The sequence below is a fragment of the Sphingomonas sp. genome (assembly GCF_036402235.1).
Lineage (GTDB): Bacteria > Pseudomonadota > Alphaproteobacteria > Sphingomonadales > Sphingomonadaceae > Sphingomonas.
On record NZ_DASWTG010000002.1, the window covers coordinates 1 to 52,861 of the forward strand.

The following is a 52,861-nucleotide window of genomic DNA, read 5'->3' on the forward strand; positions in this document are numbered from 1 at the left end:
GCCGGCCGGCGGCGCCATCACCGGCTTGGGCCGGTCGCCGCCCTTGTTGCTTCCGCCGAGCTGGCCGAGCAGCACGCGCTCGACGTCGCTGGGCGACTTGTAGCCGTCGGTGGGCAGGACGATCTCGTTCGCGTTGACCGGCTTCACCAGATAGGGGGTGATGACGATCATCAGCTCGGTCTCGTTGCGCTGGAAGCCGTTCGAGCGGAACAGCGCGCCGAGGATCGGCACGTCGCCCAGGCCCGGCGTCTTGGTGATGCTGTTGTTGTGCGCGTTCTGCAGCAGGCCGCCGATCACCATGCTCTGGCCCGAGCCGAGCTCGACCGTGGTCTCGCTGCGGCGCGTGGTGAGCGCGGGAATGGTGACGCCGTTGAGCTGCACCGCCCCGGCCGACGAAAGCTGCGACACCTCCGGGCGCACGCGCAGCGAGATGCGGCCGTCCGCCAGCACCGTCGGGGTGAAGGCGAGGCTGACGCCATATTGCTTGAACTCGACGGTGGTGGTGCCGAGGCCCTGCGCCACCGGGATCGGGATCTCGCCGCCGGCGAGGAAGCTGGCGGTCTCGCCCGACAGGGCGGTGAGGTTAGGCGTGGCGAGCGTCGTCACCTGACCGATTGTCTCGCCGAGATCGATCGCGGCAAGCACGTCGAGGCCGAGCAGCCGGCCGGCCAGCCCCATCGTCGCGTTGTCGGCGCCGCGGGTCACGTCGGTGATGCCGGTGGCGCGGGGGTTCAGGAACTTGCCCGTGCTCGGATCATAGGGACCTTTGACATAGCCGCCGCCGGGCAGCGGAATCTCCGCGATCGGGAATTTGCTGAGGTCGCTTTCGGTGAAGGACCCCGGGCTGCGGCCCTGCGCCAGCCCGAACAGGAAGCCGCCGGTCGTGTCCTTCGTGGTGAAGTTCACCCCGATATTCTTGACGAAGCTGCGGCTGACCTCGGCGAAGCGCACCTGAAGGTTGACCTGAAGCGGCGTCGCGGTGCGCAGGCGCGAGATGACCTTGGTCTCCTCGCCGACGAACGCCTGGGTCAGCCGTTCGGCTTCGGCGACATCGTTCGGCGTGGCGACCGTGCCGGTCAGCAGCACGAAGCCGTTCATCGGCGTCGCGGCGATATTCGCGTCCGGCATCGCCATCGACAGCATCGAATCGACGGTGTCGAAATTGTTGCCGATGCGCACCGTGGCCGAATAGACCACCTTGCCGGCCCGGGTCGTGGCGTAGACGGTCGTCTCGCCGGCCTTCTTGCCGAACACCCAGAGCTGGGTGGGCGAGCGGACCTGGACGTCGGCGACTTCCGGATTCGCGACGAAGATATCCGACATCGGCGCGGCGAGCGTGATCATCCGCCCGCGTCCGGTTGCGATCTGGACCATGTCGCGCGGTGCGGCGTGAACGGTCTGGCCGATCGCGGGCATCGGCACGGCGGCGGTCATGCCCGCCACGGCAGCCAGCGCGAGCGGCGCCCCAAGCTTCCCCCTCAAACGCATCTCAATTCTTCCCCCCAACCGGGACCACCGTGACGGAATTGCCCCGTGAAATCTTGACTACCGGCCCTTCGACCTTCGGCGCTGCCGCCGGGAGCGCCCCCCCGGGCGCGACGGCGGTGCCTTCGGATGCCTTGCCCGGCACGGTGCTGCGCTGGAAGCGCGACACGTCGGCGCCGGTCGAGAAGGTCGAGCGGCCCTCGATCGGGCGCGCCGCGACGCGGGCGAGCATCGCCTTCTCAGCCTTGGGATCGTTGCCTTCCGGCACCGAAACCTCGCCCGCGGCGATCGCTTCCTCGAGGTCGCCGGCATTGTCGGCGATGGAGCGCAGCGACAGCGACAGCGAGCCGAGCGTCTGCGCGACCGCGATCTTCTCGGCGATGCGCGGCGTCGCCTCGACCGTGACGGTCGAATAGGTGGAGACGACAGTGTTGCCGCTCTCGTCGGTCTGCTTGTCGGTCTTCTGGTCGGTGGCGAGCACGCGCAGGTTGCGCAGCACCGTCTCCGACGCCTTGAGCGGGGGGCCGTCGCCGCCGCCGTTCACCGTCTGGGTCAGCAGCAGGTCGACCCGGTCGCCCGGGAACACGAAGCCCGCGACCGCGCTCTGGGCGGAGACGGGGACCGTCACCGCGCGCATGCCCGGGCCGAGCGCGGCGGCGAGGAAGCCGCGGTCGCCGGGCTTGACCAGCCCGCCCTGGGTGATCGGCTGGCCCGCGGGAACCGCGAAGCGCACCACCGTGCCCTGGAGCGTCTTGAGGTCGGTCTCGGCCTTGCGATAATAGGCGCCCTCGACCAGCTCTTCGGGCCAGGGCACGAACTTGATCGATTCCGGGCCGAGGATCGTGCCGACCGGCAGCGCCTTGGTCGCCACCAGCACCTCGACTCCGTGGACCGGCGCAGGGCCGGAAGGGACCGCACCGGCCACCGGGGCAGGGGTCCCCACCATCAGGGTCCGGGCCATGAATGCCGTGATGGCGGCGATGACAAGCGCGCCCACCAGCAGAATGATCTTCCGTCCATCCATGACGTCTCAGGCCTTTCAGTCTTCAGGACCGGGTTTCACCGGCGTTAAGCATTCACGAGAACTGGTTAAGAATCGGTTCGCGAATTGTGAGCAGCGCGGCGATGGCGATCGCGATGCCGTAGGGCACCTCGGGCTGGCCGCTCTGGCGCCGCAGCCATTTGTCGATCAGCATCAGCAGCGTGATGACCCCGCCCGCCAGCGACATGATGACGAGCATCATGATCAGGGGCTGGAGCGGGAACCACAGCGCGAGCGCCCCGATCATCTTGACGTCGCCGCCGCCCATCATCCCGAAATGGAAGGCCCCGGCGAACAGCGCGAACACGGCGATCGCCACGCCGATCTGGATCGCGATGTCGGGCCACAGCTGGAGGCCGTTGGCGATCCACCACGGCACCGCGAGCAGGGCGATGGCGGCGTTCTTCCAGTTGGCGATCTCGCGCTTGCGTGCGTCCTCGATCCCGGCGGAGACCAGGATCAGGCCGAGCACGACCAGAAGAATCAAAGATGCGACCGCCCCCATTTCGAGTAATGCCTAGACGAGCGGGCTTTCCAAAACGTAACCAGCGCAAATGGCGTCTTCACCATTCGATCGCAGGGCGATTCCCACAGGGGCCACGATCGGCGTCTGGCACGCCGAGGACGGCTGGCCGCTGCGCCGGTTCGACTGGCCTGCGACCGGTCCGGTTCGCGGTTCGATCCTGTTCCAGGGCGGGCGCGGCGATGTGGTCGAGAAATATCTCGAGACGCTGGCGCACTGGCATGCGCAGGGCTGGAACATCAGCTGGTTCGACTGGCGCGGGCAGAGCGGATCGGGCCGCGTCAACGGCGCGAAGAGCGGCCATATCGAGGATTTCGCCGACTATGTCGCCGACTATCGCGGCTTCGCGCGCGAGTGGCAGGCGACGACGCCCGGCCCGCACGTGGTGATGGGCCATTCGATGGGCGGGCATCTGGTGCTGCGCGCGCTGGTCGAGCGGGCGATCCGCCCCGACGCGGCGGTGCTGGTGGCGCCGATGCTGGGTCTTCGATCGCCGCTCGGCATGGCGTCGCTCGGCGAGCGGTTCGCGCGGCTGATGGGCGGCCTGGGCGATCCCGCGCGCGCGGCGTGGAAGGACAATGAGCGGCCCTATACGATCGAATCGCGCCAGTCGCTGCTGACGCACGACCGCGAGCGCTACCAGGACGAGCTGTGGTGGCAGAAGGCCAATCCCGCCAATGTCACCGGCCCGCCCAGCTGGAAATGGCTGATCGAGGCGTTCCGATCGACCCGCGAGCTGCGCGACAGCCCGGCGCTGGCGAACATGGACGTGCCGTTGCTCGCGCTGGTCGCGGAGCATGACGGGCTGGTCGATGCGAAGGCCGGGCTCGCCACGCTCGCCAGGCTTCCCGGCGCGCGGATCGTGCGTTTCGGACCGGAAAGCGCACACGAGATCCTGCGCGAGGCGGATGCGGTGCGGGATCGCGCGATCGGCGAGATCGACCGGTTTCTGGAGGCGCAGACGCCGCAGCGATGAGCCGTTACGACATCGTGATCATCGGCGCCGGGATCGCCGGGGCCAGCCTTGCCGCGCAGGTCGCACCGCATGCGCGCGTGCTGCTGCTCGAGGGGGAGGAGCAGCCCGGCTATCACGCGACCGGGCGTTCGGCGGCCTTCTGGTCCGAAACCTATGGCGGGCCGGACATCCAGCCGCTGTCGATCGCGTCGGCGCCGTTCCTGCGCGACCCGGCGGCGGACATGGGGGGCGAGAGCTTCCTCGGCCCGCGCGGCCAGCTGTTCATCGCCACCCGCGCCGACCGGCATGTGCTCGACCGATTCGCGGCTGCGTTCGCCGCGGCGGGGGTGACGCTGAGCGAGACCGACCCGGTGGCGCGTTGCCCCGGGTTGCGCCCCGAATGGACCGAGGGGCTGTGGGACCCGACCTGCTCCGACATCGACGTCGCGCGGCTGCATGCCGCCTATCTGGCCGCCGCGCGGCGGGCGGGGGCGGAGCTGGTTTGTTCGGCGGGCGTGACCGCGGCCGGCCGCAGCGGCCCTTGGCGGATCGAGACCCGCGCCGGGGTGTTCGAGGGCGAAGTGCTGGTCAACGCCGCGGGTGCCTGGGCCGATCCGGTGGCACAGCTCGCCGGAGCGCCGGCGATCGGAATCACGCCGCTGCGCCGCACGATGGTGCAGCTGCGCGTCGATCCGCCAGTGAAGGCGAGCTTGCCGCTGGTGACCGACGCGCGCGACCGCTTCTACTTCAAGCCCGAGGCCGGGCGGCTATGGCTTTCCCCGCATGACGAGATCCCGAGCGCGCCGTGCGACGCCGCGCCCGACGAACTGGATGTCGCGACTGCGATCGACAAGCTGCAGGGCGCGGTCGACTGGCGGATCGAGGCGGTCGAGCGCAAATGGGCGGGGCTGCGCAGCTTCGCGCGCGACCGCAAGCCGGTCTATGGCTTCGATCCGCTGGTGCCGGGGCTGTTCTGGTGCGCGGGGCAGGGCGGGTTCGGCATCCAGACCGCGCCCGCCGCGTCGATGCTCGCCGCGTCGATGCTGCTGGGCACGCCGCCCGATCCTGCCATCGCGCATCTCGATCCCGCCGCCTATTCGGCCCGGCGATTCCGCGACTAGACGCGCCCGGCGGAACGGCTATCGTTGGCAAGCCGCAACGATGGAGGCCGAGTATGGCGCACAAGTTCGTGATCGAGCAGAACAAGGCCGGCGAGTATGTCGCCAAGTTCAAGTACAACAGCGAAATCATCTTCTGGACCGAAGGCTATACCAGCAAGGCATCGGCGAAGAACGCGATCGAATCGATCCTGAAGAACGGCCCCGGCGCGCCGGTCGAGGAAGGCTGATCGATTCCACTTTGCATTTCTCCGCTGCTGTCCTGACCCCCTTATAACCAAATAGGTTCGTGTAGGAAAGCGTCGTGTAATTTCGCGGGGCTTTCTGCAGGCTTCAGGGCAGTGGCGTGAGGCTCGGGGCCGCCGGATCGGCGGAGAACGGGGCGCAATCGGCGGCGCGGGGCCGCTGCCGGTTGAGAACATGTCGTGGACGATGTTGGCGTTGGGCAGGTTTCGCCACTCCGCGTTGCTTGGCTGTTCGTCCTGCAAGTGGGAGCGCACGACCATCGCGTGACGAGCGGGCCGTGCGGCACGCCCCATAACGAGCATGCAATTCAGTCGTCGTCCCGGCCCTGTGCCGGGATCCACCGCGAGGCGAACTGGAAGCAAGCGGCTCGATCGCATCGCCCGCGGCGCCGTGGATCCCGGCACAAGGCCGGGATGACGGAGCGAGGGGCGACCGTTAACGACCCCATTGCGGACGTATCGCACGTCAGGCAATTTCTCGGCATGGTGCATTCTGATGCCGAGATCGAGAAAAGGTTGCCCGTGTGGCATGCCTTGTCTGACGTGTTTTTGGATACAAAGTTGTCGGACGAGGATTACACCGAGATCGACGCCGCGCTCCGCAACTCCGCCTATTCCCGCATATTATTGAAAGAGATTTTTGAAGATGAGGTTGCACCTGCCTTCGTCACCAATTTGCTCGACGTAGCCGGGGAATGGACAAGCTGGACCGAGGATGAAGTGCGGGAAATTATGCTTCGCTCTCTTCGATAGGGCCGCATGTTGCCTCCAATGTCGTGGCTGAAGAAACGGATGTATCGACGGTATACTCGCGAGCAGTGGACGAAAATTGCCTCGCTTCTCTGAACATCAATGGCCGCTCTCCACCCATAGCGGACGCCGCTCCGCCGATCCCTAGGCCCTTAGCGCCGCGTCGCTCGCCAGCTGGTCCGCCCGCTCGTTGTCGGGGTGGCCGGCATGGCCCTTGACCCAGACCCATTCGATGCGGTGCGGCCGGGCGGCGTCGAGCAGCTGCTGCCACAGATCGGCGTTCTTCACCGGCTTCTTGTCGGCGGTCTTCCAGCCGTTGCGCTGCCAGCCTTTGATCCATTTGGTCAGGCCGTCCATGACGTAGCGGCTGTCGGTCGACAGCCTGACCCGGCACGGCTTCCTGAGCGCGTTCAGCCCCTGGATCGCCGCCATCAGCTCCATGCGGTTGTTGGTGGTGTGCGCCTCGCCGCCCGAGAGCTCCTTCTCGGTCGCGCCCATGCGCAGCAGCACGCCCCAGCCGCCGCGGCCGGGATTGCCCTTGCACGCGCCATCGGTGGCGATCTCGACCAGCGGCATCTCGGCGGTCATGCGACGTGCTTCACCAGATCGGGGGCATAGTGCCTGAGGCGCCGGACATAGGCGAGCGGGTCCTTGCGCATCACCAGCGCATCGGCAGGCGTGTTGAGCCAGTCCCACGCGCGCGACAAGGTGAAGCGGATGCAGGCCCCCGCCGCGAGCGTCGCGAACGTTGCGCGCTCGGCTTGCGTGAGCGGGAAGCTGGCTTCGTAGCCGGCGATCAGCGCTTCGCCGACCGCGGCGTCGTAGTGCGCGCCGCTGGCGTCGAACGCCCAGGCGCTGTGCATCACCGCGAGGTCGTAGATGCGGATGTCGGTGCAGGCGAAGTAGAAGTCGATGAGGCCGGTGACCTTGTCGCCCAGCATCAGGACATTGTCGGGGAAGAGATCGGCATGGATCGCGCAGTGGTCGAGTTCGTCGCCGGGCCAGTTGGCCAGCGTCGCGTCGAGCGCGAAGCCGAGATCGGCGTGGAGGCCCGATGCGATCTGGTCGAGGCTGGCGCCGCAGCGATCGAACAGCGGGCGCCAGGTGTCGGCGCCCATCGAATTGGGGCGATCGAGGGCGAAGTCGGCGACGGCGCGGTGCATCTGGCCCATCGCCTCGCCCGCGGCGCGCGCCTGATTCGGCGTCGGGTGCGAGACCGAGACGCCCGACAGGAACTTGATGAGGCAGGCCGGACGGCCGTTCAGCTCCTGGATCTCGACGCCGTCGCGGTCCTTGATCGCGGGCGGCACCGCCAACCCCTTGTCGGCGAGATGATCGAGCAGGCCCATGAAATAGGGCAGGTCGCCGGCATCGACGCGCTTCTCGTAGAGCGTCAGGATGAAGCGGTCGCGCGTCGTTTCGACGAGATAGTTGCTGTTCTCCACCCCCTCGGCGATGCCCTTGGCCGAGACCAGCTCGCCCACGTCATAACGGGCGAGGAAGGCGGCGAGCGCTTCCGCCGAGACCTGCGTGTAGACTGCCATCAGCGGAGCGCCGCGGCCTGGGCGCGGGACGGGGCGGCGGGGCATTTCAGTGGGAGGGGGCGAGCAATCCTCCCCCGCCAGGGGGAGGTGGCGCCGAAGGCGACGGAGGGGGAGGGCTCCCAACAGCCGTTCTGGCATCCGCCCCCTCCGTCACGCTGCGCGTGCCACCTCCCCCTGGCGGGGGAGGATAAGGGACGGTGCAGGCTGCGGCGACGCGCGCGCGCGGCTTGTGGCGGGAGACCCCAGCTTTCGCTGGGGTGACGGGTGGGGGCTGGCATCTGCATCACGCCGCTTCGAGGCCGCGGGGCAGCTTGAAGGTGATGGTTTCCTGCGCCGTCTCGACCTCGCGCTCGCTGACTTGGAAGCGGGTGGCGAGCTTGTCCACCACCTCGCGCACCAGCGTTTCGGGGGCCGAGGCGCCCGCGGTGATGCCGAGCGTGCCGACGCCGCGCAGCCAGCCGAAATCGAGATCGCCGGCGCGCTGGATCAGCTTCGCATCGGTGCCCTCGCGCTCCGCCACCTCGACCAGCCGCAGCGAGTTGGACGAATTGGGCGCGCCGATCACCAGCACCAGATCGCACGCCTCGGCGATCGCGCGGACGGCCGCCTGGCGGTTCGAGGTCGCGTAGCAGATATCGTCGGCCTTGGGCGCGACGATGCCGGGGAAGCGGCGCTGGAGGATGACGAGGATCGCGGCGGTATCGTCCACCGACAGCGTGGTCTGCGTCAGGAAGGCGAGGTTATCGGGATCGTCCACCGTGACCGCTTCGGCATCCGCCTCGGTCTCGATCAGCGTCATGCTGCCCTCGGGCACTTGGCCGAAGGTGCCGATCACCTCGGGATGGCGGGCATGGCCGATGAACAGGATGTGGCGGCCCGCGGCGACCAGCCGCTCGGCCTGACGGTGGACCTTGGACACCAGCGGGCAGGTGGCGTCGAGATAGGCGAGGCCGCGATCCTGCGCCTCGGCCGGCACCGATTTGGGCACGCCGTGCGCGGAGAAGACCACGGGCACGCCATCGGGCACCTCGTCCAGCTCATCGACGAACACCGCGCCCTTGGCCTTGAGCGAATCCACGACGAACTTGTTGTGGACGATCTCGTGCCGGACATAGACGGGGGCGCCGTGCTTCAGAATCGCGCGCTCGACGATCTGGATCGCGCGATCGACGCCGGCGCAGAAACCGCGCGGCGCGGCGATCAGGAGCTCGAGGGCGGGTTTCTCAACGGTGCTCATGTCGAGGCGGCTCTACGCGATTGCTTGCGCGGGCGAAAGGCGGTTCCTATGACGGGCCGCGCCGGTTTCCGGGTGAAGGCGGCCACAGGAAGGTTTCAGGAAAGGTGTCCCCCTTGCGTATCCGCAATCTGGCTCTCGCCGCGACGACGATGTTGGCACTCGCGGGCTGCGCGAAAACGGGCGACATCGCCGAAGGCGGCATCACCCAGGTGCGTTCGGCCTGCCCGCGCGTCGGCGTGGCCGCCCATACCGGGGACGTCACCCTGTTCAATTCGCCGACCAGCCGCGACGCCAACGCGATCGACGTGACCGCGGTGCTGACCAACGTCACCTCGACCTGCAACGACGCGGGCGAGGATATCCAGACGGTGATCAACTTCGAGGTGCTGGGCAGCCGCCGCTTCGGCAGCGAGGCGCGCCAGGTGACGCTGCCTTATTATGTCGCGGTGGTGCAGGGCGGCAGCTCGGTCGTGTCGAAGCGGCTGGGGCAGGTGACGCTGAGCTTCGCCGAGGGGCAGAGCCGCGCATCGGCGACCGGCGTCGGCTATGCCGTCGTCTCGCGCGCCGCCGCGACGCTGCCCGAGGATATCCGCCGCCAGATCAACGCCAAGCGCAAGGCCGGCGACGAGACCGCGGCGGTGGACCCGCTGGCCCGGCCCGAGATCCGCCAGGCGGTGCTGCGCGCGACGTTCGAGGCGCTGGTCGGCTTCCAGCTGACCGACGAGCAGCTGAAGTACAACGCGACGCGCTGAGTTGTAGGCGCCGCTTGCGCGGCGCGCGGCACCAGCCCGCTCCCCCACCCGGCCACCCACTTCAGGGTATCTTTGATGGGTGGCCGGGTGGGGGAGCGGGCTGGTGCCGCAAACAAGTGGACAAACCAACTTCCCGATTGACTCGGTTGGTCCGCCGCAGCAGACGGAAAACGTCGGCGGCGGGCAACTGCTTAAGGCACGCGCGGGAGAGCAGGGGTGATCAAACACCTCCGCCGAAGGAGCAACCGCCCCGGAATCTCTCAGGCACCCAGGACCGCGCGGGGCCACGACACTCTGGAAAGCGCCCCGGACCCGATCCGGGGCCACCGAAGGGGTAACCCCGGACCTGATCCGGGGGAAAGCTCTCAGGTTCCGTGACAGAGGGGGCGACGGTAAGATGCCGCATCCTGCGGCTATTCCGTCGATTCCTTTGGAGACCGGAAGATGAGCGACGCCCAAGAGCCCGAAATCGTCGAAGAACTGGCGCTGCTCCCGCTTGACGCGTGGCACCGCGCGCGCGGCGGGCGGATGGTGCCGTTCGCGGGATACGAGATGCCGGTGCAGTATGAAGGCATCATGGCCGAGCATCTGTGGGTGCGCGAGAGTGCGGGGCTGTTCGACGTGTCGCACATGGGGCAGCTGTTCCTGTCGGGCGAAGGGCTTGACGCGGCGCTGGAGGCGCTGATCCCGGCCGACGTCGCGGGGGTGAAGGTCGACGGGCAGAAATATTCGCTGCTGCTGGCGGAGAATGGCGGGATCCTCGACGACCTCATGTTCACCCGCTGGCAGGATGGCCTCTACATGGTCGTCAACGGCGCGTGCAAATGGGACGACATCGCGCATCTGCGCGAGCATCTGCCCGACGCGATCGAGATCAACCATATGGACGAGCATGCGCTGCTCGCGCTGCAGGGGCCGAAGGCGGTCGACGCGCTGAGCCGCCTGGTGCCGGGCGTGGAGGCGCTGGTGTTCATGCGCGGCGGGCGGTTCGAGTGGAACGGCACCAGCCTGTGGATCAGCCGATCGGGCTATACCGGCGAGGACGGGTTCGAGATCTCGGTGCCGGCGGACAAGGCCGCGGCGCTGGCCGATGCGCTGACCGCGCAGCCCGAAGTGAAGCCGATTGGCCTCGGCGCGCGCGATTCGCTGCGGCTCGAGGCGGACCTGCCGCTGTACGGGCACGACCTCGATACCGAGACGACGCCGATCATGGCGGCGCTGGGCTTTGCGGTAGCGAGCAAGCGGCGGCGCGAGGAGGCCAACTTCCCGGGCGCTGAGCGCATCCTGCTCGAGCGCGAGCAGGGCCCGATCCAGCGCCGCGTCGGCCTGATCGTCGAAGGGCGCCAGCCGGTGCGCGAGGGCGCGCTGGTGCTCGACGAGGAGGGCAACGAGGTCGGGCGCGTCACCAGCGGCGGCTTCGCGCCCACCGTGCAGAAGCCGATCGCGATGGCTTATGTCCCGATCGCGATGGCGGAAGTTGGCACTCGGTTGACACTAAGCCAGCGCGGCAAGATTCATCATGGCGAAGTGGTGCCGATGCCCTTCGTCCCGCACCGTTACGTCCGTGAGGGAGGACCCAAATGAGCCGCTATTTCACCGAAGACCATGAGTGGATCGAAGTCGACGGCGACACCGCGACGGTCGGCATCACCGATTATGCGCAGGGCCAGCTCGGCGACATCGTGTTCGTCGAGGTGCCCGAAGAGGGCAAGCAGGTCGGCAAGGGCGACGACGCCGCGGTGGTCGAGAGCGTCAAGGCGGCGAGCGACGTCTATGCGCCGGTTTCGGGCACCGTGATCGAGGGCAATCCGGCGCTGGAGGACAATCCCGCGCTGGTCAACGAGGACCCCGAGGGCGAGGGCTGGTTCTTCAGGATGTCGCTGAGCGATGTCAGCGAGCTCGACGGCCTGATGGACGAGGCCAAGTACGCGGATTTCGTGAGCAAGCTCTAACAATCAACCGTCATGCCAGCGAAAGCTGGCATCTCCCGCCGCGAGCGCGACGTTTAGACCGCCGCGCTTGCCGCCCGAGACCCCAGCTTTCGCTGGGGTGACGTTTTCAGGAAACGTGATGCGCTACCTTCCCCTGACTCCCAACGACCGGCAGGCGATGCTCGCGGCGGTCGGCGCGGCGGCGATCGACGATCTGTTCGTCGACGTCCCCGAGAGCGTTCGCCTGAGCGGCCCGATCGCGGGGCTGCCGCCGCATGCCAGCGAGCTCGCGGTCGAGCGGCACATGACCGCGCTGGCGCGCAAGAACCTGTCGGCGGGGGAAGCGCCCTTCTTCCTCGGCTGCGGGGCGTATCGGCACCATGTGCCGGCGAGCGTCGATCACATCATCCAGCGCGGCGAGTTCCTGACCGCCTATACGCCCTACCAGCCCGAGATCGCGCAGGGCACGCTACAGGTGATGTTCGAGTTCCAGACGCAGGTCGCGCGTCTGCTCGGCACCGATGTCGCCAACGCCTCGATGTATGACGGATCGACCGCCTGCTGGGAAGCGATCGGCATGGCGCGGCGCATCACCCGGCGCGCCAAGGCGATCCTGTCGGGCGGGCTGCACCCGCATTACGTGTCGGTCGCCAACACGATGGCGAAATATACCGGCGACCAGCTGGTGACCGCGCTGCCCGAGCTGACCGCCGAGCCGGATACCGACAAGCTGATCGGCATGATCGACGACGAGACCTCGTGCGTCGTGGTGCAATATCCCGACATCCTCGGCCGCATTTCGGACCTCAGCGACCTCGCCGCGGCGTGCCAGGCCAAGAAGGCGCTGCTGGTCGCGGTGGTCACCGAGCCGGTGGCGCTGGGGGCGATCAAGTCGCCGGGCGAGATGGGGGCGGACATCGTCGTCGGCGAGGGCCAGTCGATCGGCGTCGGGCTTCAGTTCGGCGGGCCTTATGTCGGCCTGTTCGGCTGCAAGGAAAAGTACGTCCGCCAGATGCCGGGCCGCCTGTGCGGCGAGACCGTGGATGCCGAGGGCAAGCGCGGCTTCGTGCTGACGCTGTCGACCCGCGAGCAGCATATCCGGCGCGAAAAGGCGACGTCGAATATCTGCACGTCGTCCGTGCTGTGTGCGCTGGCCTGGTCGATCCACATGACGCTGCTGGGCGAGAAGGGGCTGCGTCAGCTCGCCGCGCTCAACCATGCCGGCGCGAGTGCGGCTGCGGACCGTCTGGCCAAGGTGCCGGGGGTCGAGCTGGTGACGCCGGTCTTCTTCAACGAGTTCACGCTGAAGCTGTCGAAGGAAGCGCGGCCGATCGTTCGTGAGCTCGCCGACAAGGGCATCCTCGCGGGCGTGTCGCTGGGCCGGCTCTATCCGGGCGAGGACGCGCTGGAGAACGGCCTCGTCGTCGCGGTCACCGAAACCACCACCGCGGAGGACGTCGAGACGCTTGCCGCCGCGCTTCAGGAGGTGCTGGCATGAGCATCAACCAGTCAGGCTGGCGCCCCGAGATGAACGCCGGCGAGCGCAGCGACAGCGCGACCTATACCGGCAACCGCGCGCTGATGCTCGACGAGGCGTTGATCTTCGAGATCGGCTCGCTCGACACCACGGGCGTGGATTTCGCCGAGGCGCCCAAGGCGGCGTCGCGGATCGGCGGCCTCGCGCGCAACAAGGATATCGGCCTGCCGGGCCTGTCCGAGCCGGAGGCGGTGCGCCACTATACGCGCCTCAGCCGCCAGAACTACGCGATCGACCTGGGCCTGTTCCCGCTCGGCAGCTGCACGATGAAGCACAATCCGCGGCTCAACGAGCGGATGGCGCGGCTTCCGGGGTTCGCCGACGTCCACCCGCTCCAACCGGTCGACACGGTGCAGGGCGCGTTCGAGGTGATCCACCAGCTCGCCCACTGGCTGGTGACGCTGACGGGCATGCACTCGGTGGCGATGTCGCCCAAGGCGGGCGCGCATGGCGAGCTGTGCGGTGTCCTCGCGATCCGCGCGGCGCTCGACGCCAAGGGCCAGCAGGCGCGGAAGGTGCTGCTGGTGCCCGAGAGCGCGCATGGCACCAACCCGGCGACCGCCGCGTTCGCGGGCTTCACCGTCGAGGATATTCCGGCGACCGAAGCCGGGCGCGTCGACCTCGAGGCGCTCAAGGCGCGGCTGGGGCCGGACGTGGCGGGGGTGATGATCACCAACCCCAATACCTGCGGCCTGTTCGAGCCGGACATGAAGGCGATCAGCGACGCGGTGCATGAAGCGGGCGGATACGTCTATTGCGACGGCGCCAACTTCAACGCGATCGTCGGCCGGGTCCGCCCCGGCGACCTTGGCATCGACGCGATGCACATCAACCTGCACAAGACCTTCTCCACCCCGCATGGCGGCGGCGGGCCGGGCTCGGGGCCGGTGGTGCTGTCGGAGGCGCTGGCGCCGTACGCGCCCTTGCCCTTCGTCGAGAAGCAGGGCGACCAGTTCGTGCTGGTCGAGGAAGAGACCGCGGGCGAGCATCATGCCGAGAGCTTCGGCCGGATGGTGTCGTTCCATGGCCAGATGGGCATGTTCACGCGCGCGCTGACCTATATCCTCAGCCACGGCGCGGACGGGTTGCGGCAGGTCGCCGAGGATTCGGTGCTCAACGCCAATTATGTGCTGCGCGCGCTGGAGGATGTGCTCGACGCGCCCTTCGCCAGGAGCGGGCCGTGCATGCATGAGGCGATCTTCAGCGACAAGGGACTGCCCGAGGGCTTCTCGACGCTCGACATCGCCAAGGGGCTGATCGACGAGGGCTTCCACCCGATGACGGTCTATTTCCCGCTGGTGGTGCACGGCGCGATGCTGGTCGAGCCGACCGAGACGGAGAGCAAGGCGGCGCTGGACCAGTTCATCGGCGCGTTCCGTTCGGTCGCGCAGCGGGCCAAGGCGGGCGACACGGCGCTCAAGTCCGCGCCGCACTTCGCGCCGCGCCGGCGGCTGGATGAGACCCAGGCGGCGCGCAAGCCGGTGCTGGTGTGGAAGGAACCGGCGCAGGCCGAGGCGGCGGAGTAGGGGGGACGGTGGCCGATCCGACGCCCTGGATCGCCGCCGAGGACACCGGCGCGGTGCGCAAGCATGCGCCGGCGACGGCGCGCAACCGCGAGGCGATCGCGGCGGTGCTCGATGAGGTGCTGCCGGCGTCCGGCGTAGTGCTGGAGATCGCGAGCGGGAGCGGGGAGCATTGCGCGTTCTTCGCGGAACGGTTTGCGGGCCTGCACTGGCAGCCAAGCGATCCGGAGCCGTCGGCGCTGGCGTCGATTGCGGCGTGGTGCGTGGGGCTGGCGAATGTCGCGCCGCCGCTGGCGATCGATGCCGCGGCGCCGGACTGGCCGATCGAGCGGGCCGACGCGCTGCTGTGCATCAACATGGTGCATATCAGCCCGTGGGAGGCGACGCTGGGACTGCTCGACGGCGCGGCGCGGGTGCTGGTGCCGGGCGCGCCGCTGATTCTCTATGGCCCCTATCGCCGGGCGGAGGTCGAGACGGCGCCGTCGAACGAGGCGTTCGACGCTTCGCTCAAGGCACGCGATCCGCGCTGGGGGCTGCGCGACGTGGCCGAGGTGAGCGCGGCGGCGATGGCGCGCGGGCTGGCGTTCGAGCGGCTGGTGGAGATGCCTGCCAACAACCTCATGCTGATCTATCGACGTTAGGCGCGGGCTCGTCCGCGCTGGTGACCGGCGAGGCGCGCGGCAGGCCGCGCTGGCGCTCGCGCCAGACGATGTAGAGGCCGCTCGCGATGATCAGCGGCGCGCCGGCCCAGGTCCATGGGCCGGGCAGCGCGCCGAACAGCAGATAGCCGTAGAGCGTCGCCCAGATCAGGCTCGAATAGTCCATCGGCACCACCACCGAGACCGGGGCGAAGCGCAGCGATGCGGTGAGCGCGAGCTGCGCGGCGCCGCCGACCAGGCCGATCGCGATCAGCAGCGCGAAGGTCTGCCAATCGTGCGGCGCGGCGACGAACAGATAGCCGATCGCGAGCGGCGGGACCGAAAGGGTGGAGAACCAGAAGACGGTCGTGGGCGGATCCTCGGTACGGGCCATCTGGCGCAGCTGGATCGCGACCAGCGCGACGAACAGCGCCGCGGTGAGCCCGACCAGCGCGCCGCCGAGCGGGATGTGGCCGCCGCCCGGCTGAGCGACGATCAGCACGCCGGCGAATCCGATGAGCACGGCGCCCCAGCGATGCCAGCCGGTCGATTCCTTGAGGATCAGCGCGCCGAGGATCGTGGCGAAGATCGGCACGGTGAAGCCGAAAGTAGTCGCCTCGGCCAGCGGCAGCAGCAGCACCGCGCCGAAGTTGAACACCATGCCGGTGAGCCCAACCGCCGAGCGCGTGACGTGCATCCCGAAATGCTGGGTGCGCAGTGACGCGAGGCCCGCTCCCATCGCGACCCAGGCGAGGATGAAGGGGATCGCGAAGAGTTGGCGGAACAGCATGATCTCGACCAGATGCGCGCCGCGCGTCTCGACCAGCTTGATCAGCGCGCCCATCGTCGAGAGCATCAGGATCGCGAGCAGGCGCAGGCCGAGGCCGAGCATGATGCGATCAGTGGGCATGCTTACCGCCTAGGAGCGGCGGCGCATGGGGGCAAGCCGCGAACCGGGGTGACGCGCGCCGCGAGACACGTTATCCGCGCGGCCATGATCAAGCACGCGCTCAACCTTACCCGCGAAGCGGACTTCGCCGCCTGGTACCAGGCCGTCATCTCGGAAGCCGACATGGCCGAGGAATCGGGGGTGCGCGGCTGCATGGTGATGCGGCCATGGGGCTATGGCATCTGGGAGCGCATCCAGCGGCTGCTCGACGACCGGATCAAGGCCGCCGGTTATGACAACGCCTATTTCCCGCTGTTCATCCCGCTTTCGTACTTCGAGAAGGAAGCGGAGCATGTCGAGGGCTTCGCCAAGGAGATGGCGGTGGTCACTCACCACCGGCTGATCGGCGACGGCAAGGGCGGACTGACCCCCGATCCCGAGGCGAAGCTGGAGGAGCCGCTGGTGGTGCGGCCGACATCGGAGACGGTGATCGGCACCGCCTTCTCGCGCTGGATCCAGTCGTGGCGCGACCTGCCGGTGCAGGTCAACCAATGGGCGAACGTGGTGCGCTGGGAGATGCGCACGCGCATGTTCCTGCGCACCGCCGAATTCCTGTGGCAGGAAGGCCATGCCGCCTATGCCAGCCCCGAGCAGGCGCGCGAGGAGACGCTGAAGGCGCTCGAGATGTATCGCGCCTTCGCCGAGGACGTCGCGGCGATCCCGGTGATCGCGGGCGAGAAGCCGGAGAATGAGCGCTTCCCGGGCGCGGTCGCGACCTATTCGATCGAGGCTATGATGCAGGACGGCAAGGCGCTGCAGGCCGGCACCAGCCATTTCCTCGGCACCAATTTCGCGCATGCCCAGAACATCCGCTTCCAGAATGCGAGCGGCGAGTTCGAGCATGCCAACACGATCAGCTGGGGCATGTCGACGCGGATGATCGGCGGGCTGATCATGACGCATGGCGACGATGACGGGCTGCGCGTGCCGCCGCGGCTGGCGCCGTGGCAGGTGGTGATCGTGCCGATGCTGCGCGACAATGACGAGGATGCCGCGCTGCTCGACTATTGCGAGGCGCTCAAGTCCGAGCTGGCCGGACTGGCCGCGTTCGGCGAGCCGGTGCGCGTGCTGCTCGATACGCGCGCGACCAAGGCGGCGACCAAGCGCTGGGGCTGGGTAAAGAAAGGCGCGCCGCTGGTGATCGAGGTGGGCGGGCGCGATATGGCGGGCGGCAACGTATCGGTGATCCGCCGCGACCGGCTGTACCGCGAGGACGGCAAGCTCGACAGCGCGATCGTGGCGAAGGGCGATTTCGTCGCGCAGGCGGCGGGGCTGCTGGAGGAAATCCAGGCCACGCTTCACCGCGAGGCACGCGCCAAGCTCGAGTCCAACATCGTGCGCGGCGTCGACAGCTTCGACGCGCTGCAGGCCTATTTCGAGGCGCCGAACAAATATCCGGGCTGGGTCGAGGTGCAGTGGGCCAGGCCGACCGGCGAGGAGCTGGACAAGGTGGTCGATCGCGTCAAGGCGCTCAAGCTCACCTTCCGCAACGTGCCGCTCGACGCGGCGGCGGCGGACGGGACGTGCATCTTCACCGGACGGCCCGCGGTGGAGCGGATCCTGGTGGCGCGGGCCTATTGATTGAACCGCGCGGGCGTTCGCGCGTATCCTCCCGCATCCTTATCGGGAGACATAGACATGCGTTCGCTCACGCTGTTCGCCGCGGCCGTCGCCATCGCGCTGCCGGCCGCCGCGCATCATGGCTGGTCGTCTTACGACGAAAGCAAGCCGCTCACGATCAACGGGACCTTCACCCAGCTTAGCTGGGGCAACCCGCACGGCACCGCGAAGATGAACTGGCAGGGCAAGAGCTGGGACGTGATCCTGGCGCCGACCGGGCGCATGGAGGCGCGCGGGCTGACCCAGGCCGAGGTCGCGCCGGGCAAGAAGATCCGCCTGACCGGCTATGCCCGCCGCGACGGCACCGCCGAGATGCGCATCGAGCGGATCACGATCGGCAGCAAGACCGTCGAGCTGCGTTGAGGCGCGGGGTTGGAGGGGCTGCTTCTCGCCGCGGCGCAATGGCTCGACGCGATCGGCGTGGGGCCATGGGCGCGCGGTTCCGGGCTGGTCTATCCGGTCGCGAACAGCTTCCACCTGCTCGGGCTGGTGATGCTGGTCGGCGGGATCGGCGTGGTCGATCTGCGCATCGCCGGATTGTGGCGCCGCCTGCCGGTAGAGGCGCTGTCGCGCGCGCTGACGCCGGTCGCGATCGCCGGGCTGGCGGTGATGGCGGCGAGCGGGCTGGTGCTGTTCGCGGCGGACGGCCGGTCGCTGGCGGGATCGGGGATCTTTCGGACGAAGCTGATGCTGATCGCGCTGGCGCTGGCCAATGCCGCGGCGTTCCGCTGGCGTTGGGGCGACCGGATCGGCGGATGGAGCGGCCGCGTCCCGATGGCGGCGCGTGCCATGGCGGCGGTGTCGATCGCGCTGTGGCTGACGGTAGGAACGCTGGGGCGGTGGATCGCCTATGGCTGACCTGCCCAAGCGCCGACAGCGGCGGCCGCGGTTTCGGCGAGCAGCGCGCTGAGGCGGGCGTCCGATTCGGCTTCGTCGGCATGCAGGCGCCGTACGGTCGTCGCGAGCTCGCGCTCGGCGAGCGCTTCGGCCATCGCGATCGCGGTCTCGTACGACGCGCGCTTTGCCGCGAGCGCCTTGCGCACCGCACCGATCATCGCGGTGTCGAGCAGGGGGCCGGCGGCGATCGTGCGCGTATCGCGCTCGGCATCGTCGAGGATGCCGCGCATCCAGAGATTGTCGGGACCACCCTTGGCACGGCCGCTGTCTTCCAGACTTTGCGCATGAGCCTGCGCCTGGGCGGCGATCTCGCCAAGGGTCGTGCGAAGCGCCTCGTCCTTCGCCTGAGCCGCGACGGCGGGTAGCCGCGCGGCAAGGTCCTGCTCGCCCGCGAGCAGGTCCTGGATGCAGGTGGTCAGCAGATTCTGGGCGGTTTCGGTGTCGGCCATGCGTCCACAACGGCCCTGCGGCGCGAAATGTCCTTCAGGGCAAAGGCCGGTCGCGCGTCATCGGCCGCGCCGTGAATCCCATCGCCGGGCCGAGCTTCGCCATGGCGTGCTCGGCAAGCGCGCGGGCGGTGGTGATCTTGCCACCGAACACGGAGAGGACCGGCGCGCCGCGCGTGTCGAGCTCGAGCACATAGTCGCGCGTGACCTTGCGTGCCTCGCCCGCGCCGTTGTCGTACAGAGCGCGGACGCCCGACCAGGTGGCGGTGACGTCGGCCGGGGCGATCTGGCGCGTGAAATAGCGGTTCGCGGCGCCGCAGAGATAGTCGATCTCGTCCGGCGTGATCCCCGCATCCCCGGGGTTCTTCACCGGCACGTCGGTGGTGCCGATCATCGTGCTCCCGCGCCAGGGCGTCGCGAACACGACGCGCCGGTCGGGCTGCTGCAGGATATAGGCATGGTCGCCCTCCCACAGCGCCGGCACGACGATATGGCTGCCCTTGATCAGCTGGAGGCCGCTGTCGCTGCGGATGCGGATTCTTGCGAGGAAATCCTTCACCCATGGCCCGGTGGCGTTGACGATCGCGCGCGCGTCGATGGTGCGGCCGTCGCTCAGGAAGACGTGCCAGCCCGCCCCGCCGCGCTCCGCGCCGGTAACGCCGACGCCGGTCTCGATCTGCGCGCCGTTGGCGATCGCATCGGCGGCATTGGCCCGGACCAGAGCGTCGTCGTCGACCTGCGCATCCCAGTAAAGGAAGCCGCCGACATTGTGCGCGATGGGTGCGAGGCGGGGGTCGTCGCGGCGTAGCGCGCGCGAGCGCGGGAGCGAGGAGCCGAGGCCGAGCAGGTCGTAGAGATACAGCCCGGCGCGGACCATCCACCAAGGGCGGACGCTGTGCGCGTGCGGCAGGACGAACGCCATCGGACGGATCAGGTGCGGCGCGGCGGCGAGCATCCGCTCGCGCTCGTGCAGCGCCTCGCGCACCAGCCGGAACTCATAGGTTTCGAGATAGCGCAGGCCGCCGTGGATGAGCTTGCTGGAGGCGGAGGAGGTGTGGGCGGCGAGGTCGTCCTTCTCGACCAGCAGGACGGATAGCCCGAGCAAGGCGGCCTCGCGGGCGATGGCGCAGCCGTTGATGCCGCCGCCGGCGATCAGGAGGTCGTAGGTCACGCGCCAAGCCTATTCGGTTGGGAATCGGCCGCACAGCCCCTATATTCGGGGCCAATGGCAAAACAGAACAAAGCAAAGAAGCCCGCGCCCGGCATGCCGACGCGGCAACAGATTCTCGATTTCATCACAAGTTCGGATCAGCCCGCGGGCAAGCGCGAGATCGCGCGCGCCTTCGGCTTGCATGCGCAGGACAAGATCGCGCTCAAGGCGCTGCTGCGCGACATGGCCGATGAGGGCCTGATTGACAGCGCGCCCGGCCGCGCGTTCCACAAGATGGGTGGCGTGCCCAAGGTGACCGTGCTGCGCGTGACCGACGCCGACGGCGATACCGTGTGGGCGGTGCCCGAGCGCTGGGAGGCCGAGGGCGTTCCGGTGCCGCGGCTGCGCGTGCGCGAGCGCGGCAAGCGCGGGGCGCTGGGCGTGGGCGACCGCATCCTTGCGCGCACCGAGGAGGCCGGCAACGGCTGGATCGCGCATCCGATGAAGAAGCTCGCCCGTGGCGAGGAAGCGATGCTCGGCGTGGTCAAGGAAGAGGGCGGACGACTCTACCTCCAGGGCGTCGAGAAGAAGGAGCGCAACAGCTACGTCATCTCCGAGCGCAACGGCGCCGAGCCGGGCGATCTGGTGCTGGCGGAAAAGAGCGGGCGCGGCCCGCGCATCTTCGCCAAGGTGACCGAGGTGCTGGGCGATCCCTTCGCGCCGCGCAGCTTCAGCCTGATCGCGATCCACCGCCACAGCATCCCCAACGTGTTTTCCGATGAGCTGCTCGACGAGGCCGAGCGGGTCGCGGAGCAGGAACTGGGGAAGGGCAGGGAAGACCTGCGCCACATCCCGATCGTGGCGATCGACCCGTCCGACGCGCGCGATCATGACGATGCGGTATGGGCGGCGCCCGACGACGACCCCAAGAATGAGGGCGGCTGGAAGGCGATCGTCGCGATCGCGGACGTGAGCTTCTATGTCCGCCCCGGATCGCTGCTCGACCGCGAGGCGCGCAAGCGGGGCAATTCGGTGTACTTCCCCGACCGGGTGGTGCCGATGCTCCCCGAAGTGCTGTCGGCGGACGTGTGCTCGCTGAAGCAGGGCGTCGATCGCGCGGCGATGGCGTGCCACCTGCAGATTTCGGCCAAGGGCGAGATCAAGGGCTGGCGTTTCACGCGCGCCGTCGTGCGGCTGACGGCCAACATCGCTTACGAGGATGCACAGGCGGCGATCGATGTGGCGGGGGAGAAGGTGGACGTCGCCTCGTCGCCGTGCGGGATGAGCGCGGAGGAACTGGCCGGGGTCGATCCCGCGCTGGTCGATTCGACGCTGCGGCCGCTCTGGGCGTGCTGGCGCGCGCTCAACAAGGCGCGCGAGAAGCGCGAGCCATTGGATCTCGACCTGCCCGAGCGGCGGATCATGCTCGACGAGAAGGGGCGTATCCTGTCGGTCGCGCCGCGCGAGCGGCTCGATGCGCACAAGCTGATCGAGGATTACATGATTGCCGCCAACGTCGCGGCGGCGAAGGCGCTGGAAGCGCGCAAGGCGCCGGTGATGTACCGCGTCCACGAGCCGCCGAGCCGCGAGAAGCTGGTCGCGCTCAAGGAGTATCTCAAGACGCTCGAGGTCGAGTTCGCGCTGGGGCAGGTGATCCGGCCGAGCACGTTCAACCATGTCATCGCGCGGGTGGCCGAGGCCGAGTTCCGCGAAGAGGTGATGATCCAGGTGCTGCGCACCCAGACCCAGGCTTATTACGGCCCGCAGAATGCGGGGCATTTCGGGCTGGCGCTGGGCAGCTATGCGCACTTCACCTCGCCGATCCGGCGCTATGCCGATCTGGTGGTGCACCGCGCGCTGGTCGAATCGAACAAGCTCGGTCCGGGCGGCGAGCTGCCGTCCGATCCCGAGATGGAGAAGACCGGCGAGACCATCAGCCAGCTCGAGCGGCGGGCGATGGAGGCCGAGCGCGAGACGATCGACCGCTATGTCGCCGCCTATCTCTCCGCGCATGTCGGCGAGGTGATGGAGGCGCGGATCACCGGCGTGCAGAATTTCGGCTTCTTCGCGACGGTCGACGGCGTCGGCGGCGACGGGCTGGTGCCGGCGCGCGACCTGGGCCGCGAATATTTCCGCTATGATGAGGCGGCGCAGCAGCTGGTCGGCGAGGAGACCGGCGAGACATTCGCGCTGGGACAACGGCTGCCGTTGCGGCTGGTCGAGGCGAACCCGGTGTCGGGCGCGCTGCGCTTCGAGCTGCCCGACGGCAAGGGTAGCGGATCGGGGCCGCGTCCAGATCGGCCGCGCAAGCCGGGGCCGCCGCGCGTGCTCAAGCGGCGCGGGCGGCCGGCGAACATCAAGCATCAGGGGAAGAAGCGCTGACCCTTGACCGTCACGCCGAACTTGTTCCGGGGGCCACGGTGCGGCAAGCGATGGACGAGAGGTGAAGCGCGGCGCGTGGTTCGCGGTGACCCCGGCACAAGGCCGGGGTGACGGGCTGGGGGGATCTGTATGGCGGTGGAGTCGGTTGCGATCACCAGAGCGGGGCGGGCACGGCGCAAGCTGGTCGACCATTTCTGCGCGCAGCATGCGATCACGCCGTACGACACGATCCTCTACACGCCGCCCGCCGATCTCAAGGCCGCGTTCGACACGCTGCTCGCCGAGCGGCTGATCCGCGAGGAGGGGCATGCCTATTACTGGCTCGACCTGCGCGCCTATGAGGCGGCGATCGAGTTGCGGCGGCGCAAGCTGGTGCCGGTGGCGATCGCCGTTTCGGTGCTGCTCGCGGTGGTGGCGATGCTGTTCTACGCGGGTTAGGCGTCGAAGATTTTATCCTCCCCCGCCAGGGGGAGGTGGCGCCGAAGGCGACAGAGGGGGAGGATTCCCCACCTGTGTCGGGTTTTCCTCCCCCTCCGTCACGCTGCGCGTGCCACCTCCCCCTGGCGGGGAAGGATTCGTATCTAGGCGACGGTGAAGATGAGGCCGGCATTGGCCTCGAGGCGTTTCTTGAGCGGCTCCGCCATGAGCGCGCCGGGGGTCCAGATGGCGCCGCCGTCGTCCACGTCGCGCAGCAAGCAAAGCGCGGCCTCCGCGATCATCTTGCTGGTCGAGCCATAGCCGGGATCGCGGTCGCCAGTGACGGTCGCGGTGAGGCGCTCGCCATCGGGCATCTCGGCGATGAAATCGATCTCGTAGAAGCCGGCCTCGCGCTCTTCCTTCGACGGGCCCTCGCCGGGGGCCGGGCCCTTGTCCGAGTTCATCGGGTTCATCCTGGCGATCGCCTCGGCCGCCGCCTTGCCGAGATCGCCCAAGCCCGGCGCGACCATCATCTCGTCGTAGCGGAAGTCGCGGCCATAGGGGTGGTGGGCGAGGAAGTTGGTGCGGTGGATGTTCTTGGTGTTGATCACCGCCATCATGAACGGCGCGACCCAGCCGCCGACCGCCTCGTCATATTCGGGCAGGATGCCCTTGGGCTGGTCCGGCCCGGTGAAGCCGGGGGTCAGCGCGAAGGGATCGAGCAGTATCTTGAACACCGCCGGGTTCTTCGCGGCGGCGGCAGCGGTCGCCTTGCCGCTGGCGAAGGTGCCGCCCGAGAAGGTGCCCTGCATCTTCCGCACGCGGCCCTTCACGCGCGGGGCGGGCTGGCCGAACCTGGCCTTCGCCGCCTGCTGCACGGTCCACACGCCGAGGTCGAAGGGGATCGAGTCGAAGCCGCAGGAGAAGACGATGCGCGCGCCGCTGGCCTTCGCCGCTGCATCGTGCTGCGCGATCATGTCGTGCATCCAGTTGGGCTCGCCGCACAGGTCGACATAGCCGGTCCCGGTCTCGACGCACGCGGCCACGAGGTCGCTGCCGTAGAGCTGATAGGGGCCGACGGTGGAGACGACGACCTTGGCCCGTTCGGCCATCGCGCGCAGCGCGGCGGGGTCGTCGGCATTGGCGGCGATGAGCGGGGTCGAGGCCGGGGCGGCGATCGCGTCGCGCACCTGCTCGAGCTTGGTCAACGAGCGGCCGGCCATCGCCCATTTCACGGTACCGTCGCCGTAACGCCGGGCGAGATATTCGGCGACGAGGCGGCCGGTGAAGCCGGTGGCGCCATAGACGATCAGATCAAGCTCGCGTGCCATCATTCCTCTCCCTCCAGCGCCATACCCGAATCTCCAAAGTCTCAAAGGTCACGGTCCTGCACGCGTGAGTCCGCCAGGCCTTGAAGCATACTGTGATTGCTAGCGGAGCAGACGCGCTCCAACATTGCAAGGGGCGGCTCAGCGCCTGCGGCGGCGGACGATGGCGTGCGCCTCGGCCCTGGAGAGAAGGACGTCGAGATCCTCGCGGCTGATGTCGAAGCTGTCGGGCAGCTCGGCGAGCGCGTTGTCGATATCCTCGAGATGGAGGCCGACGGCCTCGGGCGGCATCGGCAGCGGGGCCGCGATGTGCGGGTAGCTGTGGCCTGACACGCGGTGGAAGAACATCGCCAGCGAGACCAGCGCGATCGAGTTGAGCGCGACCGGCGCGAAGGCGAAGGCATAGCCCGCGGCATGGATGCCCTGGCTGCCGATCACGGCGGTCAGCGCCGCCGCGCCGCCCGGCGGGTGGAGGCAGCGGAACAGCGACATGGCGCCGATGGCGAGCCCGACGGAGAGGCCCGCGGCGAGCATCGGATCGGGCACATGCTGGAACACTGCGACGCCGACCAGCGCCGAGAGGGTGTTGCCGCCGACCACCGGCCAAGGCTGTGCGAGCGGGCTGGCGGGCACCGCGAAGATCAGCACCGCCGAGGCGCCCATCGGCGCCACGATCAGCGGCAGGTCCGACGCGGCGAGCGGAAGCTGCGCGCAGATAAACACGGTGAGCGCGAGGCACACCGCCGCGCCGATGCAGCCGACAAGGCGATCGAGCGGCCGCGCACCGGCGAGGATCGGGCGGAAAAGGCGGAACGGCATGGTGGTGGCTTTTGTCGCGCGCGGTGGCTGTGGGGGAGCAGGGGATTCTTTGGGCAGGTGAAGCTGGCGCATGCCTTAGCTACTTTGCCGGGCTCTTGAAACGCTACGATCAGCCCCCGATTATCGATCGCGTCATTTTGGGGAGCCTGGGATGCCGGCCGGCCGGTCATCGGATTTGACGCAGTTTCGCGTGCAGCGGCATTTCGCCGATCATCGGGCCTTCGCGCCCGGCGATGCGATCGAATATGCGCCCTCAGGCCCGGTTGAGCGAAAGGCGTTCGACCGGCTGCGCGATGCGGGCGTGATCCGTGAGGCGGCGCCGGCGCATTACTGGTTCGACCTCGACCGCATGGGGCAGAGCCGCAAGCGCGCGCGCAACCCCAAGAGGCTGGTGGCGATCGCGCTGGGCATCGTGATCGCCTGCCTGGCATACATGCTCTACCGCGGCTAGGCCGCCGGCCCGAGCCCGTGGCCGCCTTGCGGCAGCAGAGGGCGGTCCCTAGATCAGTCAGCCAAGTCGAGGAGTTAGTGGCGTGAACGACCGGATGAACAAAGCGACCCGTTTTGCAGCATCCGATCTTCAGGCTTCCCATGTCCGCACTGCTCACCTTCGATTCCGTTTCCGCACGCACCCCTGACCACAGGCTTCTGTTCGAGGGGCTGACCCTCGCGCTCGGTCATGAGCGGATCGGGCTGGTCGGTCGCAATGGCTCCGGCAAATCGACATTGCTGCGGATCGCCGCGGGCGAGACGCGCGCCGCCTCTGGCAGCGTTCATCGGAACGGCACTGCCGCGATGCTGGCGCAGGACTGGCCGCCGGCACTGACGCTGGCGGAGGTGCTGGGCGTGAGCGAGGAGATTGCGCGGCTGGAGCGCGTGCTGGCCGGTAATGGGGACGCCGCCGACCTTGAGGCGGCCGATTGGACATTGGACGTCCGGATCGAGGGGGCGCTTGCGGAGGCCGGGCTGGCGGATATGGCGCTCGACCGGCGGATCGGATCGCTTTCGGGCGGAGAGCGGATGCGCGCCGGGATCGCGCGGGTGCTGATCGGGAAGCCCGATCTGCTGCTGCTCGACGAGCCGACCAACAATCTCGACGCTGCCGGGCGAGAGGCGATCGACGCATTGCTCCGCGGCTGGCGCGGCGGCGTGCTGATCGCCAGCCATGACCGCGCACTGCTCGAGGCGATGGACCGCATCGTCGAGCTGACCCCGGTGGGCGTGCATGTCGTGGGCGGCGGATGGTCGGCCTTTGCCGCGCAGCGCGAGGCCGAACGCGGGCGGGCCGCGGCCGAGCTCGAGCAATCCGAGATGGCGCTGCGCGGGGTGGAGCGCGACATCCAGCGTCAACGCGAGGGCAAGGCGCGGCGCGACAAGGCGGGCCGCGCCTTTGCCGCGCGCCGGTCGGAGCCGAAAATCCTGCTGGGCAGGCAAGCCGAGCGGGCCGAGAATAGCCGGGCGCGCGCGAGCCTGGTGGGCGAGCGGCTGGTTGGCGAGGCCGTGGCGAAGGCCGAGGCCGCGCGGGCGCGGGTCGAGGTGCTGACGCCGCTGGCCATCTCCATCCCCCCGAGCGGCGTTCCGGGCGGCGCAAGGCTGCTGGCGCTGGATTCAGTACGCGTCGAGCGGGGCGGGTGCATGCTTGGGCCATGGACGCTCGACCTGCACGGGCCCGAGCGGATCGCGGTGACCGGCGCGAACGGCGCGGGCAAGACGACGCTGCTCAATGTGGCGGCCGGGCGCATCGCACCGGACAGCGGCAGCGCTCGCCGCGCCGAGGGGCGGATTGCGATGCTCGACCAGCATGTCGCGATGCTCGATCCGGAGACGAGCATCCTCGCCAACTTCCGCCGGCTCAACCCGGGCCTGACCGAGCAGGACGCGCGCGCCGCCTGCGCGCGCCTTGCCTTTCGCAACCGCGATGCGCTGAAGCTGGTCGGCATGCTGTCAGGCGGGGAGCGGCTTCGTGCGGGGCTTGCCTGCGCGCTGGCGGGGGAACCCCCACCGTGGCTGCTGATCCTCGACGAGCCGACCAATCACCTCGATATCGATTCGATCGCGCTGCTCGAGGCGGCGCTGAAGGCGTATGACGGGGCGCTGATCGTGGTGAGCCACGATCGCGCCTTCCTGGATGCGATCGGGATCGAGCGGGAGTTCAGCGTCGAGGTGTCGCGCGGAGCAATCGGCCGGAGCGGCTGACACGCTGGCCGTTCTCGAGCGCCGTCCGGCCGCCCACCATCACCAGATCGAACCCCTGCGCGCGGGCGAAGGGGTCGAGATAGGTTGAGCGGGCGCGGACCTTCTCAGGATCGAACAGGATCAGGTCGGCCTTCGCGCCCGGGCGGATCGTGCCGCGATCGGGCAGGCGCAGGATGCGGGCGGGGAAGGACGTCGCCTTGCGCACGGCCTCCTCGACCGGGAGCCGTCTGGTCTTCACGACATAGTCCTCGATCAGCCTGGCATAGGTGCCGGTCGAGCGGGGGTGGCGCTGGGTCGGGCCGCCATCGGTGGAGATCGCGACCATCGGGTCGAGCAGCAGCACGTCCTGCAGCGCCTGATCCATCGTGAAATGCGCGCCCGATCCGCCGCCGGGGCCGAGCTGGATCAGGAAATCGGGGAAAGCGAGGCCGGCTTCCTGCGACGCCTGCGCGACGGTCTTGCCGGCGTGCTTGCCGGTGCCGAGCAGCAGCTTCTCCGGCCCGCCGCGGCGGATCATGCGCTTCTCGAGATAGTCGCGCAGCTCGGCGCGGCGGGTGGCGAGGGCGGCGGCATAGTCGGTCGGCGGGAGCGCCCATTGCGGGAACAGGATGGCGATCCCGGTGAAGCCCGCATTATAGGGGTAGGCGTCGGCGGTGAGGTCGATCCCGGCGCGGCGCCTGGCGGCAAGGAAGTCGAGCAGGGCGCGGGCGCGCGCCTCGCCCTTTCCGAACACGACCTTGAGGTGTGAGATATGCGGGCGCGCGGGGCCGGCGGAGGCGATCAGCTCGTCGATCGACGCCTCGATCTCGTCGTCATTCTCCGAGCGCATATGGCTCATCGCGACGCCGCCATGGCGCGCGACGACGCGGCCCAGCGCGGCGAGCTCGGCCGTCTCCGAATAGATGCCGGGGACATATTCGAGGCCGTAGGAAAGGCCGAACGCGCCGGCGCGCAGCTCGGCGTCGAGCTGGGCCTCGAGGCGGGTCATGGCGGCGGCATCCGGGCGGCGGACCGAATCCGGGATCCTCGCGGCGCGGCGCAGCGTGCCGTGGCTGGCGAGCGTGGCGACGTTGAGGTCGAGCGGGGCGCGATCGGCGGCGCGCATCCAGCCGCGCAGGTCGAGATCGCCCTCGAGCCGGGGGCCGCTGCCGTCGACGCCGAGCGTGATGGTGGTGACGCCCATGGCGAGGAAGCCGTCATAGGAATCGGTCAGCGGATCGCCATGGGTGTGGGTGTCGATGAAGCCGGGGGCGAGGATACGGCCTTCGCCCGCGATCACGCGCGCGCCGATGACGGGCATGGGCGAGGGCGCGGTGATGCTCGCGATCCGGTCGCCGGTGACGAGGACATCGGCCAGCCGCGGCGGGGTGCCGGTGCCGTCGACCAGCGTGACTTCACGAAACAGGATTGACGGTGATGCGGCCGACGCCGTGCGGATGGCGAGGCCGCTTGCGAGTGCACCGCCGATGAGCCGCCGGCGTGACAGATGCTGGTTCATGGATATCCCCGTGAAGCGCCGCGGAGGATATGCGGGACACGGAGAGCGGACAACGCGCCAGAGGTTCTGGCAGTATAGCCTGCGGTTAGGGCGCGTCGCTGAACTGGAGCGAGGCGAGCTTGGCGTAGAGGCCGCCCTGCGCGACCAGCTGCGCGTGCGTGCCGGTCTCGACGATGCGCCCTTCGTCCATCACGATGATGCGCTTCGCCGCGCGGACGGTGGCGAGGCGGTGGGCGATGACCAGCGTGGTGCGGCCCTGCATGAGATGCTCGAGGGCGTCCTGGACGAGGCGCTCGCTCTCGGCGTCGAGCGCGCTGGTCGCCTCGTCGAGCAGCAGGATCGGCGCGTCGCGCAGCAGTGCGCGCGCGATGGCGAGGCGCTGGCGCTGGCCGCCGGAGAGACGCGCGCCATCCTCGCCGAGGAAGGTATCGAGCCCCTCGGGAAGCTCGCGCAGAAATTCGGCGGCATTGGCGGCTTCGGCGGCCTGCCAGATCTGGTCTTCGCTGGCGTCCCAGCGGCCATAGCGGAGATTGTCGCGCGCGGTGGCGGCAAAGATCACCGTTTCCTGCGGCACCATCGCCATGCGCGCGCGGACCTCGCCCGGATCGGCGCGGCGCACGGGCACGCCGTCGACGCGTACTTCGCCGCCCTCGGGGTCGTAGAAGCGCTGGACGAGCTGGAACAGCGTGGACTTGCCGGCGCCCGAGGGGCCGACCACCGCGACCGTCTCGCCCGGCGCGACCGAGAGGGTGAAATTCTCCAGCGCCGAGACTTCGGGGCGGGTGGGATAGTGGAAGGTGACATGGTCGAATTCGATCGCGCCCTGCGGCGGGACCGGGAGCGGCACCGGATCGGCGGGGGCGGCGATATCGGGCTGCTGCGCGAGCAATTCGGCGAGGCGGCTGGCGGCGCCCGAGGCGCGGAGCAGGTCGCCATAGACTTCGGTGAGCGCGCCGAATGCGCCGGTGACGAGGCCCGCGGTAATGACGAAGGCTGTGATCGAACCGCCGGAGATGCGCCCCTCCGACACGCCATAGACGGCGTCCCACATGATCAGGGTGATCGCGGTGAACAGCGCGAAGATGACCAGAGCGGTCATCACCGCACGGGTGGCGAAGCGCTTGCGCGCAGTCGCGAAGCCGGCATCGACGGCAGTCTGGAAGCGCTCGCCCTCGCGCCTTTCCTGCCCGAAGGCCTGGACGATGCGCATCGCGCCGAGCGTTTCCGAGGCGATCGCGCCGATGTCGGCGACGCGATCCTGGCTGGTGCGCGAGAAGCGGCGCACCCGGCCGCCGAGCCACATGATCGGGAGCACGATCACCGGGATGCCGACGACGAGATAGGCGGCGATCCTGGGCGCCAGAACGAACAGATAGGCGGTGCCGCCGATCGCGATGAGCAAGTTGCGCAGCGCGACGGAGACCGTGGTGCCGACGATCTGCTCAACCACCGCGGTGTCTGCGGTGAGGCGGCTGGCGATCTCCGACGGGCGGTTCTCCTCGAACCATTTGGGCGGGAGCCGGAGGAGGTTGCGGTGGACCGCGGCGCGCATGTCCGCAACGGTGCGCTCGCCGAGCCAGGAGACGAAATAGAAGCGCATCGCGGTCGCGAAGGCGAGCACGACGACCACCAGCAGCAGCCCCTGGAAATGCGCGCCGATCTGCGATGGGTCCGCGGCCGGGCCGAAGCCCTTGTCGACCACTTCCTTGAAGGTGCGCGGAATCCACAGCGTGGCGCCCGCGGCGAGGATCAGCGCGACGATCGCGAGACCGAGCTGGAGCGGGTAGCGGGTCGCATAGTGCCAGACGATGCGCAGGCTCGATAGCTTGCGGGGTGCGGGGGGACTCGCGGGCTTCTGGTCAGGCTCGGCCATGTGCGCCGCCTACGGCGTGGGGGCCGGTTTCGCAACGGTGGGATATTTGAGACTGGGACGCCAATTCCTCCCCCGGAGGGGGAGGGGGACCAGCGAAGCTGGTGGAGGGGTAGTCTCCACAAGCAGGCCGGTTCGTTGCTTGGCGAACTACCCCTCCACCGCCTTCGGCGGTCCCCCTCCCCCTCCGGGGGAGGAATTGGAAATCCATTTCACCCATTCCCTGGGAACCGCTTCAAGTCATCGAAAGTTCGGTATGTATGGACATTGCACCGCAGCACCCGGCCGCTATAACCCCCTGCCACCGTTGTCAGGCGGTTCGTAGCGGGCGGGGACTGTAACGATACGATGTTGTACGATGCTTACGAGATGCAGCGGTCGATGTTGGCGGGCGCCAGCGCACTGGCCAATTTCAGCGCCGGGCTGCTGAACAATCCTGCAAATCCCTTTGCTTATTTCGGCGGCGGGCCGATCCTCGCTTCGGCGCTGGAGGTCTTCGCCCATGCCGCCGCGCCGCGCGGCAAGCCCGATTTCGGGCTCGGTTTCACGACCATCGACGGCAAGCGAATCGATGTCCGTGAGGAGATCGTGCTGCGCAAGCCGTTCGGGCAGCTGAAGCGATTCGTCCGGGAGGGCGTGGAGGGCGGTCCCAAGCTGCTGATCGTCGCGCCGATGAGCGGGCACTTCGCCACGCTGCTGCGCGGCACGGTCGAGCGGATGCTGCCGAGCGCCGACGTCTATATCACCGACTGGCGCGACGCGCGGCAGGTGCCGCTCAGCGACGGGCGCTTCGACCTCGACGACTATGTCGATTACGTGATCGAGTTCATGGAGGCGATCGGCGCGGAGGGTGACGCCCGCCCGCACGTGCTCGCCGTGTGCCAGCCCTCGGTCCCCGTCTATGCCGCAGTGGCGCTGATGAATGCCGACCAGCACCCCAACCGCCCGCGCACGCTGACCATGATGGGCGGCCCGATCGATACGCGCGAGGCGCCGACTGCGGTCAACACGCTGGCGACCGAGCGGCCGCATGCCTGGTTCGCGCAGAACGTCATCGCGACGGTGCCGGCGACCTATCCGGGCGCGGGGCGGCGGGTCTATCCGGGCTTCCTGCAGCTCGCCGGGTTCATGACGATGAACCTCGGCAGCCACATGATCAGCCACTGGGAGATGTTCAAGCACCTGGTGAAGGGCGACGGCGAGAGCGCGGAATCGACGATGCGCTTCTATGACGAATATCGCGCGGTGTGCGACATGACCGCCGAATTCTACCTCCAGACGATCGACGTGGTGTTCCAGGCGCATGCACTGCCCAAAAGCGAGATGATGCACCGCGGCCGCCGGGTCGATCCCGCCGCGATTACCGACACCGCGCTGCTGGCGGTCGAGGGCGAGCGCGACGATATCTCCGGCCTTGGCCAGACCAAGGCGGCGCTGACGATCGCGACCAAGCTGCCCGCCAGGATGAAGAAATATCACATGGCGCCGGGCGTCGGCCATTACGGCATCTTCAACGGCAGCAAGTGGCGCACCAAGATCGCGCCGGTGCTGGAAGACTGGATCGCCAAGCACAGCTGATCCGCGAGTGGATCAGTCGTAACCGAGCATCACGAATTCGTAAGCGATCAACGCGATCAACGCCCAGATCGCGATGACAATGGCGATGCCCCATTTGCTCACCGGACGCGCGGCTGCGGCCTCAGCGGTGGCGCGATGCTCGGCGAGCAGCGCCGGTGGCACGAGACGCGCGAACAGCCACACGCCCGCCGGGATCAGGATCGCATCGTCGAGCAGGCCCAGCACGGGCACGAAGTCCGGGATCAGGTCGATCGGCGAGAGCGCATAGGCGGCGACCAGCAGCCCCACCAGCTTGGCGAAGAGCGGCGTGCGCGGATCGCGCGCGGCGAGCCAGACGGTGTGCGATTCGACGCGGATGCGGTGCGCGAGTGATTGCCCCATGGCCATGGGATCGTCCGCCAGGGTCCCCGGGTCAAGCGTCGCAGGCGGGTATCCGTTGTGATAGCATGGGTACGGTCATTCGGGAGGATGCGATGCGCACGGCATTTCTCTTTGGAGCAATCGCGCTGGCCGGCTCCGCCGCAGCCGGTGTCACGCTGGCCCAGTCGGTCGAGCCCGCGCCCGCCAAGCCGGTCTGTGAAACTGTCGGTGAAAAGCCCGAGCCGAGTCCCAGCGCCGCCGCACGGCAGGGACCCAGGGCGACGGCGACCGTCAAGAACGGGGGGCAGGCGACGAAGAGGCCCGGCAATACCAAATGGGGCAATATCGTCCTCAAGCGCGGCGTGGACGCGGCCGGCTGCTCCAAGGCGTGACCCGCCCTTCCCGCTAGGCGGGGGCGTGGCACACGAACTCGACCAGCCGATCGTCGGGATCGCGCAGATAGCCGGCATAGTAATCGGGGTGGATGTGCGGCGCGAGCGCGGGTGCGCGGTCGAGCGTGAAGCCGGCATCCCGCCCGATCGCGTAGATCGCATCGACTGCGGGCCGGTCGGGCACGGTGAAGGCGTAGTGGACCTGCGCGGACGCTTCGCCCTCGACCAGGAAGAAGTCGAGCCGCGCGCCATCGCCGAACCCCTTTGCGGCGCCATCGACCGTCAGCCGATAGCCGAGCGGCGCGAGCAGCGTCGTGTAGAAGTGGAGCGTGCGGGCGAGGTCCGGGGTCTTGATCTCAAGATGGTCGAGCATGCTTGTCTCCTGGCTTGGAGGCATGCAGATAATAGCGCATTCGCGCACGGGTCGCGCGATGGGCGCGATAATTCGATCCAGATGGATCAGAATATCGAAGAGGCTGATGGGAAGCGATCATAAGCGTTGATCTGGACACCGCCGATCGCAGGTTGCTGTCGCTGCTACAGGCGGACAGCAGGATCGCGATCAACGCGCTGGCGGACGAGACGGGGCTTTCGCCGGCGTCGGTGCAACGCCGCCTGCGCCGGTTGCGCGAGACCGGCGTGATCGCGCGCGAGATGGCGGTGATCGATCCGCTGGCGGTCGGGCTGGGCATGAGCTTTGTCGTGATGGTCGAGCTGGAGCGCGAGCGGATCGACCAGCTCGACGCCTTTCGCCGCAAGGCGCTGCGCGAGCCGCACGTCCAGCAATGCTATTATGTGACGGGCGAGGCGGACTTCGTGCTCGTCTGCGTCACCCGCGACATGGCCGAATTCGAGGAGCTGACGCGGCGGCTGTTCTTCGGGGACGAGAATGTGCGGCGCTTCCGCACCTCGGTGGTGATGGGGCGGACCAAGGTCGGGCTGACACTGCCGATCGAGTGAATCGCGAAATCGCGCACGACCGCACCACACTCATTGATTCAAGTGATGATACAATATATCATCTAGTCGAGTCACCAAGGAGAGAGCATATGAAAGCGTTCGTGGCAATCCTGCTGCTTGCCAGTGCGGCAATGGCGACGCCGGTTTCGGCGCAGACCTCGGCGCCTTCGCCGCTGCTGGGAAGCTGGGCGGTGGACCTCTCGCGTCTGCCGATCCCGCCCGAGGCGCGCCCGAAAAGCGTGACCATCACCTATAGCGACGCTGGCGACGGCAAGTGGCGGACCAATGTCGATGTGATCCGTCAGGACGGATCTGCGGACCGCGCCACGAGCACTCATGCCCTCGACGGCACGCCCGCGCCGGTCGCAGGCAATTTCGAGGCGGACACCACCGCCGCACGGCTGCCCGAGCGCAACGTGCTGATCCTGGCGCTGGCCAAGGGCGGCATCCCGGCATCGACCCGCATCTATGCGGCCGCGCCGGACGGCAAGACCATGACCGAGGTCGCGGTCTATTTCCGCGACGGCCAGCCGGTGATGCGGACCAATTATTTCGCACGGGTGAAGTAGGCGGGAGGCGATGCGCAATTTGATAGGGATTGCGAGGTAGAGTTCGACATGGGCTTTCGCATGCCGGTCTTCGTTGGATGGGAGCTGTTCAAGGTCCGCCGGCGCAACGAGCGCTGGCCGCCACCCGTTTCGCCCGACGCGGTCCTTGGCATATGCGCCGGGCCTGGGCGTATCCTGATCGATATCACTGACCGCGACCGGCGCAGTCACTATGATCGCAGCGTGGTGGCGCAGACGCTTACGCGCTTGTTCGCGATCTCGAACGGGCAGCGCCACCGCGTAATCGGGCGCATCCCGATGATCGGCAAGCCGGTCGGCAATTTCCGTTACGTGGTGCGCTACCCCTTGCCGTTCGAGATGCGCCGCGAGGACCAGCGCTTCCGCCACGGCTTCGACGCGTTGGTCGCCGACCTCGGCACCGAGCCACGAAGCATGAGCCCGCTCGAGTTCGGCCAGGTCGCGGCTCGCGCGGTCGAAGCCAATCTCGAAGCGGACGGCATGTCCTCGCTCGACTATTTCAGAGGTTATCTCAAATAGGCGGCCTCACAGCACCTCGAACAGCCCCGCCGCGCCCATGCCGCCGCCGACGCACATCGTCACGACGACATACTTCGCGCCGCGGCGCTTGCCCTCGATCAGCGCGTGGCCGGTGCAGCGCGCGCCGGTCATGCCATAGGGGTGGCCGATCGAGATCGAGCCGCCATTGACATTGAGCAGCTCGTTCGGGATGCCGAGCTTGTCGCGGCAATAAAGCACCTGCACCGCGAACGCCTCATTCAGCTCCCACAGGCCGATATCGTCCATCTTGAGGTTGAAGCGCTCGAGCAGGGCGGGGATCGCAAAGACCGGGCCGATGCCCATCTCGTCGGGCTTGGTGCCTGCGACCGCCATGCCGACATAGCGGCCGAGCGGGGTGAGGCCACGCTTCTCGGCGAGCTTCTCCTCCATCAGCACGCTGGCCGAGGAGCCGTCCGACAGCTGGCTGGCATTGCCCGCGGTGATCACGCCGTTGGGGATCACCGGCTGGAGCGCGCGCAGCCCCTCGATCGTGGTGTCGGCGCGGTTGCCCTCGTCCTTGGTGAGGGTGACCTCCTTCTGGGTGACCTCCTTGGTCTCCTTATTGACGACGTTCATCGTCGCGGTGACGGGGATGATCTCGTCGTCGAACTTGCCCGCGGCCTGCGCGGCGGCGGTGCGCTGCTGCGACTGAAGGCTGTACTCGTCCTGCGCTTCGCGGCTGATGCCGTAGCGCGCCGCGACCACCTCGGCGGTCTGCAGCATCGGCATGTACACGTCGTTGTGCATCGCCAGCAGCTCGGGATCGGGGGCGACGCGCATCTGCGGGGTCTGGACGAGGCTGATGCTCTCGACGCCGCCGCCGATGGCGATGTCCATATTGTCGCAGACGATCTGCTTGGCGGCGGTGGCGATCGCCATCAGGCCGCTGGCGCACTGGCGGTCGACCGACATGCCCGCGACGCTGACCGGCAGTCCGGCGCGGAGCAGCGCCTGGCGCGCGATGTTGCCGGCCTGATGCCCCTGCTGGAGCGCGGCGCCGAACACCACGTCCTGCACCTCGGCGCCGTCGATCCTGGCGCGCTGGACCGCCGCCTCGATCGATTTTGCGGCGAGCGTCTGGGCCGGGAGCGCGTTGAAGGCACCCCGATAGGCGCGGCCGATCGGGGTGCGCGCGGTGGAGACGATGACGGCGGAACGCATGGGTGGCTGTCCTTCTTCTGATCGTTAGACGAAAATCTGGCTGATCCATTCGGCGATCATCGCGGGCTTTTCCTCGCCTTCGATCTCGACGGTGAATTCGACGGTCTGCTGCCACTGGCCGGGGCGCTTCTCGGCCAGCTCGAGCGTCTTGAAGCGGCCGCGCACGCGCTTGCCCGAGCGCACAGGGGTGAGAAAGCGGACTTTGTTGCCGCCATAATTGACGCCCATCTTCACCCCCTCGATCCGCGGCTGCGGGGTGAGCGAGTTGAGCAAGGGCATCAGCGAGAGCGTGAGAAAGCCGTGGGCGATGGTGCCGCCGAACGGGGTCATCGCGGCCTTGGCGGGATCGACATGGATGAACTGGTGATCGCCGGTCGCCTCGGCGAACTTGTCGATCATCGCCTGCGTCACCTCGACCCAGCCCGACGCGCGTTCCTCGCCCGTGCGGGCGGCGAGTTGCTGGATCGTCACGGTCTCCGCTTCGGCCATTTCGGCTCCTGTTGGCATGCTCGCGCGGCATGTAGGCGCAACGCACTGCTTTCCGCAAGGGGAAGCCTACTGAAAACGCGAAAACAGGAGATTGCGTAGCGTAAATCAGGGCAATTGCAGTCAAACCCGATATTCTAAAATATTATGGCGCGCGACTCGTGCGAGGTTCGTGCGTTGAGCGCTTGACGAGGGGGGGCACGAATGCGTCAATCCCGCCGGGGCAATTGGGGGAACAGCATGACCTATTCGACTCGCGCCGCATGTCTGGCGCTCGCGCTGCTGGCCGCGCCGCCGGTGCTTGCGCAGCAGGGGGCCGCCGTGCCCATCGCATCGATCGCGATCGACTCGAAGCTCTCCGCCGAGGCCAAGGCATTCCTGCGCAGCCTGAGACCGGTTGCCGGCGACGTGCGGATCGATGCGGCGAAGGCGGTGCTGCATCTGGGCGATCGCTATTATTTCCTGCCCGCCGCCGACGCGAAGCGCGTGCTGACGGAAGCGTGGGGCAACCCGCCCGAAGCCGTGAGCGACGTGCTGGGGCTGGTGATGGAGAAGGGCAAGTCGCCGCTCGACGATGCCTGGGGCGCGGTGATCACCTATCGCGACACCGGCTATGTTTCCGACTCCGATGCCGCGAGCCAGGATTATGAGGCGGTTCTCCAGTCGATGAAGGACGGCGAGGCGGAGGAGAATGCGCAGCGCAAGGCGGCAGGCTTTCCGACGCTCAACCTGGTCGGCTGGGCGCAGCCGCCTTCCTACGACGCCAGGGCGCATTCGCTGGTCTGGGCGCGCGAGCTTGCGTCGAGCGACAGCAAGATCCACGGCCTCAACTATGACGTGCGCCTGCTCGGCCGTTCGGGCGTGCTGAGCCTCAACATGGTCGCGACGATGCCGATGCTGGCGCAGGTGCGCACGGCAGCCAACAGCTTTGGGCAGGCGGTCGATTTCGAGACCGGCGCGCGCTACGCCGACTATAATGCCGCGACCGACAAGGCTGCAGGCTATGGGCTGGCCGGGCTGGTCGGCGGCGGCGCAGCCGTGGCCGTGGCGAAGAAGGCCGGCATCCTCGTCCTGCTGGCGAAATTCTGGAAGCTGATCCTGGTCGGCGCCGTGGCAATCGGCGGCGGCGCATTGGCGATGTTCCGCCGGCTGTTCGGCCGCCGCGAGGAGCATGACGAAATCTGATCGGCCCTACCCGGCCTGATCCTTGCCGGCCCGGCCGGGCCACTGCTCGTCCGGATAGGGATAGATCAGCGTGCCGTCGGGCGCGGCGGTGAAGGTGGTCTGGGTAGGGTAGGGGATGGTGATGCCCTCCGCGGCGAAACGTCGCAGGATGCCGATCATCACCCGATCGCGGGTGGCGTGGGCGGTATCCCAGTCGTTGCCGGGCAGGTCGAATTCGAGCACGAGATCGACCGAGCTCGCCCCGAAGGCATTGTAGCTCGCGCGGGCCACCTTCGCGCCCGCCGCCTCGACGATCTCGCGCAGCATCGCGGGGATGCGCTCGAGCGTCTCGGGCGGGGTCTCGTAGGCGACGCCGACCGGCAGCGCGATACGGATATGGTCGCGCAGGCTGGTGTTTTGGATCTCCTTGTCCAGCAACTGCTTGTTGGCGATGATCCGCTCCTCGCCGGTGAAGGCGCGGATGCGCGTGGACTTGAGGCCTATCGCCTCGATCGTGCCCTTGGTCTGGTCGTAGGCGATGTTGTCGCCGCGGCGGAACGGGCGGTCGAAGATGATCGCGAGCGCGGCGAACAGGTCGGCGAAGATGCCCTGCGCGGCGAGGCCGATGGCGATGCCGCCGACGCCGAGACCGGCGACGAGGCCGGTGACGTTGACCCCGAGATTGTCGAGCACCACCACCAGCGCGATCGCGAACAGCGCGAAGGTGACGAGCAGGCGGATCAGGCCGAGCGCCGAGAGCAGCGCCTCGCCCTGGTAATTCTCGCTCTCGGTGCGCTTCTCGATCGCGCCGAGGATGATCTCGCGCGCCCACAGCGCGGCCTGGAACACGGCGGCGACGGTGAAGAGGAAGCCGATCGTCTTGTCGAGCGTCGGCGGGGTGCTGGCGTAGCCCGAGACCAGCCGCGCGGCGACCATGACGATGAAGAAGTTGCCGGTGCGCGCGACCGCACGGCCGAGGATCGTGCCCCAGCCGGCCGGCCCCTCCGACTTCTCGCACAGCTTCATGCCCCAGCGGCGCAGCATGTGGAGGCCAAAGAAGATGACGGTGGCGATGCCCGCGGCGATCAGGATCTGCAGCCAATGGCTCTGGAGCCAGGTGATGCTGTCGGTGAAGAAGGCGCGGGCTTGCGCCTCGACGAGCTCGCCCTTGTCGATGGCGGTCTTCTGGGCGGCGGCAGCGGTGTTGCTGACGGTCATCGGGATTCCTTGCGGGAGGTCAGGCTGCGCTGGCAGTGACGCCGGCGCTTTCGAGAAAGGCGATCAGGCCGCGTTCGGCGCGGCTGAGATAGCGGGTCGCGCGCGGCAGCGCGAGGGTGTCGCGGAACGCCGCCTGCGCCTCGCGATCCTTGGCGAGCGCGACCAGATCGGGATGGACATAGGATTTGCGCGCGATCGCGGGCGTGTTGCCGAGCGCCCGCGTCACGGGTTCGAGCATCGTTTTGAGGCCGATATGCCCGTCCGCATCCGCCAGCGCCTCGAACGCGATCACGCTCGCCCCCCAGGTGCGGAAATGCTTGGCGGTGAATTCGTCCCCCATCGCCTTGCGGATATAGTCGTTGACGTCGGTCGAGGTCACGGGGCGCGCTTCGCCGGCCTCGTCGAGCCAGCCGAACAGATGCTGGCCTGGCAGGTCCTGGCACCTCTTGACGAAGTTGAGCAGGCTTCCATCGGTGAGGGTGAGGTTGCGCAGCTGGCCCGATTTGGCGCGATATTGCAGCTTCAGCGCGCCGCCCTTGAGCCTGGCGTGGCGCTTGCGCAGCGTGGTCGCGCCGAAGCTCTTGTTCGCCTTCGCATAGCCCTCGTTCCCGACGCGGACATGGCCGCGGTCGAGCAGGCGGACGACTGCGGCGACGGCGCGCTCCTTCGACAGCGAGCGCTTGCGCAGATCGGCCTCGATGCGCGCGCGCAGCTTGGGGAGGAGGTGGCCGAAGGCGGCGCAGCGGTCATATTTCGCGGCCTCCTGCGCGGCCCGGAATTCGGGGTGGTAGCGGTATTGCTTGCGCCCGCGATCATCGATGCCGGTGGCCTGGAGATGGCCGTTGGGGTGCGGACAGTACCAGGCGTCGGTATAGGCCGGGGGCAGGCCGACGGCGTTCAGCCGCTCGATCTCGTCGCGGTCGGTGATGCGCTTGCCCGTGGCGTCCCAATAGCCCCAGCCGCGCCGCATCTTGCGCCGCGTGATGCCCGGCCGGCTGTCGTCGCAATATCGCAGGCCGCGCTTCATGCCCTTTTGAATGCGCGTCCCGGCGCATCGTTCCGGAACCGGCGTGCGGTGCACCGGTTGAGAGGTTGAAAGCCAAGGAGAAACGAGATGGCCGACCTCTCGCGGGCACGCGTGCTGATGATCGCGACCGACGGGTTCGAGGAATCGGAGCTGATGAAGCCGCGCCAGGCGCTGCTGGATGCGGGCGCAAAGGTGACGCTGGCGTCGCTCGCGCGCGATCCGATCCAGGGCGAGCGCAGCGGCGAGAAGGGCGCGACGATCACGCCCGACGCACTGGTCGCGGAGATGGACAGCGACGATTTCGATGCGCTCGTCCTGCCCGGCGGGGTCGGCAACCCCGACAGGCTGCGGCTCGACCGGCGCACGGTCGAGCTGGTCCAGGCGTTTTCCGATGCCGGCAAGGTGGTCGCCGCGATCTGCCACGCGCCGTGGCTGCTCGCCGAAGCCGACATTCTCGACGGCAGGCGCGTGACGAGCTGGCCCTCGGTGCGCACCGATCTCGCCAATGCCGGCGCGACCGTGGTGGATGAGGCAGTGGTGATCGACGGCAACCTCATCACTAGCCGCAAGCCCGGCGACATCCCGATGTTCGTGGACGCGATCAAGTCGGCACTGGCGGAGGAGCTGGAAGCGGCAGTGGAGTGACAGGTAACAATCCTCCCCCGCCAGGGGGAGGTGGCGCGCGAAGCGCGACGGAGGGGGCGGGCGGCGACGCGCTATCGATGGTTCGCTTCCGTCCTCCCCCTCCGTCAGCCTGCGGCTGCCACCTCCCCCTGGCGGGGGAGGATTAAGGGCGTAGTGACAACTCGGGGTCCATAAGCCCGCGAAACCTCCGCGGAGTCTTCGCATGCGTCTCGCTTTCGCTCTTGCCGCCCTGCTCGCCACCACTGCGCCCGCGCTGCCGCAAGGGCAGGGCGCGCCGTTCACCGTGCAGGAGAGCGGCCGGTCCTATGGCTCGCTGCAGGAGGCCGTCTCGGCGATCGGCGAGGGGCGCGGCACGATCCGCATCGCGCCGGGCCGCTATGGCGACTGCGCGGTGCAGGAGGCAGGCGAGATCAGCTTCGTCTCCGAAGTGCCGGGCAAGGCGGTGTTCGACCGTGCGATCTGCGAGGGCAAGGCGACGTTGGTGCTGCGCGGGCGCGGGGCGAAGGTCGACGGCATCGTGTTCATGCGCACATTGGTCGAGGACGGCAACGGCGCGGGGATTCGGCTCGAGACCGGCGACCTCCATGTCGCCAACGCGATGTTCATCGACGGCCAGTGCGGCATCCTGACCGCGAGCTTCCCGCAGGGGCGGATCACGATCGAGCGCTCGACCTTCGCCGGCCTTGGCAAGGACCCGACCGGCAATGGCGCGCATGCGCTGTACATTGGCGACTATGGCTCGCTGCGCATCGTCCAGTCGCGGTTCGAGCGCGGAACCGGCGGGCACTACGTCAAGGTGCGTGCACCGCGGATCGAGATCCTTGATTCGAGCTTCGACGACAGCCAGGGCCGCAACACCAATTACGCGATCGACATCTCGAACGGCGCGACCGGACGGATCGCGGGCAATTCGTTCGAGCAGGGGCCGAACAAGGACAATTACTCGACCATGATCGCGGTGGCACCGGAAGGTCCCAAGCACAGCTCGGCGGGGCTGGTGATCGAGGGCAACAAGGCGTGGCTCTCGCCCGCGTTCAAGGAGCGCACGACCTTCGTCGGCAACTGGTCGCGCGATGCGCTGGTGGTGCGGGGCAACGAGCTGGCCGACCGGATCGCGCCGATCGCGCGGCGGTGAAGCTGCCGGGAGCAATCACATTCCGCTACTAATCCTCCCCCGCCAGGGGGAGGTGTCAGCGCAGCTGACGGAGGGGGCGGTCTGCGGTGAGCGAGCGATAGGAGTCCTCCCCTCCGACGCCACCTCCCCCTGGCGGGGGAGGATTGAGGAAAGACCTAAAGCCCCACCCCGCCGGCGACGTTGAGCTCGACCTGGCTGTCGAAGCCGGCGATCAGCGGGCGGCCCTTGGCGATCGCGGCCTGCACCGCGGGCAGCTGGAGCGAGGCCTTGTGGCTCTCGGCCTCGTCCCACACTTCGGTGATCCAGATCGCGTCGGGCTCCTTGACGTCCTCGGCGACGATATAGGCCTTGCAGCCCGGCATCCCGCCGGTGCCCTCAAGCAGGATCGCGATGAGCTCCGCGCGCTTGCCGGGCTGGGCGCGCATTTTTCCCAACAATCCGAACATGTTGCTTCTCTCCGTCGCGGCCGCGTACGGCGCAAGCAGGGCGATCGCCAGTCCCCCGGCGATCGCCTGCCTGCGCCCTGTCCTCACTTGGCGAGGTTCCGCAGCACGTACTGCAGGATGCCGCCGTTGAGGAAATATTCCAGCTCGTTGACGGTATCGATGCGGCAACGGGTGAGGAAGGTCTCGCTCGATCCGTCGGCGCGGGTCAGCTTGACCTCGACATCCTGGCGCGGGCGCAGCTGCGACACGCCGAGGATGGTGAAGGTCTCGCTGCCGTCGAGCTTGAGCGTCTGGCGATCGACGCCTTCGGCGAACTGGAGGGGGAGAACGCCCATGCCGACCAGGTTCGAGCGGTGGATGCGCTCGAAGCTTTCGGTGATGACCGCCCGGACTCCAAGGAGATTTGTGCCCTTCGCCGCCCAGTCGCGCGACGAGCCGGTGCCATATTCCTTGCCCGCGACGATCACCAGCGGGGTGCCGTCGGCCTTGTGGCGCATCGCCGCGTCATAGATCGGCATGGTCTCGCCGTTGTACGACGTCATGCCGCCTTCGACGCCCGGGACCATCTCGTTGCGGATGCGGATATTGGCGAAGGTGCCGCGGACCATGACGTTGTCGTTGCCGCGGCGCGCGCCGTAGCTGTTGAAGTCCGCCTTGGAAACCTGACGCTCCATCAACCACTTACCGGCCGGGCTGTCGGCCTTGATGCTGCCGGCAGGGCTGATGTGGTCGGTGGTGATCGAATCGCCGAGGATCGCCAAGGGCTTCGCCTCGACGATGTCGGCCACGGGGGCCGGGGTCATCGTCATGCCCTCGAAATAGGGCGGGTTGGCGATGTAGGTGGAGGCGGCGGGCCAGCTATAGGTGGCCGAGCCCTCGACCTCGATCTTCTGCCAGTGCGTGTCGCCGAGATACACGTTGGAATAACGGGTACGGAACATGTCGGAGTCGATGTTGGCGTTGATCACGCCCTGGACTTCCTCGTTCGTGGGCCAGATGTCCTTCAAGTACACGGGGCCGTCATTGCCCTCGCCGATCGGGGTCTCGATCATGTCCTCGGTCACCGTGCCCTTGAGCGCATAGGCGACCACGAGCGGCGGCGAGGCGAGGAAGTTGGCGCGCACGTCGGGCGAGACGCGGCCCTCGAAGTTGCGATTGCCCGACAGGACCGAGGCGGCGACGATGTCGTTGCCGTTGATCGCCGCGCTGATCGGCTCGGCCAGCGGGCCGCTATTGCCGATGCAAGTGGTGCAGCCATAGCCGACGAGGTTGAAGCCGATCGCGTCGAGATCCTCGCTCAGCCCGGCCTTGTTCAGATAGTCGGTGACGACCTGCGACCCGGGGGCGAGCGAGGTCTTGACCCAGGGCTTGCGCGTCAGGCCCTTGGCCCGCGCTTTCCGCGCGACGAGGCCGGCGGCGATGAGCACCGAGGGGTTGGAGGTGTTGGTGCAGCTGGTGATCGCGGCGATCACGACGTCGCCGTCGCCGATATCGTGGTCCTTGCCCTCGACCGGCACGCGATGGCCGTTTTCCTTGTTGTAGACCTTGAACAGGTCGCCGTTGAACACCTCATCGACCTTGTTGAGCGACACGCGGTCCTGCGGGCGCTTGGGGCCGGCGATGCTGGCGGTGACGGTCGCCATGTCGAGCTCGAGCGTGTCGGTGAAGATCGGATCGGCCATGTCGTCATGGCGCCACATGCCCTGCGCCTTGCAATAGGCCTCGACCAGCGCGATGGTCTCGTCGCTGCGGCCGGTGAGGCGCATGTAATCGAGCGTCTTGTCGTCGATGCCGAAGAAGCCGCAGGTCGCGCCGTATTCGGGTGCCATGTTGGCGATGGTCGCGCGGTCGGCGAGGGTCATCGTCGCGAGGCCGGGGCCGAAGAACTCGACGAAGCGGCCGACCACGCCCTTGGCGCGCAGCATCTGGGTGACGGTCAGCACCAGGTCGGTCGCGGTGATGCCTTCCTGCAGCTTGCCGGTGAGCTTGAAGCCGATCACCTCCGGGATCAGCATCGACACCGGCTGGCCGAGCATCGCGGCCTCTGCCTCGATGCCGCCCACGCCCCAGCCGAGCACGCCGAGGCCGTTGACCATCGTGGTGTGGCTGTCGGTGCCGACCAGCGTGTCGGGATAGGCGACGGTGGTGCCGTCGGCCGCCTGCGAGCTCCAGATCGCGTCGGCGATGTACTCAAGGTTCACCTGGTGGCAGATGCCGGTGCCCGGGGGAACGACCTTGAAATTGTCGAGCGACTTGCTGCCCCATTTCAGGAAGTCGTAGCGCTCCATGTTGCGCTGGTACTCGAGCTCGACATTGTCCTCGAACGCCTTGGGCGTGCCGAATTCGTCGACCATCACCGAGTGATCGATGACGAGGTGGACGGGGACCTGCGGGTTGATCTTCGCCGCGTCGCCGCCGAGCTTGGTGATCGCGTCGCGCATCGCCGCCAGGTCGACCACGCAGGGCACGCCGGTGAAGTCCTGCATCAGCACGCGCGCCGGGCGGTACTGGATCTCGCGCTCGGGCGCGACCGGGTTCTTCTGCCAGTCGACGATCGCCTGGGCATCGTCAGGCGTGACGGTGACGCCGTCCTCGAAGCGGAGCATGTTCTCCAGCAGCACCTTCATCGAGAAGGGCAGGCGGCTGACGTCGCCCAATTTCGCCGCGGCCTTGGCGAGGCTGTAATAGCTGTAGCTCTTGCCGCCCACGGTGAGCGTGTCGCGCGTTCCGAGGCTGTCCTGGCCGATGGCTGTCATTGGTGCGGGTCCCTTTCCCTTGTCTCAGTGCCACCGGAGCGGCGTGGGGGGAGCGGCTGCTAAACAGAGCCGCACGGGCGCGCCGGTGTGATGCGAATGCGAAGATTCGCGAGGGCCGATAGCAGGGGAGGGGGGCGGGGGGAAGGGGAGGGCAGCGTAACGAGGTGACACCCACTATGGACGTTTCCGATTTCCTGGCTATCACTTCGGACAGTAACATTTAGAGCATTGGGGAGCGTTCGAATGGCCGCGAAGCCGACCTTGGATGAAATCCTTACATCGATTGATGAACTTGCGTTTCGTGGGCAGGTAACCCGTGAGAAGGCGTTTGCCGCTTGGTACGCCATTAACTTCTATTCCGTTGACGAGGATGATGCGCTCGACGCAGCTTCCGCTGACGGAGGAAACGATCAAGGCATAGATATCGTTTTTATCGACGAGGCATCCGAAAGCTTGATGGTTATTCAAGCGCACTGCCCTCAAAATCAAACTAAGCAAACGCCGAAATCAAAATGGGATGCCGTTCTCGCCAGCTTGCCATATCTAAAAAACCCAAAGGCATTACGCGACGCTGGGCGGGCGGATTTAGCAGATTTAATAGAAAGTGCTAACAAGGATCATCGTGACCTTACTCTGACATTAGGACTGATATCCCTCGGTCAGAAATCAGAGGAAATTACTAACGCTCTTAATGTGAGTAAAGTCGGGGACCAAGAGGTTTCCTATTTTTATTCGGCCCAAGATGAAATTACGGCGCAATATAAGGCGATTGTCCTCGATGGTGGAGGCGTTTCTTCGGACTATATCGATTTTGCGGCCGATTATTTTGAAGATAAGGGTGAATATGGGCGGGCGATCGTTGGATCTGTAAGTGCTGCCGAACTGCAAAGGTTGCATAAGGCATATCCGCAGGAGCTATTTGCTGGAAACATTCGCCTTTTCCTTGGAGCTAGAAAAGGCGGGATTAACGAGCAGATAATTAAAACTGCTAGAGATCATCCCGGACTTTTTTGGGCACTAAATAATGGTGTCACCATTGTTGCCGATACTATCGACACGACGGTGGATAAATCTCCCAGACGTGTTGGCTTAAAGAGGTTCAGTATTGTAAATGGGTGCCAAACTACCTCAAGCTTGGTTCATGCGGATGCTCCTCCTAGTGCAAAAGTTCTGGTTCGCGTGATTGCAGCTAAGCAAAATATAAGAACTGATATTGTTAGGTATAATAATTCTCAGAATGCGGTTCGCATTTGGAGCGTGCGATCTGCTGATAATATCCAAAAATCTCTGAGAAAAGATTTTCAGTCTATTGGCGTGAGCTATGCCCCTAAGCTTGAAGGTGCTCGGCGTCGTAAAGATATGGCTATAATTGAGCTAGATAAAGTTGCTCAGTTTTTGGCGTCAGGGTATCCTGAATACCTTATTCCTGCGATTGCCAACAAAGGCGAATTGTTTGATGAGCCATATCAAACAATATTTTTTAAGGGAATTACGGCTAAAGATGTTTATCTGGCATGGCTGGTTGGTAACCTAGCAGAGGCAAAGCGCCTGAAGCTGCAGAGCGATCTAAAGGATGATGATAACTCTGGATTGCTAGGTGTGACTAGTACCTATTGGATAAGCTATGCAGCTCGGAAGCTTATCGAAAAAAGAAATGACTTCGCATCAAAGGTTATCACGCTTGAGTGTATGACTCGCAAGGAGTTCAAGTCGGCCCTAGAGAAATATATTGACGCTTCTGCCGAAGCCTTCTGGGATGCGGCTGTTGATGCTTATGATGAGGACTTTGGATCATTCAAGAGTGCTCTCCGGTCGTCTGCGTTCTTTAAGAAAGTTGATAGCAAGCTTTCGCTTCGAATCACAAAAATTCTCTCTAGGAAAGAGGTTCCAGAGCTTAAGCAGGTCTGTAAGAGCTCGGCGCCAAAGGGTGCAGCGGGTTGATCATTGATGGTGGTAGGTCGAGCGAACTAAACCCCACTCCCCATGTTCCCAAAATGTTCTTTCCTACACGCCGCATTCCGTATAACTGGACTCCCCTCGATGCGACTCAGCAGGGCGAGGGATATGCGGAAACCTTTTTCACGATGGACGGCGGATACGCAGACCGCCTTTCTGATGGCGCTGCGGGCGACCGGGCAGGCGCGCAAGGCGGCGGAGGCGATCGGGCGGTCGCTTTCCACGGCCTATAAGCGGCGCTCGCGCGATCCCGGCTTTCGCGCGCGGTGGGATGCAGCGGTGGCCGAGCAGCAGGCGGCGTGGATCGAGGCGCAGGGCGCCGCGGCCGAGCCGGGCGAGCCGCACGAGCGCTTCGACGGGTGGAGCCGGCTGCGGCGGCGGGCCTTTCTGCGCGCGCTCTCCGAGACCGGTCAGGTCAGGGATGCGTGCGAGCGGGTGGGAATCTCCGACACCGCGGTCTATCGGCTGCGCAAGCGATCGCCGGGCTTCGCGCGCGACATGGCGGCGGCGCTGGAGCGATCGGCGCCGATGCTCGAGCAGGTCGCGTGGGAGCGCGCGGTCGAGGGCTGGGAGGAGCCGGTGGTGGTGCGCGGCGAGGTGGTAGGGACGCGGCGGCGCTATTCGGAATCGCTGCTGCGCATGCTGCTGCGCGAAGCGCATGCGGCGCGGCGCATCGAGCTGGCGGCGGAGGCCAAGGCGCGGCCGCGCGGGCCGGCCTATGCCACCCCGGAAGAGACCGATGCGCACCTCACCCAGCTGCTCGACAGGCTCGCCCGCAAGAAGCGGCGGCAGCTGCTGGAACAGGCCGAGGCGTGGGAGCGGATGCAGGCCGGGGCGGGCGGGGACGGCGACGGCTTCGTGCGGCCGCCACGGTCCTGAGCTGCGCGGCGAGCTGCGGCGCAAGGCAGGCGCGTGGACCATCGCGTCGCGTTGTTCCCGGCCGCACTCTCGAGCGTCTGGCGGTGGCGCCGGGCGCGAGAAGCGGGGGCGGGACGGGGCCGCTCCGCATCGGTCTGGCGCGCGATGCGCTCGAATTACCGGCACAACCGGCAGCGTCGGGCAGCTGTTCATCTGCGCGAAAGGTTAATCCGAACACGCCGGAGGTTCATGGGTCGTGAACGGCATCGGTGCCGCGCATCCCGTGAACCGAGATGGAGGGGGTTTCTGACGATCGGTTGTGCCAGCCCGGGGGCGGCGGTTGGAAGCGAGGCTGCGATCACGCAAGCCCGACCGGTCGAGTTTGAAGGAGTGATATGATGCGTGTCTTTTCCAAGAGCTCACGAATGCTGCTGCTGGCCGCCGTGGCCGGCGCTGCGGTGCCGGCCGGCCTGGCGGCGCAGGAGCAGGTGCCTGATCCCGCGGCGACCATCACCGGCACGGCCGAGCCGGCGCCGGCCGAGATGACCAAGGGCCCCGAGGTCAAGGGCATCATCTCCGCACGCCGCGACGACAAGGTTCAGGTCACCACCGCCGACGGCAACAAGACGGTGATCGCGGTCACCGACGCCACCAAGATCCGCGGGAGCGGCGGGTTCCTGGGCCTCGGCCGCGACAAGCTGGCCTCGGACTCGCTGCTCAACGGCCTGCCGGTGACGATCAAGACGCTGCAGGCCGGCGATACGCTGGTGGCGAGCCAGATCAACCTGCAGAACAAGGACCTGCGGACCGCGTCGATGATCCGCACCGGCACCGAGCAGGGCTTCGCCGAGCAGACCGCGGCGACGGACGCCCTGCGCAGCCGCGTGGGCGATATCGACCAGTATAACGTCAAGGGCACGACCAACGTGAACTTCGACACCGGCAAGGCGGTGCTGTCGGCCCAGGCCAAGGCCGACCTGTGCGCCGCGGCGCAGCAGGCCCAGGCGATGGACAACGCCCTGCTGCTCGTCGTCGGCTACACCGATTCGACGGGAAGCCAGGAGTTCAACCAGACGCTGAGCGAGAAGCGCGCCAGCAGCGTCATCAACTATCTGCAGCAGGCATGCGGGTGGAAGCCCTATCGCATGCTGACCCCGACCGGGATGGCCGAAGCCGACCCGCTGGCGGACAATTCGACGCCCGAAGGCAAGGCGCAGAACCGCCGCGTCGCGGTGAACATCATGGTCAGCAAGGCCGTCGAGGGCCTGTAATCCGGAAGATGCGCGGGGTGGGCGCTGCCCGCCCCGTTGCTTTGGGCCGATGGCCCGCGCGCGCCGCGATGCGCGGGCGCGGCCGGCTTGACTTATCCATAACCCGATGGTTATGCGACGGGGATGATAACCCGTGAGTTATGTGTCGGGCGCGGCGCCGGTCCCGAGCTGTTGTTCCGCACGCTCGCCGATCCGACGCGGCGCAGGCTGTTCGAGCGGCTGTGCCGCGAGGGCGAGCAGACGGTAAGCGGGCTGACCGCGGGTGCGGGGGTGTCGCAGCCGGCGGTGTCGAAGCATCTGGGCGTGCTCAAGCGCGCGGGGCTGGTGCGCGACCGGCAGGCGGGGCGGCAGACGCACTACCGTGCCGAGCTGCGCGCGCTCGACCCGCTCGACGCCTGGGCGCGCGCGATGAAGGGCTTCTGGGAAGCGCGCATCGACGGGCTGGAGGATCTGCTGAACAGGATGGACCAATGAGCGCGGCCGGCGTGGAGACGCGGACGGTGACGGTGGAGCGCGAGATCGCGCATCCGGCCGAGCGCATCTGGCGCGCGCTGACGGAGCCGCATTTGATCGCCGAATGGCTGATGGCGAACGATTTCGTGCCCGAGGCCGGGCACCGGTTCGGGCTCAAGGCCGAATGGGGCGACCTGAATTGCGAGGTGCTGGAGATCGAGCCCGAGCGGACGCTGGCCTATCGCTGGGCGGGGCTGGGGCTGGACAGCGTAGTGACATGGACGCTGACCCCGGTGGCAGGGGGCACGCGGCTGACGATGGTGCAGACCGGCTTCCTCCCCGAGCAGAAGCTCGCTTATCATGGCGCTAGGGCCGGGTGGCCGCGCTTCCTCGACCGGCTGGAGACGGTGCTGGCGGGGCTGGGCTGAGACCATAACGACAGGAGGGTGCAGATGGGGTTGAGCAGGCCGATCCGGGTGGTCCATCGCTGGGTGTCGATCGTGTTCGCGGCGGTGGTGATCATGATCTTCGCGATGCTGGGGCTGGGGCATGAGCCGGTCGAATGGGTCTATTACCTGCCGCTGCCGCCGCTCGCCTTCCTGCTGATCACAGGGCTGTACATGTTCTTCCGGCCCTATGTGCGGCGGCGCGCGGGATGAGCAAGGCGCCCAAGCTCCTCTCCGGCGGCAACCCGCAGATCGCCAAGGGCGAGGGCGATGCGCCGGTGCAGGCCTATATCGCCGCGATGCCGGGGTGGAAGCGTGCGGCGGGGGAGCGGCTCGACAAGCTGATCGAGAAGGCGCTGCCGGAGGTGCGCAAGGCGGTGAAGTGGAACTCGCCGCTCTATGGCGCGGACGAGACGACCTTCTTCCTCGGCGTCCACTGCTTCAACAAATACATCAAGGTCGCGTTCTTCAAGGGCGGGTCGCTGGAGCCCAAGCCGCCAGTGGAGTCGAAGGACCCGGACACGCGCTACTTCCACATCCATGAGGATGACGATTGGGATGAGGCGCGGCTGATCGACTGGGTGCGGCAGGCCGCGGCGCTGCCGGGGTGGAAGCCGTAGGGCGACAGCCTGCGGATCCTCCCCCTGGCGGGGGAGGATTGAATAAGAGGAGAGCGACATGGCGGATGAACCGACGGCCTCGCGAGAGATCGACGCGAAGATCGAAGCGCTGGGCGGGTGGCGCGGGCCGATGCTCGGCAGGCTGCGCGCGCTGGTGAAAGAGGCGGTGCCCGACGTGGTCGAGGAGGTGAAGTGGCGCAAGCCGAGCAATCCCTCGGGCGTGCCGACCTGGTCGAAGGGCGGCATCCTGATCACCGGCGAGACCTACAAGGACAAGGTCAAGCTGACCTTCGCCAAGGGCGCGCAGCTGGAGGATCCCAAGGGGCTGTTCAACGCCAGCCTCGACGGCGGGACGCGGCGCGCGATCGATTTCCGCGAGGGCGATGCCGTCGATGGCGAGGCGCTGAAGGCGCTGGTGCAGGCGGCGGTGAGGGCGAATGTGAAGGGGTAGGATCGTTCTGGGCATCGTCATCCCCGCGCAGGCGGGAATCCATTGGCGCAGGCGGTGCGGATCGAGCCGAGCGGTCAGCCAGAAGTGGATCCCCGCCTGCGCGGGGATGACGGAAGAGGGAGCAGGGTGTCCATCCTGCGCGCCAAGGGGTGACAAGCCGCTGCGTTCCGGCCAGTGGCGGGGCTTGACCGCTGGCGAGAAGGAACGGGCACCCATGGCATTCACCGCGAAGATCCTGCTGCTCGGATCGGGCGAGCTGGGGCGCGAGTTCGTGATCTCGGCCAAGAGGCTGGGGGCGCAGGTGATCGCTTGCGATTCCTATGCGAATGCCCCGGCTATGCAGGTCGCGGACGGGCATGAGGTGTTCTCGATGCTCGACGGCGAGGCGCTGCGCGCGGCGATCGAACGCCACGCGCCCGACTATGTCGTGCCCGAGGTCGAGGCGATCCGCACCGAAGTGCTGGCCGAAGTGGAAGCCGAGGGGGTTACGGTGGTGCCCTCGGCGCGCGCGGCGCAGATGACGATGAACCGCGACGGCATCCGCGAGGTGGCGGCGGTCGAGCTGGGGCTGAGGACGTCGCGCTACCGCTATGCCGAAAGCCTCGATGAAGTGCTGGCGGGGGCGGCGCACACCGGGCTGCCGTGCGTGATCAAGCCGGTGATGTCCTCGTCGGGCAAGGGGCAGAGCACCGTCCGCGACGCCGCGGGGCTGGAGGCGGCGTGGGACTATGCCGTGGCGAACATGCGCGGCGATCGGGCGCGGGTGATCGTCGAGGAGTTCATCGACTTCGATTACGAGATCACGCTGCTGACGGTGCGATCGCGGCAGGGCGTCAGCTTCTGCCCGCCGATCGGGCACCGGCAGGAGCGCGGCGACTATCAGGAGAGCTGGCAGCCGGCGGCGATGTCCGCTTCGGCGATCGCCGCCGCGCAGGACATGGCGCGCAAGGTGGTCGACGATCTGGGCGGGTACGGCATCTTCGGGGTCGAGTTCTTCGTCAAGGGCGAGGAAGTGATCTTCTCCGAGCTGTCGCCGCGGCCGCACGATACCGGCATGGTGACGCTGATCTCGCAGAACCTCAGCGAGTTCGACTTGCATGCCCGCGCGGTGCTGGGGCTGCCGGTGCCCGAGGTGCGGCTGTACGGGCCGTCGGCATCGGCGGTGATCCTGGCCGATCGCGACGGCGAGGCGCCCGGCTACGAAGGCGTGGCCGAAGCGCTGGCGGTGGCGGGCGGCGAGATCGACCTGCGCATCTTCGGCAAGCCGACGACGCGGCCCTATCGCCGGATGGGCGTGGCGCTGGCGCTGGCGGGGGATATCGATGCGGCGCGGCGGATTGCGGCCGAGGCGGCGGGGAAGGTGCGGATTGTGTACGGGTAAAATCCTAATCCTCCCCCGCCAGGGGGAGGTGGCAGCCGCAGGCTGACGGAGGGGGCGGGCGGCGAAACGCTGATGGCCCGGATCCTCCCCCTCCGTCGCTGCGCGACACCTCCCCCTG

General features: G+C 67.6%; 55 protein-coding genes and 1 riboswitch. Of the genes, 34 read left to right on the forward strand and 21 right to left on the reverse strand.

The features are described 5' to 3' along the window. The 3 genes from VGD28_RS00085 to VGD28_RS00095 form a co-directional block, all read right to left on the reverse strand. The coding region (locus VGD28_RS00085) for a type II and III secretion system protein family protein (RefSeq protein ID WP_331026284.1) at positions 1-1,434 on the reverse strand (1,434 nt) is incomplete at its 3' end. Between the two features lie 55 nt (positions 1,435-1,489). After that, positions 1,490-2,509 carry a Flp pilus assembly protein CpaB gene (cpaB, locus tag VGD28_RS00090; protein WP_331026285.1) on the reverse strand — a complete coding sequence of 340 codons (1,020 nt, stop codon included), beginning with the start codon at positions 2,507-2,509 and terminating at the stop codon, positions 1,490-1,492. 52 nt (positions 2,510-2,561) lie between these two features. Further along, positions 2,562-3,032, reverse strand: coding sequence for an A24 family peptidase (locus VGD28_RS00095; protein WP_331026286.1), 471 nt, complete (start codon positions 3,030-3,032; stop codon positions 2,562-2,564). Positions 3,033-3,081: 49 nt separating this feature from the next. On the opposite strand from VGD28_RS00095, the gene VGD28_RS00100 reads away from it, so the two are divergent. From VGD28_RS00100 to VGD28_RS00115, 4 genes are all read left to right on the forward strand, one after another. Then, a complete protein-coding gene (locus VGD28_RS00100; RefSeq protein WP_331026287.1) occupies positions 3,082-4,026 on the forward strand; it encodes an alpha/beta hydrolase in 945 nt (314 codons plus the stop codon). Then, on the forward strand, positions 4,023-5,126 hold the full coding sequence (locus tag VGD28_RS00105; protein ID WP_331026288.1) for an FAD-binding oxidoreductase: 1,104 nt from the start codon (positions 4,023-4,025) through the stop codon (positions 5,124-5,126). The genes VGD28_RS00100 and VGD28_RS00105 overlap by 4 nt, the downstream gene beginning before the upstream one ends. A gap of 53 nt (positions 5,127-5,179) precedes the next feature. Continuing rightward, a complete protein-coding gene (locus tag VGD28_RS00110) occupies positions 5,180-5,353 on the forward strand; it encodes a YegP family protein (protein ID WP_075153369.1) in 174 nt (57 codons plus the stop codon). Positions 5,354-5,548: 195 nt separating this feature from the next. Continuing rightward, positions 5,549-6,121 carry a DUF7079 family protein gene (locus tag VGD28_RS00115; RefSeq protein ID WP_331026289.1) on the forward strand — a complete coding sequence of 191 codons (573 nt, stop codon included), beginning with the start codon at positions 5,549-5,551 and terminating at the stop codon, positions 6,119-6,121. Positions 6,122-6,262: 141 nt separating this feature from the next. Here the strand turns inward: VGD28_RS00115 and rnhA are convergent, their stop codons facing one another. From rnhA to ispH, 3 genes are all read right to left on the reverse strand, one after another. Next, positions 6,263-6,706 carry a ribonuclease HI gene (gene rnhA, locus VGD28_RS00120; RefSeq protein WP_331026290.1) on the reverse strand — a complete coding sequence of 148 codons (444 nt, stop codon included), beginning with the start codon at positions 6,704-6,706 and terminating at the stop codon, positions 6,263-6,265. After that, positions 6,703-7,662, reverse strand: coding sequence for a homoserine kinase (thrB, locus tag VGD28_RS00125; protein WP_331026291.1), 960 nt, complete (start codon positions 7,660-7,662; stop codon positions 6,703-6,705). Before thrB ends, rnhA begins: the two co-directional genes overlap by 4 nt. 283 nt (positions 7,663-7,945) lie before the next feature. Then, entirely contained in the window at positions 7,946-8,899 is a 954-nt protein-coding gene (ispH, locus tag VGD28_RS00130; protein WP_331026292.1) for a 4-hydroxy-3-methylbut-2-enyl diphosphate reductase, read from the reverse strand. Positions 8,900-9,048: 149 nt separating this feature from the next. Between ispH and VGD28_RS00135 the strand changes: the two genes are divergently transcribed. From VGD28_RS00135 to VGD28_RS00160, 6 genes are all read left to right on the forward strand, one after another. After that, the gene (locus VGD28_RS00135; protein WP_331026293.1) at positions 9,049-9,651 is read left to right on the forward strand and encodes a hypothetical protein; all 603 of its coding nucleotides are present in this window, start codon (positions 9,049-9,051) and stop codon (positions 9,649-9,651) included. 193 nt (positions 9,652-9,844) lie between these two features. Further along, positions 9,845-9,938: riboswitch (glycine riboswitch) on the forward strand. Between the two features lie 157 nt (positions 9,939-10,095). Beyond that, entirely contained in the window at positions 10,096-11,235 is a 1,140-nt protein-coding gene (gene gcvT, locus VGD28_RS00140) for a glycine cleavage system aminomethyltransferase GcvT (RefSeq protein ID WP_331026294.1), read from the forward strand. Next, positions 11,232-11,603, forward strand: coding sequence for a glycine cleavage system protein GcvH (gene gcvH / locus VGD28_RS00145; RefSeq protein WP_331026295.1), 372 nt, complete (start codon positions 11,232-11,234; stop codon positions 11,601-11,603). Before gcvT ends, gcvH begins: the two co-directional genes overlap by 4 nt. Positions 11,604-11,721: 118 nt before the next feature. Then, entirely contained in the window at positions 11,722-13,080 is a 1,359-nt protein-coding gene (gene gcvPA / locus VGD28_RS00150) for an aminomethyl-transferring glycine dehydrogenase subunit GcvPA (protein WP_331026296.1), read from the forward strand. Beyond that, positions 13,077-14,645 carry an aminomethyl-transferring glycine dehydrogenase subunit GcvPB gene (gene gcvPB / locus VGD28_RS00155; RefSeq protein ID WP_331026297.1) on the forward strand — a complete coding sequence of 523 codons (1,569 nt, stop codon included), beginning with the start codon at positions 13,077-13,079 and terminating at the stop codon, positions 14,643-14,645. Before gcvPA ends, gcvPB begins: the two co-directional genes overlap by 4 nt. An 8-nt stretch (positions 14,646-14,653) precedes the next feature. After that, positions 14,654-15,283: a DUF938 domain-containing protein gene (locus tag VGD28_RS00160; protein WP_331026298.1), complete on the forward strand. Its 630-nt coding sequence runs from the start codon at positions 14,654-14,656 to the stop codon at positions 15,281-15,283. On the opposite strand, the gene VGD28_RS00165 is transcribed toward VGD28_RS00160, so the two are convergent. Next, entirely contained in the window at positions 15,261-16,190 is a 930-nt protein-coding gene (locus tag VGD28_RS00165; protein WP_331026299.1) for a DMT family transporter, read from the reverse strand. The two genes, VGD28_RS00160 and VGD28_RS00165, sit on opposite strands and share 23 nt — an antisense overlap. Before the next feature lie 84 nt (positions 16,191-16,274). Between VGD28_RS00165 and VGD28_RS00170 the strand changes: the two genes are divergently transcribed. From VGD28_RS00170 to VGD28_RS00180, 3 genes are read left to right on the forward strand one after another with little or no spacing between them, the layout of a single operon-like run. Then, positions 16,275-17,810 carry an aminoacyl--tRNA ligase-related protein gene (locus VGD28_RS00170; RefSeq protein WP_331026300.1) on the forward strand — a complete coding sequence of 512 codons (1,536 nt, stop codon included), beginning with the start codon at positions 16,275-16,277 and terminating at the stop codon, positions 17,808-17,810. 57 nt (positions 17,811-17,867) lie between these two features. Continuing rightward, positions 17,868-18,212: a DUF6152 family protein gene (locus VGD28_RS00175; protein ID WP_331026301.1), complete on the forward strand. Its 345-nt coding sequence runs from the start codon at positions 17,868-17,870 to the stop codon at positions 18,210-18,212. Positions 18,213-18,221: 9 nt separating this feature from the next. After that, the gene (locus VGD28_RS00180; RefSeq protein ID WP_331026302.1) at positions 18,222-18,707 is read left to right on the forward strand and encodes a DUF6644 family protein; all 486 of its coding nucleotides are present in this window, start codon (positions 18,222-18,224) and stop codon (positions 18,705-18,707) included. On the opposite strand, the gene VGD28_RS00185 is transcribed toward VGD28_RS00180, so the two are convergent. Both VGD28_RS00185 and glpD read right to left on the reverse strand, forming a co-directional pair. Further along, on the reverse strand, positions 18,698-19,195 hold the full coding sequence (locus VGD28_RS00185) for a DUF892 family protein (RefSeq protein WP_331026303.1): 498 nt from the start codon (positions 19,193-19,195) through the stop codon (positions 18,698-18,700). The genes VGD28_RS00180 and VGD28_RS00185 overlap by 10 nt on opposite strands. 34 nt (positions 19,196-19,229) lie before the next feature. Continuing rightward, complete coding sequence (gene glpD, locus VGD28_RS00190; protein ID WP_331026304.1) at positions 19,230-20,363, reverse strand: glycerol-3-phosphate dehydrogenase; 1,134 nt, start codon at positions 20,361-20,363, stop codon at positions 19,230-19,232. A 93-nt stretch (positions 20,364-20,456) separates the two neighbouring features. On the opposite strand from glpD, the gene rnr reads away from it, so the two are divergent. Further along, a complete protein-coding gene (gene rnr / locus VGD28_RS00195; RefSeq protein WP_331026305.1) occupies positions 20,457-22,724 on the forward strand; it encodes a ribonuclease R in 2,268 nt (755 codons plus the stop codon). Between the two features lie 129 nt (positions 22,725-22,853). Further along, the gene (locus VGD28_RS00200) at positions 22,854-23,162 is read left to right on the forward strand and encodes a hypothetical protein (RefSeq protein ID WP_331026306.1); all 309 of its coding nucleotides are present in this window, start codon (positions 22,854-22,856) and stop codon (positions 23,160-23,162) included. Between the two features lie 143 nt (positions 23,163-23,305). On the opposite strand, the gene VGD28_RS00205 is transcribed toward VGD28_RS00200, so the two are convergent. Next, positions 23,306-24,472 carry a saccharopine dehydrogenase family protein gene (locus VGD28_RS00205; protein WP_331026307.1) on the reverse strand — a complete coding sequence of 389 codons (1,167 nt, stop codon included), beginning with the start codon at positions 24,470-24,472 and terminating at the stop codon, positions 23,306-23,308. 138 nt (positions 24,473-24,610) lie between these two features. Further along, positions 24,611-25,288 carry an HPP family protein gene (locus tag VGD28_RS00210; protein ID WP_331026308.1) on the reverse strand — a complete coding sequence of 226 codons (678 nt, stop codon included), beginning with the start codon at positions 25,286-25,288 and terminating at the stop codon, positions 24,611-24,613. 175 nt (positions 25,289-25,463) lie between these two features. Between VGD28_RS00210 and VGD28_RS00215 the strand changes: the two genes are divergently transcribed. Then, positions 25,464-25,739, forward strand: coding sequence for a hypothetical protein (locus tag VGD28_RS00215; RefSeq protein ID WP_331026309.1), 276 nt, complete (start codon positions 25,464-25,466; stop codon positions 25,737-25,739). A gap of 140 nt (positions 25,740-25,879) precedes the next feature. Continuing rightward, positions 25,880-27,484 carry an ABC-F family ATP-binding cassette domain-containing protein gene (locus VGD28_RS00220; RefSeq protein WP_331026310.1) on the forward strand — a complete coding sequence of 535 codons (1,605 nt, stop codon included), beginning with the start codon at positions 25,880-25,882 and terminating at the stop codon, positions 27,482-27,484. On the opposite strand, the gene VGD28_RS00225 is transcribed toward VGD28_RS00220, so the two are convergent. Next, complete coding sequence (locus tag VGD28_RS00225; RefSeq protein WP_331026311.1) at positions 27,441-28,982, reverse strand: N-acyl-D-amino-acid deacylase family protein; 1,542 nt, start codon at positions 28,980-28,982, stop codon at positions 27,441-27,443. The genes VGD28_RS00220 and VGD28_RS00225 overlap by 44 nt on opposite strands. Positions 28,983-29,067: 85 nt before the next feature. Beyond that, positions 29,068-30,855, reverse strand: coding sequence for an ABC transporter transmembrane domain-containing protein (locus VGD28_RS00230; protein WP_331026312.1), 1,788 nt, complete (start codon positions 30,853-30,855; stop codon positions 29,068-29,070). A gap of 345 nt (positions 30,856-31,200) precedes the next feature. Between VGD28_RS00230 and VGD28_RS00235 the strand changes: the two genes are divergently transcribed. After that, positions 31,201-32,430 carry a polyhydroxyalkanoate depolymerase gene (locus tag VGD28_RS00235; protein ID WP_331026313.1) on the forward strand — a complete coding sequence of 410 codons (1,230 nt, stop codon included), beginning with the start codon at positions 31,201-31,203 and terminating at the stop codon, positions 32,428-32,430. Positions 32,431-32,442: 12 nt separating this feature from the next. Here the strand turns inward: VGD28_RS00235 and VGD28_RS00240 are convergent, their stop codons facing one another. Beyond that, a complete protein-coding gene (locus VGD28_RS00240) occupies positions 32,443-32,811 on the reverse strand; it encodes a YkvA family protein (protein ID WP_331026314.1) in 369 nt (122 codons plus the stop codon). A gap of 65 nt (positions 32,812-32,876) precedes the next feature. Here VGD28_RS00240 and VGD28_RS00245 point away from each other — a divergent pair, with 65 nt between their 5' ends. Beyond that, on the forward strand, positions 32,877-33,182 hold the full coding sequence (locus VGD28_RS00245; protein WP_331026315.1) for a hypothetical protein: 306 nt from the start codon (positions 32,877-32,879) through the stop codon (positions 33,180-33,182). A 13-nt stretch (positions 33,183-33,195) separates the two neighbouring features. Here VGD28_RS00245 and VGD28_RS00250 read toward each other — a convergent pair whose 3' ends face one another. Then, on the reverse strand, positions 33,196-33,555 hold the full coding sequence (locus tag VGD28_RS00250) for a VOC family protein (protein WP_331026316.1): 360 nt from the start codon (positions 33,553-33,555) through the stop codon (positions 33,196-33,198). 131 nt (positions 33,556-33,686) lie between these two features. On the opposite strand from VGD28_RS00250, the gene VGD28_RS00255 reads away from it, so the two are divergent. The 3 genes from VGD28_RS00255 (at position 33,687) to VGD28_RS00265 (ending at position 35,248) form a co-directional block, all read left to right on the forward strand. Then, positions 33,687-34,142: an Lrp/AsnC family transcriptional regulator gene (locus VGD28_RS00255; protein ID WP_331026337.1), complete on the forward strand. Its 456-nt coding sequence runs from the start codon at positions 33,687-33,689 to the stop codon at positions 34,140-34,142. 89 nt (positions 34,143-34,231) lie between these two features. Next, positions 34,232-34,711, forward strand: a complete 480-nt coding sequence (locus VGD28_RS00260; RefSeq protein WP_331026317.1) for a hypothetical protein — start codon at positions 34,232-34,234, stop codon at positions 34,709-34,711. A gap of 60 nt (positions 34,712-34,771) precedes the next feature. Beyond that, on the forward strand, positions 34,772-35,248 hold the full coding sequence (locus VGD28_RS00265; protein WP_331026318.1) for a hypothetical protein: 477 nt from the start codon (positions 34,772-34,774) through the stop codon (positions 35,246-35,248). 6 nt (positions 35,249-35,254) lie between these two features. Here the strand turns inward: VGD28_RS00265 and VGD28_RS00270 are convergent, their stop codons facing one another. Then, a complete protein-coding gene (locus VGD28_RS00270) occupies positions 35,255-36,430 on the reverse strand; it encodes an acetyl-CoA C-acyltransferase (protein WP_331026319.1) in 1,176 nt (391 codons plus the stop codon). A gap of 24 nt (positions 36,431-36,454) precedes the next feature. After that, positions 36,455-36,919: a MaoC family dehydratase gene (locus VGD28_RS00275; protein ID WP_331026320.1), complete on the reverse strand. Its 465-nt coding sequence runs from the start codon at positions 36,917-36,919 to the stop codon at positions 36,455-36,457. 237 nt (positions 36,920-37,156) lie between these two features. Between VGD28_RS00275 and VGD28_RS00280 the strand changes: the two genes are divergently transcribed. Beyond that, a complete protein-coding gene (locus VGD28_RS00280) occupies positions 37,157-38,101 on the forward strand; it encodes a DUF2167 domain-containing protein (protein ID WP_331026321.1) in 945 nt (314 codons plus the stop codon). A gap of 6 nt (positions 38,102-38,107) precedes the next feature. Here the strand turns inward: VGD28_RS00280 and VGD28_RS00285 are convergent, their stop codons facing one another. After that, a complete protein-coding gene (locus VGD28_RS00285; protein WP_331026322.1) occupies positions 38,108-39,298 on the reverse strand; it encodes a mechanosensitive ion channel family protein in 1,191 nt (396 codons plus the stop codon). Between the two features lie 19 nt (positions 39,299-39,317). Further along, positions 39,318-40,325 (reverse strand): DNA topoisomerase IB, encoded by a 1,008-nt coding sequence (locus VGD28_RS00290; RefSeq protein ID WP_331026323.1) that lies wholly within the window; start codon positions 40,323-40,325, stop codon positions 39,318-39,320. A gap of 87 nt (positions 40,326-40,412) precedes the next feature. Here VGD28_RS00290 and VGD28_RS00295 point away from each other — a divergent pair, with 87 nt between their 5' ends. Further along, positions 40,413-40,970 carry a type 1 glutamine amidotransferase domain-containing protein gene (locus VGD28_RS00295; protein WP_331026324.1) on the forward strand — a complete coding sequence of 186 codons (558 nt, stop codon included), beginning with the start codon at positions 40,413-40,415 and terminating at the stop codon, positions 40,968-40,970. A 202-nt stretch (positions 40,971-41,172) separates the two neighbouring features. After that, positions 41,173-42,105, forward strand: coding sequence for a right-handed parallel beta-helix repeat-containing protein (locus VGD28_RS00300; protein WP_331026325.1), 933 nt, complete (start codon positions 41,173-41,175; stop codon positions 42,103-42,105). Between the two features lie 155 nt (positions 42,106-42,260). On the opposite strand, the gene VGD28_RS00305 is transcribed toward VGD28_RS00300, so the two are convergent. Both VGD28_RS00305 and acnA read right to left on the reverse strand, forming a co-directional pair. Then, on the reverse strand, positions 42,261-42,551 hold the full coding sequence (locus VGD28_RS00305) for a putative quinol monooxygenase (RefSeq protein ID WP_331026326.1): 291 nt from the start codon (positions 42,549-42,551) through the stop codon (positions 42,261-42,263). An 83-nt stretch (positions 42,552-42,634) separates the two neighbouring features. After that, entirely contained in the window at positions 42,635-45,307 is a 2,673-nt protein-coding gene (acnA, locus tag VGD28_RS00310) for an aconitate hydratase AcnA (protein WP_331026327.1), read from the reverse strand. A 243-nt stretch (positions 45,308-45,550) separates the two neighbouring features. Between acnA and VGD28_RS00315 the strand changes: the two genes are divergently transcribed. From VGD28_RS00315 to purT, 9 genes are all read left to right on the forward strand, one after another. Continuing rightward, entirely contained in the window at positions 45,551-47,248 is a 1,698-nt protein-coding gene (locus VGD28_RS00315) for an AIPR family protein (protein WP_331026328.1), read from the forward strand. 123 nt (positions 47,249-47,371) lie between these two features. Further along, on the forward strand, positions 47,372-48,142 hold the full coding sequence (locus VGD28_RS00320) for a hypothetical protein (RefSeq protein ID WP_331026329.1): 771 nt from the start codon (positions 47,372-47,374) through the stop codon (positions 48,140-48,142). Between the two features lie 377 nt (positions 48,143-48,519). After that, entirely contained in the window at positions 48,520-49,392 is an 873-nt protein-coding gene (locus VGD28_RS00325; RefSeq protein WP_331026330.1) for an OmpA family protein, read from the forward strand. 123 nt (positions 49,393-49,515) lie between these two features. Then, positions 49,516-49,866 (forward strand): metalloregulator ArsR/SmtB family transcription factor, encoded by a 351-nt coding sequence (locus VGD28_RS00330; protein WP_331026331.1) that lies wholly within the window; start codon positions 49,516-49,518, stop codon positions 49,864-49,866. After that, complete coding sequence (locus VGD28_RS00335) at positions 49,863-50,273, forward strand: SRPBCC domain-containing protein (RefSeq protein ID WP_331026332.1); 411 nt, start codon at positions 49,863-49,865, stop codon at positions 50,271-50,273. The genes VGD28_RS00330 and VGD28_RS00335 overlap by 4 nt, the downstream gene beginning before the upstream one ends. 24 nt (positions 50,274-50,297) lie before the next feature. Continuing rightward, positions 50,298-50,504 (forward strand): hypothetical protein, encoded by a 207-nt coding sequence (locus tag VGD28_RS00340; RefSeq protein ID WP_331026333.1) that lies wholly within the window; start codon positions 50,298-50,300, stop codon positions 50,502-50,504. Then, entirely contained in the window at positions 50,501-50,911 is a 411-nt protein-coding gene (locus VGD28_RS00345; RefSeq protein ID WP_331026334.1) for a DUF1801 domain-containing protein, read from the forward strand. Before VGD28_RS00340 ends, VGD28_RS00345 begins: the two co-directional genes overlap by 4 nt. Positions 50,912-50,969: 58 nt before the next feature. Continuing rightward, a complete protein-coding gene (locus tag VGD28_RS00350; RefSeq protein WP_331026335.1) occupies positions 50,970-51,362 on the forward strand; it encodes a DUF1801 domain-containing protein in 393 nt (130 codons plus the stop codon). 214 nt (positions 51,363-51,576) lie between these two features. Further along, positions 51,577-52,743, forward strand: coding sequence for a formate-dependent phosphoribosylglycinamide formyltransferase (purT, locus tag VGD28_RS00355; RefSeq protein ID WP_331026336.1), 1,167 nt, complete (start codon positions 51,577-51,579; stop codon positions 52,741-52,743). Positions 52,744-52,861 lie beyond the last annotated feature (118 nt).

Excerpts from the sequence above, each read along its gene's own strand:
- VGD28_RS00235 (WP_331026313.1), top strand. The coding sequence starts at position 31,201 with ATGTTGTACGATGCTTACGAGATGCAGCGGTCGATGTTGGCGGGCGCC.
- VGD28_RS00175 (WP_331026301.1), top strand. The coding sequence starts at position 17,868 with ATGCGTTCGCTCACGCTGTTCGCCGCGGCCGTCGCCATCGCGCTGCCG.
- VGD28_RS00290 (WP_331026323.1), bottom strand. The coding sequence starts at position 40,325 with ATGAAGCGCGGCCTGCGATATTGCGACGACAGCCGGCCGGGCATCACG.
- VGD28_RS00170 (WP_331026300.1), top strand. The coding sequence starts at position 16,275 with ATGATCAAGCACGCGCTCAACCTTACCCGCGAAGCGGACTTCGCCGCC.
- VGD28_RS00340 (WP_331026333.1), top strand. The coding sequence starts at position 50,298 with ATGGGGTTGAGCAGGCCGATCCGGGTGGTCCATCGCTGGGTGTCGATC.
- gcvPA (WP_331026296.1), top strand. The coding sequence starts at position 11,722 with ATGCGCTACCTTCCCCTGACTCCCAACGACCGGCAGGCGATGCTCGCG.
- VGD28_RS00270 (WP_331026319.1), bottom strand. The coding sequence starts at position 36,430 with ATGCGTTCCGCCGTCATCGTCTCCACCGCGCGCACCCCGATCGGCCGC.
- purT (WP_331026336.1), top strand. The coding sequence starts at position 51,577 with ATGGCATTCACCGCGAAGATCCTGCTGCTCGGATCGGGCGAGCTGGGG.
- VGD28_RS00225 (WP_331026311.1), bottom strand. The coding sequence starts at position 28,982 with ATGAACCAGCATCTGTCACGCCGGCGGCTCATCGGCGGTGCACTCGCA.
- gcvH (WP_331026295.1), top strand. The coding sequence starts at position 11,232 with ATGAGCCGCTATTTCACCGAAGACCATGAGTGGATCGAAGTCGACGGC.
- VGD28_RS00285 (WP_331026322.1), bottom strand. The coding sequence starts at position 39,298 with ATGACCGTCAGCAACACCGCTGCCGCCGCCCAGAAGACCGCCATCGAC.
- VGD28_RS00100 (WP_331026287.1), top strand. The coding sequence starts at position 3,082 with ATGGCGTCTTCACCATTCGATCGCAGGGCGATTCCCACAGGGGCCACG.
- VGD28_RS00105 (WP_331026288.1), top strand. The coding sequence starts at position 4,023 with ATGAGCCGTTACGACATCGTGATCATCGGCGCCGGGATCGCCGGGGCC.
- thrB (WP_331026291.1), bottom strand. The coding sequence starts at position 7,662 with ATGGCAGTCTACACGCAGGTCTCGGCGGAAGCGCTCGCCGCCTTCCTC.
- VGD28_RS00265 (WP_331026318.1), top strand. The coding sequence starts at position 34,772 with ATGCCGGTCTTCGTTGGATGGGAGCTGTTCAAGGTCCGCCGGCGCAAC.
- VGD28_RS00245 (WP_331026315.1), top strand. The coding sequence starts at position 32,877 with ATGGGTACGGTCATTCGGGAGGATGCGATGCGCACGGCATTTCTCTTT.
- VGD28_RS00305 (WP_331026326.1), bottom strand. The coding sequence starts at position 42,551 with ATGTTCGGATTGTTGGGAAAAATGCGCGCCCAGCCCGGCAAGCGCGCG.
- VGD28_RS00110 (WP_075153369.1), top strand. The coding sequence starts at position 5,180 with ATGGCGCACAAGTTCGTGATCGAGCAGAACAAGGCCGGCGAGTATGTC.
- VGD28_RS00280 (WP_331026321.1), top strand. The coding sequence starts at position 37,157 with ATGACCTATTCGACTCGCGCCGCATGTCTGGCGCTCGCGCTGCTGGCC.
- rnr (WP_331026305.1), top strand. The coding sequence starts at position 20,457 with ATGCCGACGCGGCAACAGATTCTCGATTTCATCACAAGTTCGGATCAG.
- VGD28_RS00300 (WP_331026325.1), top strand. The coding sequence starts at position 41,173 with ATGCGTCTCGCTTTCGCTCTTGCCGCCCTGCTCGCCACCACTGCGCCC.
- VGD28_RS00325 (WP_331026330.1), top strand. The coding sequence starts at position 48,520 with ATGCGTGTCTTTTCCAAGAGCTCACGAATGCTGCTGCTGGCCGCCGTG.
- VGD28_RS00135 (WP_331026293.1), top strand. The coding sequence starts at position 9,049 with ATGTTGGCACTCGCGGGCTGCGCGAAAACGGGCGACATCGCCGAAGGC.
- rnhA (WP_331026290.1), bottom strand. The coding sequence starts at position 6,706 with ATGACCGCCGAGATGCCGCTGGTCGAGATCGCCACCGATGGCGCGTGC.
- VGD28_RS00230 (WP_331026312.1), bottom strand. The coding sequence starts at position 30,855 with ATGGCCGAGCCTGACCAGAAGCCCGCGAGTCCCCCCGCACCCCGCAAG.
- cpaB (WP_331026285.1), bottom strand. The coding sequence starts at position 2,509 with ATGGATGGACGGAAGATCATTCTGCTGGTGGGCGCGCTTGTCATCGCC.
- VGD28_RS00345 (WP_331026334.1), top strand. The coding sequence starts at position 50,501 with ATGAGCAAGGCGCCCAAGCTCCTCTCCGGCGGCAACCCGCAGATCGCC.
- VGD28_RS00205 (WP_331026307.1), bottom strand. The coding sequence starts at position 24,472 with ATGGCACGCGAGCTTGATCTGATCGTCTATGGCGCCACCGGCTTCACC.
- VGD28_RS00165 (WP_331026299.1), bottom strand. The coding sequence starts at position 16,190 with ATGCCCACTGATCGCATCATGCTCGGCCTCGGCCTGCGCCTGCTCGCG.
- VGD28_RS00275 (WP_331026320.1), bottom strand. The coding sequence starts at position 36,919 with ATGGCCGAAGCGGAGACCGTGACGATCCAGCAACTCGCCGCCCGCACG.
- VGD28_RS00350 (WP_331026335.1), top strand. The coding sequence starts at position 50,970 with ATGGCGGATGAACCGACGGCCTCGCGAGAGATCGACGCGAAGATCGAA.
- VGD28_RS00220 (WP_331026310.1), top strand. The coding sequence starts at position 25,880 with ATGTCCGCACTGCTCACCTTCGATTCCGTTTCCGCACGCACCCCTGAC.
- VGD28_RS00210 (WP_331026308.1), bottom strand. The coding sequence starts at position 25,288 with ATGCCGTTCCGCCTTTTCCGCCCGATCCTCGCCGGTGCGCGGCCGCTC.
- VGD28_RS00185 (WP_331026303.1), bottom strand. The coding sequence starts at position 19,195 with ATGGCCGACACCGAAACCGCCCAGAATCTGCTGACCACCTGCATCCAG.
- VGD28_RS00295 (WP_331026324.1), top strand. The coding sequence starts at position 40,413 with ATGGCCGACCTCTCGCGGGCACGCGTGCTGATGATCGCGACCGACGGG.
- VGD28_RS00095 (WP_331026286.1), bottom strand. The coding sequence starts at position 3,032 with ATGGGGGCGGTCGCATCTTTGATTCTTCTGGTCGTGCTCGGCCTGATC.
- VGD28_RS00200 (WP_331026306.1), top strand. The coding sequence starts at position 22,854 with ATGGCGGTGGAGTCGGTTGCGATCACCAGAGCGGGGCGGGCACGGCGC.
- VGD28_RS00330 (WP_331026331.1), top strand. The coding sequence starts at position 49,516 with ATGATAACCCGTGAGTTATGTGTCGGGCGCGGCGCCGGTCCCGAGCTG.
- ispH (WP_331026292.1), bottom strand. The coding sequence starts at position 8,899 with ATGAGCACCGTTGAGAAACCCGCCCTCGAGCTCCTGATCGCCGCGCCG.
- VGD28_RS00260 (WP_331026317.1), top strand. The coding sequence starts at position 34,232 with ATGAAAGCGTTCGTGGCAATCCTGCTGCTTGCCAGTGCGGCAATGGCG.
- gcvT (WP_331026294.1), top strand. The coding sequence starts at position 10,096 with ATGAGCGACGCCCAAGAGCCCGAAATCGTCGAAGAACTGGCGCTGCTC.
- VGD28_RS00240 (WP_331026314.1), bottom strand. The coding sequence starts at position 32,811 with ATGGGGCAATCACTCGCGCACCGCATCCGCGTCGAATCGCACACCGTC.
- VGD28_RS00335 (WP_331026332.1), top strand. The coding sequence starts at position 49,863 with ATGAGCGCGGCCGGCGTGGAGACGCGGACGGTGACGGTGGAGCGCGAG.
- VGD28_RS00315 (WP_331026328.1), top strand. The coding sequence starts at position 45,551 with ATGGCCGCGAAGCCGACCTTGGATGAAATCCTTACATCGATTGATGAA.
- VGD28_RS00320 (WP_331026329.1), top strand. The coding sequence starts at position 47,372 with ATGCGGAAACCTTTTTCACGATGGACGGCGGATACGCAGACCGCCTTT.
- acnA (WP_331026327.1), bottom strand. The coding sequence starts at position 45,307 with ATGACAGCCATCGGCCAGGACAGCCTCGGAACGCGCGACACGCTCACC.
- gcvPB (WP_331026297.1), top strand. The coding sequence starts at position 13,077 with ATGAGCATCAACCAGTCAGGCTGGCGCCCCGAGATGAACGCCGGCGAG.
- VGD28_RS00250 (WP_331026316.1), bottom strand. The coding sequence starts at position 33,555 with ATGCTCGACCATCTTGAGATCAAGACCCCGGACCTCGCCCGCACGCTC.